This is a genomic window from Halococcus sediminicola (assembly GCF_000755245.1).
In the GTDB taxonomy this organism is placed as follows: Archaea; Halobacteriota; Halobacteria; order Halobacteriales; family Halococcaceae; genus Halococcus; species Halococcus sediminicola.
Window position 1 is genome coordinate 57,672 of the sequence record NZ_BBMP01000011.1, and the last position, 57,372, is coordinate 115,043.

The window sequence follows — 57,372 nt, forward strand, 5'->3', positions numbered from 1 at the left end:
CACTGCCACCGCTCGCCTGGATCGGCGGTGCGCCGCGTTCTTCGAGGTTGACCTCGAAACGCTTGCCGTTGACCTCGACGACGAAATCGCGCTCGGTGACCTCTTCCTCGTCGCTCTCTGTGGTTTCGCCCGGTCCCCACTTCTCTTGGGCCTCGTCGATTTTCCCGGTATCGAGTTCCTCGTCGAGGTAGTTCGTGGTGTGTGTCCCAGTCGAAAAGGCCTCGTCGGTGAGCATCAGCCGGTGGAACGGGATCACCGTCGTGATACCCTCGATACCGAACTCGGCGAGTGCGCGCCGGCTCCGTGCGATACACTCCTCTCTGTCCTGTCCCCAGACGATGAGTTTGGCGATCATCGAGTCGTAGTCGCCACCGATGGTGTCGCCCTGTCGGAGCGCGTCGTCGAGACGAACGCCGATGCCGCCCGGCGGGTCGTACGTTTCGAGCGTGCCTGTCGCGGGTGCGAACTCGTTGGCGGCGTTCTCGGCGTTGATGCGGAACTCCATCGCGTGGCCGTCGAGTTCGACGTCCGCTTGAGCGAACGGTAGCTCCTCGTCGGCGGCCACCCGAATCTGCTGTTTCACGATGTCGATGCCCGTGAGTTGCTCCGAAACGGTGTGCTCGACCTGGATTCGCGTGTTGACTTCGAGGAAGTAGAAGTTGCTTCCCTCGCCGAGGAGTCCGTCCTCGCCGCGCTCGGCGTCCTCGACCAGAAATTCGAAGGTGCCGGCGTTGTAGTAGTCGGCGGCGTCGGCCCCGCGCCGGGCAGCTTCTTGGATTTCGGCGCGCAGGTCGTCGGTGAGCGCGGGACTCGGGCCTTCCTCGATGATCTTCTGGTGGCGTCGTTGGAGCGAGCAGTCGCGCTCGCCGATGTGGCGGACGTTGCCCTGATGGTCGGCGATGATCTGCACTTCGATGTGGCGAGGTGATTCGAGGTATTTCTCGACGAACACCGAGGAGTTGTCGAAGTACGCCTCGCCCTCGCGCTGGGCGCTCTCGAACTGGTCTTCGATCTCGTCTTCGCTTTCGACGACCTTCAGCCCGCGCCCGCCACCGCCGCCCTCGGCCTTGATGGCGACCGGATAGCCGGCCTCCTCGGCGAACTCGGCGATTTCGTCGGCCGACTCGACGGGGTCGTCGGTGCCGGGCACCGTGGGCACGTCGGCGGCGGCCATCTCCTTGCGCGCGCTCGTCTTCTCGCCGAGCAGTTCCATCGACTCGCTCGACGGCCCGATCCAGACCATCTCACTGTCCTCGACGCGGGCGGCGAAGTCGGCGTTCTCGGCGAGGAACCCATAGCCCGGATGGACGGCGTCCGCGCCGGCCTGCTCGCCCGCCTCGACGATCGCTTCGCCGTCGAGATACGAGTCGGCGGCGCGTGCCGGCCCGACGTTGTACGCTTCGTCGGCGTAACGGGCGTGACCGGCGTTCTTGTCGGCCTCCGAGTAGACGGCCACGGTGTTGATACCCAGTTCCTCGCACGCGCGCATCACGCGCACGGCGATCTCCCCTCGGTTGGCGACGAGGACCTTCTCGAACATTCCTATCGGTCCTACTGGGACTCGCGTGATAAAACTATCCGGATGGGATTCGAGAGCGCGCCGGGTCGGCTACAGTCGGTCGACCCGTCCGCTCGCGCTCCACGAGTCGGTCGGCGCATCGGATGACACGCGGACGGGGCGGCGGCCGAGGGCACGAAGTCGTCCCGCAAATTGCCAGCGCTCGCCGTCCCACGACGGCCCTTCGCTTTCGTCGGCGGCCGCGCGCTCGCGGTCGGCGAGGTAGGTTCCCAGAGCCGCGGCGATGGCCGCAGTCTCTTCGTCGTCCGCGTCGGGACTCACCGCCGTGAGGTCGACCGTGGACTGTCGTGACCCCATCAGAGCGGAATGTTCCCGTGTTTGCGGTCGGGCGTGTCCTTGCGTTTGCTCGCCAGCATTTCGAGGTCCTCGACCAGTATCGAACGGGTCTCCTGGGGTTCGATGACGTCGTCGACGAAGCCGCGCTCGGCGGCCGTATAGGGATTGGCGAACGTATCCCGATACTCGGAGATGAGTTCCTCGCGGCGTGCCTCGGTGTCGTCGGCCGCGTCGAGTTCGTCGTCGTAGAGGACGTTCACGGCTCCCTCCGGCCCCATCACGGCGATCTCGGCCGTGGGCCACGCGTAGTTCACGTCGGCCTCGATGTGTTTGGATGCCATTACGTCGTAGGCCCCGCCGTAGGCCTTGCGGGTAATCACAGTCAAGAGGGGGACGGTGGCCTCCGAGAAGGCGTACAGTAACTTCGCGCCGTGTTTGATGATACCGCCTTTCTCCTGTTCGGTGCCGGGCATGAATCCCGGAACGTCCACGAAGGTGAGGATGGGGATGTTGAACGCATCACAGAAGCGCACGAATCGCGACCCTTTGAGCGAGGCGTCGATGTCGAGCGTGCCGGCGTTCACGCGGGGCTGGTTTGCGACCACACCGACCGGCCGGCCGTCGAGGCGCGAAAAGGCGGTCACGAGATTGCGCGCATACGAGTCGGCGACCTGGAAGAACGACCCCTCGTCGACGATGCGCTCGATCACAGTTGTAATGTCGTAGGGTTTTCTGGGTGCATCCGGCACGAGGTCCTTCAGTTCGTCGTCGCTGCGCTCGGGGTCGTCCCACGGATCGACGCGCGGCGGGTCCTCGACGTTGTTCTGCGGGAGATAGGAGAGCAAGCGCCGGATGTCGTCGAGTGCTTCCTTCTCGTCGGCCTCGGCGAAATGGGCGACACCGCTCTCGCTGGTGTGTGCCGAGGCTCCCCCGAGTTCTTCGAAGGAGACCTCCTCGCCCGTGACGGTCTCGATGACGTCCGGACCGGTGATGAACATGTGCGAGGTGTCCTCGACCATGAAGATGAAGTCGGTGATGGCGGGCGAATAGACCGCCCCGCCGGCACACGGTCCCATGATGGCCGAGATCTGGGGCACCACCCCGGACGCCTGCTGGTTGCGATGGAAGACTTCTGCATACCCCGCGAGCGAGTCGATACCCTCCTGGATGCGCGCGCCCGCCGAGTCGTTCAGCCCGATGATGGGCGCACCCACTTCGAGCGCCTCGTCCATCACCTTACAGACCTTCTGGGCGAAGACCTCGCCCAGCGAACCGCCGAAGACGGTGAAGTCGTGGGCGAAGACGAACACCGTGCGGCCGTCGACGTCGCCGTAGCCCGTGACCACGCCGTCGCCCGCGACCTTCTTTTCGTCCATGTCGAAGTTCGTGCTCCGGTGGGTCCTGAGTTGGTCGAACTCGTGGAAGGTGTCGTCGTCGAGGAAGTAGTCGATGCGCTCGCGGGCGGTCAGTTTGCCCTTCTCGTGTTGGGACGCGATGCGCTCCTCGCCGCCGCCGAGTTCGGCGTCGCGCTTTCGCTCGCGGAGGTCCTCGATCGGGTCGGTATCGTCAGTCATGGGTCGTGCCCCCGAAGCCGTGCATACTCGTCGTCGTTGGGCAGGAAAAAAGGACCTTCCGATGGACGACGGTCAGCGAAGCGGGCCGGGAACGATGTAGTACCCCGCGTCGGGCGTGGCCAGCAGGTCCCAGAGGTTGAGTGCGACGACGATGACGACCACGGCGAGGATGAACGTGCGAATCCCCCAGAGCCAGATGGGTGCGAGCGAGCCGATACCGGAGCCTTTCGTGAGTTCGTCGATCGCGTCCCGGCCCAGAATCCAGCCGACGAACAGCACGACGCCGAGGACCGTGACCGGCAACAGGAGCGTGACGCCGATGCCGTCGAACCAGTCGAGCCACGCCGTGTCCCACGCCGACGGGATGCCGAGCGCGAAGATCACCGCACCGATGCCGGCCGCGGTCGGCAGCCGCGAGACGCCGTAGTTATCGACGAGGTAGGCGACGACGGCTTCGAGCAGGCTGATCGCAGAAGAGAGCGCCGCGATGAGGATGACCACGAAGAAGACGATGCCGACCACCTGTCCGACGACGTCGCCGCCGGGCAGTTCGGCCAGCGCCGTCGGGATGGCGATGAACACCGCGCCGGGACCGCCCTCACCGGGTTCGACGCCCTGGGCGAAGAGTAGTGGAAGAACGACGAGACCGGCGATGACGCCGATGGCCGTGTTCGCGATCCCGATGGTGACGCCGTCGACCGGCAGGCTGTCGTCCTTGCCGAGGTAGGAGGCGTAGGTTATCATCACGCTGAATCCCACGGAGAGCGAGAAGAAGGCCTGTCCGAACGCCGCGGGGAGCACGGTCGTCGCGTTCGAGACGATGGTATCGAAGTCGGGGTCGAGGAAGAAGGCGTAGCCCTCGCTCGCACCGGGCAGCGTCGCCGCGAACACCGCGAGACCGATCAGCATGACGACGATGGCCGGCACCATCACCTTCGTGGCGAGTTCGATGCCGTCCTCGATGCCGAGCGCGACGATGCCGATGGTGATGAGCATGAAGAGACCGTGGGTGATGACCGAGGGCAGTCCCACCGAGATGGCACCGAAATATCCTTCCGGTGCGGCGAGCGCGCCGCCCGTCACGCTCCCGCCAACGTACCGGAGCACCCAGCCGCCGATCACGCTATAATACGAGAGCGTCCAGAAGGCCGCGAGAACGCCGAGCGCACCGACGAACCACCAGCCCGGATGCTTGAGCTTGCGGAACGCGCCGATGGCGCTGGTGTTGGCCCGCCGGCCGATGACGAACTCCCCGAGGAGGACGGGAATCCCAATGAGCAAGACGGCGAACAGGTAGACCACCAGAAAGGCCGCGCCGCCGTTCGTGGAGGTCTGGAACGGAAAGCGCCAGATGTTCCCGAGTCCAACTGCACTGCCGATGGCCGCAAGGATGAACCCCGCCCTCGTGGCCCATGTTTCACGTTCTGCCATAACTGACGGGGTTTCGCTCCGGTTAAAAACCTTCGTGAAACGCTCGCGTGTGACCGGTTCTCTCGTCAGGCCTCGCCGTAAACGGGGACGGCCGCGCCGCTGGTGAGAGCCGCCCTGTCGGAGCAGAGGAACAACACCACGTCCGCGATCTCCTCGGGCGTCGGCCAGTCGTCGGGGTCGCCCGAGAGCATCTCGCGGTTCGCTGGCGTGTCGATGACCTTCGGCATGATCGCGTTCGCGCGCATCTCGCCACGGTTTTCCTCGGCGATGGTCTCGGTCAGCAGTCGAATCCCGGCCTTCGCCGCTCGGTAGGGTCCGTCGCCCTCACCACCTTCGAGGGACGATTTGGCCGACACCGAGACGACCGCTCCGCCCGACTCCCGGAGGTGGGGGATGGCGTGTTTCGAGGCGAGAAACATGGTCTTGAGGTTGACGTCGAAGACCGTCTCGAACTCGTCACTATCCGTCTCGTCTATCGGTTGGCCGCCCTGCCACATCCCGGCGATATTGCAGAGCGCGTCGAGGCGGCCCTCGGTCTCGACCACTTCGCTCACGACACGCTCGACGTCGCCCTCGTCGGTGAAGTCGGCTTCGTGGAAGGCGAAGTGAGGATCGAGCAGCGAGTCCTCGTCGTCGGGCGGTACGAGGTCGGTCGCGTGGACGGTCGCGCCCGCCCGCTCGAACGCCTCGCAGATACCGCTGCCGAGCGCGCCGCTCGCGCCGGTGACGAGCACTACCTGTCCATCGAAATCGAACTCGGTCGGCATGGGATTTCATTGCACCTCGAACCGATATATGCGTTCGGGCGCTGCGGCCCGAGCTCACTCGGCGAGCGCGTCGGCGACCCGCTCGATCGGATGCGGTGGTTCCTCGCTCTCGTGCTCGCCGAGTTGGCTCCGGCAGGACGCCCCCGGTGCGACCACGCTCTCCCCGTCGCTTTCGTCGACCTGCTCGTAGAGCACGTCGGCGATGGCGCGGCTCATCGAGAGGTGTTCGGCCTCGTAGCCGAAGGAGCCGGCCATGCCACAGCAGCCCGAATCGAGGGCGTCCACCGCGTAGCCTGCTCGCCGCAGGACACCAACCGCGTGGTGGTCTTTCTTGGTTGCCTTCTGATGACAGTGGCCGTGGTAGGTCAGCGATTCGCCTCCTTCGCCGAACGTCATCGCCTCGTCGAGTCGGAAGCGGTCGACGTATTCGAGAACTCCATACGTATTCCCGGTGACGGTCTCGACGTTACTCTGGCCACCGTCGGTCGCCGGTTTTTGCCCACCCTCGCCGGCGGCGACGGTGCCCGTGGGTGTGCTCCTATCGGCGGCCGGAACCAAGTCGGGGTAGTCGTACTGGAACATGACGGCGTCGGAGGGTTCGACCACGACCACGTCCCAGTCACGGCGGACGAGCGGCGCGAGCGCGGCGACGTTCTGCTCGGCAGCCGCGCGGGCCTGCTCGATGAATCCCTTCGAGTAGGCCGGTCGGCCGCTGTCGGCCACGCCGAGCGGAAGACGGACGTGGACGCCGGCGGCTTCGAGCACTCGCACCGTGGCTTTCCCGGCGGCGGGGTGGTTGTAGTTCGTGTAGGTGTCCGGGAAGAGCAGAACCTTCCTGTCGGCATCGCCCGCCGACACCTGTGCGCCGCCGCGGGCCCCGAACCACTCCTCGAAGCTCTCGGCGTGGAAGGTCGGCAGCGTCCGCTCTTTGGCGATGCCGACCGTTCGTTCGAGGAGAGCGCGCGCACCCGGCAGTTCAGTCCCCCAGTTCGATAGCGGCGCGAACCGGCTGCCGAGCGCCGAGAGGGCCTCGATGTTCGCAAAGAGATGGTCGCGGAGGCTCGCCCCGTGGCGCTGGTGGTATTCGTTCGTGACTTCGGCCTTCATCTTCGCCATGTCCACCTCGCTCGGGCAGTCGTTCGCACAGCCCTTGCAGCCGATACAGAGGTCCATCACCTCGTTCATGAACTCGACGTCGAGTGCGTCACCGTCGAGGTCACCGCTCATCGCGTCGCGCAGCAGGTTCGCCCGCCCGCGCGTGCTGAGGATTTCCTCCTCGCTGGCCCGATAGGTCGGACACATCGTTCCCCCAGTAGTGGACTGGTGGCCGCGACAGCCGCCACAGCCGTGACAGAGTTCGGCCATGCCCTGAAATCCGTTCTCGTTCTCCCAGCGGAGTTCGGTCTCGAAGCCCGCGTCGAACTCGTAGGCCGAATCGAATCGGAGGTCCTCGGTGGGGCTTGGTGCGTCCCTGTCCACACCGTCGGGCAGCCCACAGACCTGTCCGGGATTCAGCAGCCAGTCGGGGTCGAAGACGCTCTTCAACTCGCGGAACACGCCCCAGAGACCCTCGCCGTAGCGCTTGCGATTCCACTTCGTGCGCGCGTGGCCGTCGCCGTGCTCGCCCGAGACGCTGCCCCCGTACTCGACCACCAGGTCCGTCACGTTCTCGGCGATTGCCTCCATCCGTTCCCGTCCCTCGACGGTCTTCGTATCGATGAGCGGTCGGACGTGGAGCACGCCCGGACCGGCGTGGGCGTAGAAACTCGCAAAGGTGCCCTGCTCGTCGAGGATATCCTGAAAGTCGGCGACGTACTCCGGGAGGTGTGCGGCCGGGATGGCACAGTCCTCGATGAACGAGATGTGTTTCGCGTCCGAGGTGCGCGAGAGCAGGATGGGCAGGCCGGATTTGCGCATCTTCCAGAACTGCGCCCGCGTGTCGGCGTCGTGGGCCTCCATCGCCGCGTTCGCGTATCGTCGTTTTTCCGTCAGTTCGTCCGCACCTACACTCGGCTCGACAACCGAGTCACCACCCACGCGGTCGGCGACGAGGTCCGCGACCCGCTGTTTTCCCTCCTCGTCAGAGTCGGCGTAGAACTCCACCAGCAGGACGGAATCGGTCCCCTCGGGCAGCATCCCCACGACGTCGGCGAACTCGCTGGTGTCGCGTGCGAGGTCCAGTAGTACGGAGTCCATCACCTCGACGGCCGCGGGGTCGTGATCGAGAATCGGCTCGACGTCTTCCATCGCCTCACCCAGCGAATCGTACGTTAGCAGTCCGATGGCTTTCGTTTCGGGGATCGTTTCGAGCGCGACGGTCGACTCGGTGACGATCGCAAGGGTTCCCTCGCTGCCGGCGAGCAGGCGCGCGAGGTTCACCGATCCCTCGCGGGCGTCTTCGACCAGCATATCGAGGTCGTAGCCGGAGACGTTGCGTTTCAAATCGGGATAGGCGTCCTCGATTGCTTCGGATTCCTCGTCGATGATGCGCGCGACTGCGGCGTGGATGCGCGCTTCGAGATTCCCCTCCGAATCGGCGCATTCGTGGAGTTCTTCCACAGTGAGCTCGCCGAATTCTGTTACTGTGCCGTCTGCGAGCACGACCTCGCAGGACTCGATATAGGCGTCGGTTTTTCCATATTTGAGCGAGTGCGCTCCGGTACTGTTGTTGCCGATGGCACCTCCTAAAGCGCTCTTGTCGCCCCACGCCGGGTCGGGTGCGAATTTGAGGTCGTGCGGGGCGAGCGCTTCGTCGATGTCGCCGAGGTAGATACCCGGCTGGGCGGTGGCCGTCCGAGCTTCGAGGTCCACGTCGAGCAGACCGTCCATGTTCCGTGTGAAATCGAGGACGACGGCCTCGTTGACGGCCTGCCCGGCGAGGCTCGTCCCGCCGCCGCGCGGGAGTACCGGAATCCCTTCGGTAGAACAGTATTCGACCACCCTTTCGACGTCGGCGGTCGATTCCGGGAAGACGACGCCGATGGGCGTCATCTCGTAGGCGCTCGCGTCCGTCGCGTAGAGATCCCGCGAATACTCGTCGAAGCGAACGTCGCCCGCGACGCGTTCTTCGAGGTCCGCGAGGAGGTCCGGGCGGGCGACCGCGCCGCCGCGATGGTCGTAGTTCGCGTCGTCCGCGGGGTCGTCGGCCGGCAGCGTCTCGAAGTCGGATGTCACGATGGCGCACGGTTCGTCGTGGGGGAATAAACACCCGTCGGACGAATGGGTTGCCCCCGTGGCCTCAGAACACGCCGGGGAAGAGCACGTAGCTGAACAGTAGCGCGAGCAGCCCCGAGAAGGCCGCGTAGTACGCCAGCGGGATGAGTTCGAGGCGGATGACGCGGCCCTCCTCGCCGACGAGACCGACGACCGCGAGCGCGGCGACGACGTTGTGGACGGCGATGAGGTTGCCGATCGCGCCACCGACGGCCTGTGCGCCGAGCATCAGCGTTCTCGGCGTGCCGATTTCGGTGGCGACACCGTACTGGAAAGTGCCGAAGAGGATGTCGCTGACGGTGTTCGACCCGGCGAGGAACGCGCCGAACGCTCCCACGAGCGGCGCGAAGAACGGATAGACGCCGCCGGCGACGTTCGCCGTGGTATCCGAAAGTACGATGAGCATGCTGTCGGCACCCGTTGCGGCTCCCGACTGGAGCATTATCTGGACCGTGGCGACGGCGAACAGCAGCGCGACCACGGGCGGGGCGATCTTCTCGACCGTCTCGCGCCACGCCGCCCGCACCTCGCCGCCGTTCATGCGATGGAGCGGAATCGTCAACAGCGAGACGAACACGAACGCCGCACCGGGGAGATAGAGTACTTGGAGGTCGTTCGTCAGGCCCGTCCCGAGGATGTCCGACCAGACGAGGACGGCCGTGCTCTGGAGAAACGCCGCCAGCGGGTCGACGACGCGCGTGGCGACGAGCACCACGACGAGCAGCAGGTACGGCGTCCACGCCTTCCAGAGACTCATCGACGCGTGCCCGCCGTCGGCCGCGACGGTTCCGTCGCTCTCGACCGATTCACCGGGTTCGATGTCGCCCACCCAGTGGTCAGGCCACGCCGCCGGGTTCTCGAACTCCCACTGTTCGTCCGGGCGGAGATAGCCGAGTTTGAGCACGCCCACCGTGAGCGCCAGCCCGACCAGCGCGCCGAGCAGGCCGGGAAACACCGGGCCGAGAAAGGCGGCGGTGAGCCAGTATGGCACCGCGAACGCCGCCCACGCGAACAGACAGAGCGGAGCCACTTCGAGCGCCGGCCGAATCGAGCGTTCCGGGCCGAAAAAGCGCGTCATCATCGCCACGCCGATGAACGGCACCGCGATGCCGACGATGACGTGATAGGTCGCCGCCCACGTCCCGATTTCGGCGACCCAGCCCGCGATGGAAAACGGCGTCTCCGCGAGCACTGTCGAGCGGATCGCCTCGCTCGAAGCGAACGTGTCTTCCAGTCCGATGATGAGCGGCGTACCGACCGCGCCGAAGGTGATCGCCATGAGGTTGCCCGTCAGCGCGACGACGACGGCCGCGAGCGGGGGGAAGCCGAGTCCCACCAGGAGGGGACCGACGACCGCCGCCGGCGTTCCGAAGCCGGCTGCGCCCTCGACGAACGACCCCATCAGGAAGACCAACAGCACCACCTGCACCCGGCGGTCCTCGCTGATGGCGGCGAACCCCTGGCTGATGGCGCCGAACGCGCCGGTCTCCTTCAGCGTGTAGAGCAGGAGGATGGCCCCGAAGACGATCCAGAGGATCTGGGTCGCGGTGATGAACCCGTTGATGGTCGCGGCGGCCGCCCAGCGGAGGTCCATCCCCCAGCCGACGATACCGGCGACGAGCGCGACCAGCCACGCGACCGGCATCGCGCGCGTCGCCGGCCAGAACAGTCCGACCATCAACACGGCGATGGCGACCAGCGGCGAGAGCGCGATGAGTATCTCGACGAGGCTAGCCATCGACACTCACCACCGAGCGAACAGCAGTCGATTCGTCCTCGATCGCCCGCGAGTCAAGCGTCCCCGATAGCATGTTCATGTGTGACACTCACAGTGCGGAACCCGGCTTCATAAATATCGGTATTGATGGAGAAACATAATTGAAGATAATGATATTATCGATGGTCTCGGTGGTGAGAACGCGGGTGGCTCCGCGAAAGGCCGATATACCCCTCCACCGAACTCCGGACGATGAGTGAGTCCCTCACGGCGTTCGAGTCCTCGCTCGCCGGACTGGACGTCGCAACGACGCGAACCGATCCCGACGGGTTCGACGATGCGCTCGCCGAGGCGCTCCACGAACCAGCCGTCGGCGTTCCGCTGGGATTCGACGGCGTTTCGCTCGACGACGCGGAGGTAGTGCTCGACCCGACCCCGGCACAGCTCGGATCGGCGACGACGGGCGTCACCCCCACTCGGATGGGCATCGCCTCCTACGGAACCCTCGCGGTCGAATCGGATGAGGCGGGGAGCGAGCCGGTAAGTCTCTATCCCGACCGCCACGTCGCCGTCCTGCGCGAGGCGGACCTTCGTCCGGGGATGGACGAGGCGTTCGGCTGGCTCGAAGACGAATTCGCCGCCGGACGGAGTAGTTATGTGTTCGCCACCGGTGCGAGCGCGACCGCCGACATGGGCGAGATGGTCGAGGGTGTCCACGGTCCGGCTGAAGTGCACGTCATCGTGCTCGAACAATGAGCGCGGAGACCAGACGGGAGAAGGCCCAACACATCCGCCACCTGCTCGACACCGAAGGCGAGAACGTTCGGGCGAACGCGGGTCACTTCAACGAGAGTCGGTACGACGCCATCGACGAGTTCGACGAGTACGAGGAGCTCCGAACCGAGGTTCGGGCAATCAAGGAGGATGCTATCGAGCGACTGCCCGAACTCGTCGAACAGGTGCGAGAGAGCGTCGAAGCCAACGGTGGGACGGTCTATCTCGCCGAGGACGCCACCGACGCCAATCGGTACATCGAGGAGGTCGCCGACGACGCGGAGACGCTCGTGAAGTCGAAGTCGATGACCACCGAGGAGATCGACGTCAACGATGCCCTCGAGAAGTCAGGAGTGGACGTCTACGAGACCGACCTCGGCGAGTTCGTGTTGCAGGTGGCCGACGAGACGCCATCGCACATCGTCGGCCCGTCGATCCACAAATCCCGCGAGGGGATCGCCGAACTGTTCAACGACCAGTTCGATCCCGACGAACCCTTAGAGAGCGCCGAGGAACTCACCGAGTTCGCCCGCGACTACCTCGGCGAGCGGATTCGAGATGCGGACGTCGGCATGACGGGTGCGAACTTCGTCGTCGCCGACAGTGGCACGATTACGCTCGTCACGAACGAGGGCAACGCCCGAAAATCGGCCGTGACGCCCGACACGCACGTCGCCGTGGCGGGTGTCGAGAAGCTGATTCCCACGCTCTCTGATCTCCAGCCGTTCGTCGAACTCATCGCGCGCTCGGCGACCGGCCAGCCCATCACCCAGTACGTCACGATGCTTTCCCCTCCTGTGGAGACACCCACGGTCGATTTCGAGAGTCCCGACACGCCGATTTCCGAATCGGATGGCGACCGCGAGTTCCATCTCGTCCTGCTGGACAACGGCCGGACAGCGATGCGAGACGACGACCAGTTGCGAGAGACGCTCTACTGCATCCGGTGTGGGGCCTGTGCGAACTCGTGTGCGAACTTCCAGCACGTCGGCGGCCACGCCTTCGGCGGCGAGACCTATTCGGGTGGTATCGCCACGGGTTGGGAAGCCGGCGTCCACGGACAGCAGAGTGCAGAAGAGTTCAACGACCTCTGTACGGGCTGTTCGCGCTGTGTCAACAACTGTCCGGTGAAGATCGACATCCCATGGATCAACGAGGTGGTCAGGGACCGCATCAACCACGACGAGTCCACGGAGTTCGATTTCCTCGTCGAGGGACTGACCCCCGACGAGGAACCGGGCGGGATGAACATGCAAAAGCGGCTGTTCGGCAACTACGCGACCCTCGCCGAATGGGGGAGCGCAACCGCGCCACTGTCGAATTGGGTTGCGAGGAGCCGACCCGCACGGGCGCTCATGGAACGATTTCTGGGTGTCGACCGCCGGCGCGTGCTCCCGAAATTCGAGAGTGAAACCCTTCGAAAGTGGTTCGATTCCCGTGGCGGGTCGCGCGTGTCACCGGCCGACGCCGACCGCGAGGCGGTGCTCTATCCCGACGCCTACACGAATCACGTGCAGGTCGAGCGCGGGAAGGCCGCCGTCAGGGTGCTCGAAGCGCTCGGGGTCACGGTCGAGATTCCCGCCGTCGCCGCCAGCGGGCGCGCGCCGCTCTCACAGGGGATGCTTTCGACGGCGGAACGCCACGCCCACGACGTCTACGCCGACCTCGCCGAGCACATCGACGCCGACCGGGATATCGTCGTCATCGAACCCTCCGATCTCGCGATGTTCGCCGGCGAGTACGAGAAGTTCCTGCCCGAACGGTCGGCCGAGCGCCTCGACAGCAGTAGCTACGAGATCATGGAGTACGTCTACGGACTGCTCGAAAACGGGGCCGACAGTAACGAACTGCGGGCGGGCGACGGGGAGCGAGTGGCCTATCACAGCCACTGCCAGCAGCGGACCCTCGGTCTCGAAGCCCACACGGTGGCCGTCCTCGAAGACCGTGGCTACGACGTGCTCACCTCCGAGGTCGAGTGCTGCGGGATGGCGGGCTCCTTTGGCTACAAGCGCGAATACTACGAGTTGAGCATGGACGTGGGAAGCGAACTCGAAGCCCAGTTCCGGACCGACGAGGCGCGCAATCGCACGGTTGTAGCGAGCGGCACGTCGTGTCTCGAACAGCTCGATTCGCTGCTGGAGCGGCCGAGCCGACATCCGGTGCAACTGTTGGACGCCCGAGTGTAGCTATCGGAAGTCGATCGGGTGATTTTTCGACGGGTCAAAAATCGTTGGCCAACTCCCGCGTTCGCTCGCGTCCGGTCGTGGCCTCGCGCATCTCCTGAATCCCGGCCCTGTTCAGGTCGACCATCAGCCCCTCGTCGGTGTGCGTCTTGTCGATGATCCGCATCGATTCGAGCGTGGTCGCTACTGCCGTGACGTCGTCGGTACTCGAACTTCCCAGCCGTGTGAGAATCGTACTGTGACCGACTGGCCCGTTCTCGTCGACGAGCGTGGCGATGATGCCCTTTGCGTACTCCGCGGATGCGCGCGAGTGTTCTTCCGCTCTCCAAATCTCGTGACGGATGACTGCGCCGTCGAGCAGGTCGGCGTACGTCTCGTCGTTTGTTCCCGTTTCGGCACACACGGAATCGGTGGGTTCGTCCGCTCCGTCAGTTTCCTGAGAGGGCGTGTCGGCTCCCGGTGTGTCCCGGCTGGCGTCGCGTTGGCGCTCGGTCCGTGTCGTATCCGCACCGTCATCGCTCCCCAAATCGGTCGCCACACCGTCCGTGTGAGTCAATGCACGGGTGAACTGGGTTGCCATGTCGCTCAGGTCTCTGGCACGGTCGAGTTCGGCTTCGAGTTCGGCGATCCGTTCGTTTTTCCGTTCGAGTTTCCCTTCGAGACGTGCGAGGCGGTCTTCGCGCTCGCGCGTGCGCTCCGATATCCCCTGGAGGTCGTCGAGCAGTCCGTCGCCGATGCTCTTGAGGTCGGGCCGTTCGACGCCGCCGAGACCCGGCGTTGCGCCGGCGTCGAAGGTCTCCTTGCGGCGAACCTGCACCCGTCGGCGGGAGCCATCCCAATCGGTGACGAGAATCGCCTCGCCGTCGTCGAGGCTCTGTACTGCCGTGGCCGCATCCCCGTCGAGCACGCGCCGCACGACCGAGGTGTCGTTGTCCCACGTCAGCCGGTGCCAGCAGAGCCAGTCACACTGGGTGATGACGTCCTTTTTGACGTTCGCCGGCCGCTGGGAGATGCCACAGAACCCGAGGCCGCGCTTGCGGCCGCGTTTGGCCACGCGGATGAGCATCTCCCCCGCGCTGTCGAGACCGCCGGATTCGGGGATGAACTCGTGGACCTCCTCGACCAGTAGCAAAAAGGGCCGACGCGCCTCCTGTTCGCGGGTGAACAGCGCCTCGACGGTCGCCCGGACGAGGTCGTGGCCCTCCTCGTCGAGACAGGCGGACACGTCGAGGATCACCGGCACACCCCCCTCAAGCGCGAGTTCGGCGAGTTTGTCGGCGTGTTCGGTGCCGATTTGGACGTCACACTCTTCGCCCGCACCCGCATGGAGGACTTCGTACTGTTCTTTGAGTCCGTAGTACTCGCCGTCGGTATCGACGATGAGAAGTGGATGGCCGTCCGCCAGCAACTCCTCGGCGATGACGCTCGCGGTGTTCGATTTCCCGCCGCCGCTCTTGCCGGTCACGAACCCGCGTCCGGTCAGTAGTTCGACGGTCGGAATGGAGACGATACCGTCGGCGTCGAGCGTGACCGTCCGTTGGTCCTCACGCGACATCGGTCAGCCCTCTAACTCGTAGCCGGCCGAACCTGCCGGGTCGCGTTTCGTGCGGTGTCCAGAGACCCATGAGTTACTCCTCACTGCACCCGGCGCCCACAAAAACCCCGCGTGAGAAATCGTCGTTTCGACGATCGAAATCGCCGTTGAAGCGGCTGAGTCAGCATCCACGACCAGTGTTCGATTCCGAGCAATAACCGCCGACGTTTCCCCACCCCACTTTCTTCACTCGCGGAGAGTCCGGTGGTTTGAGACAAACGAAACTATTATCCCAATACGATGTATTTATCCATTGATGATAGATCGGCGGAAGTATTTAGCGGTGGTTGGTGCTGCAACAAGCCTCGGTCTGGCCGGCTGTAGCGGCGAGTCGGGCGGCAACAACAGCAGCGGCGGAAACGGTAGCGCTGGCGGAACGAGCGGTAGCGACGATGCCAACGCCACCGACGGCAAGACTAGCGAAAGCACGGGTACTGTAGCGACGGAAAGTGCGACCGGAGCTACAACAATGGAAACTGACGGTTCGATGAAAACGACAACTGCTGGAGGAACAGAGATGAGTGAAGCAGAAACACTCACACCCTCTGGCGGTGGTGGAGCAGGCAACACCAACGTCACGAATAGCGAACTCGTTGTTGATGAAGGACAGTACGGAACAGATATTTACATGACTGGTCTAGTCGAGAATACCGGAAATAGTGTTCTTCGACTTCCCGAAGCAAGGGTGTCCTTCTATGATAGCGAAGATTCGATTCTCAGCAGCACGACAACGAGTATTGCATTCCTCAAGTCGGGAACACAGTGGGAAGTCCACGAACTATACTTCGACGAAGACAAACCAGAACGTGGCGAGATCGAGATCACGAGTGCCGATACGTTCCAGACCGAACTCGGGATCCCGGATTCGCTCAAGGTGGCGGAGGAGAACTTGAATACTGGAGAGGAGCCAACGCTCTCAATTCGTATCGAAAATACGTCGAACAGTGCAGTTTCGCCCTCGGTGTTCTGCGTTTTCTACGATGACGATGGCATTGCGTTGGGTGACGGGCTCGACAGTCTCGATCAACTCCCAGCGGGCGAATCGTGGCAAACTTCGCTCGAATATCTTGCGTACAGTACGCAGGACGCGACTCGCATCTCGGATTACGACCTCTATGCGAACACACTATAGGAGATACGGCAAAAACACACCGGGCAGCATAACGGACGAGGTGTGAGATTAGCGGCAATTAGCAATTTCGGCGTGTCTCACGAACTGTATTAGCAATTGGATGTGACAATTCCATCACCAATACTTCGTGGAGGATCCAGCGTCACGGCGGTGTCTCTCGCGTCTTCGCGTTTCGAATCCATCAGAGGCCTGAAAATCTACGAAGTAGTGCTCGGGATGAACTTGGAACTAGGGTTCAAGTGCCCGCGTTTGGACGAGAAAAACGGACGATGGCCAAGAAGGCCACCTGTGCGGTCATTCGACTGCGCAAGTGCCGCGAAGAAAACGGACTCCCCGGGACCGATTCGGAGAACGGCGAGTGTCTCGAACTCCACGGTGGCCGATCGGAGACGATCGAAGGATTCCCTAGCCGGGTTCGGATCAGTAGGGTAGATACCATCGTAACCCTTATACTGACCGAATATTTAGTCAAAGGTGGAGCCAATCACTACTCGGCTCCGCTATCGGGGGACTACCGCCCATCCACTGCGTGGCATCACTCGCACCGGATCGAACTGGTTAACAGCCTTCCCCCGTCGGCCCATTCTCTTGTAGCCGTCCCGAAGATACCACGATCGATAGATAGCAGTTGCTCTGCCATGTTTCAGTCGAACGAGACCGCGACCGATGCTGTCGAGTTGATCGATAATGGTCGTGAATTACTCTCCGTGTAGTTACTCGGATTCGGGTTCGTCTCGAGCGGCGGCGTTGGTGAGTCCCGTCGCGATGGTCTCGATCATCATGTCGCGGACCACCGGGTAGAGGTCCGCACCGATTTCGTCCTCGTGGAAGGCGAGAACGGCGACCGAGTCGATGGTGGCGGCGAGAACCTCCGGGTCGCCCTCCCGAATCATCCCGGCCTTCTGCCACTCCCTGATGTAGGGCATGACGTAGCCGAGTTCGCGCGTGCGCTGTTCGATGAACTCCTCGTCGGAATACAGATGGAGCAACTGCTCCACTTCGTTACCGGCGAGCAGTCGTTCGATTATCGGGTTCGTCTCCAGTTCCTCGAAGACGATGTGGAGGTACTCGACGATCGCCCGTTCGGGGTCGGAGTGCTCTTCGAGCGGTGTGACGGCGCGCTCGTAGAACTGCTTGCCCTCGCGTTCGAGGATTTCGAGGTAGAGCTCCTCCTTCGAGTCGAAGAACTGGTAGAACGTGCTCGGTGCGATGTTCACGGGGTCGGTGAGATCGGTCATCGTCGTCTTCTGCAGCCCGTAGCGCGCGAAGAGTTTCCGGCCCTCGTCGAGCAGTTCCTGTCGAATGTATCGTCGTTTTTCGTCGCTGAATCCTTTCATGATGCTGGTTGATCGGGTGTCGTGTTCGAGTTGGTCTCGAAGACCGGGCGGTTCGTCCGGGTCACTGGATGTCCATTCGGGTGAAACGAAATTGGCTCACGGCCACCAACACGACGGCGACGGCGAGCAGGATGGCCCCACCGGCGATGTCGTAGGTCCCCTCGACAAGGATTTCGTTCGGGTCGATGTACGCCATCGGGGCGAGGTTGCCGAGCCACTCGACGTCCGTCGAGACGACGAGCGACTGGAGCATGAACAGCGCGAACAGCACGCCGAGCGCCGCGTTCTGGGCGGTGTCCTTGTCGGCGAGATACACCGACAGCACGAGTCCGATGGCCCCACAGCAAAACAGGTAGGGAATCGACAGTCCGTGCAACACCGCGAGGTCGGTGAGCGACACCGATTCGCCGACCATCGCCGCGCCGAGATAGACCACGCTCGGCACGACGAGGTTGGCGACGACGATGGGCACCAGTAGTGAGAGAAACTTCTCGAAGAGCACGCTGGTCCGCGAGACAGGTGCGGCGAGCAGCGTGTCCATCTCGTTGGTCTCGATATCGCCCGCGATCGAGCCGGCCGCGCTGTAGGCGAGATAGATGCCGAAAAACAGCAGCCAGAAGAGGGTGTAGAACTCGCTGGCCAGTAACCCTTCGATGCTGCCGAGGCTCTCGAAGCCGAAAGCCTCGACGAATACTGGAGGGAGTTCCTCGCTGAGCGATTCGAACTCGCCACCGGCGACGATCTGTGGGCCGAGCGCGAGGAAAGCGATCGCCATCACCGAGAACGCGGCGCTGATACCGAACGCGCCCCGCACGCGGTCGTTGCCCTCGTAGCGGAGCACTTCGAGCGCCATCAGATGTCCATCCCCCTGAAGCGCAACTGGCTCGCGAGCACCAACACGAGGGCGGCCGCGAGCAGAATCCCCGCGCCCGCGATGTCGTAGCTCCCGTCGACGAGGATTTCCGTCGGGTCGAAGTAGTTCATCGGGGTCAACACGCCGAGGTCCTCGTAGTCCGTGCCGACGAACACCGTCTCGACGAGGAAGGCGACGACGAGCACGCCGATGGCCCCACGCTGGGCGAGGCTCTCGCTCCCGAGAAACACCGAGAAGGCGAGCCCGACGGCCGCACAGAAGAGGAGATACGGCACGGCGAGTGCGTGGAGCGCGACGAGATTCGCAACGCTAATCGGCTCGTTGATGACGCCCGCAGCGACGTAGATCACCGCCGGAGTGATAGCGTTGACCGCGAGGATCGGTACGAGCAACGAAAAGAACTCCTCGACGATGATCGTGCCCCGCGAGACGGGCGCGGCGAGCAGCGTGTCCATCCGCCCGGTCTCGATATCGCCGGCGACCATCGAAGCCGCGTTGTACGCGAGGTAGAGGCCGAGCACGAGCAGCCAGCCGATCTGGTAGAGTTCGACCGCGAGGATACCCGCGAGCGAATCCATCGCCTCCAATCCAAGTCCCTCGGTGAGCTGTTCGGGGTAGGCACTGAGGAGGCTCGTGATGTCGAAATCCGCCAGCGAGGGAGCCAGCGCGACGAACATCGCGCCGTAAAAGCCCGCCGCGGCCGCGATGGTGACACCGAGCACGAGGCGGCGCTCACCTTCGTACCGTGCGACCTCAAACATCGACGAGTCTCCCGGATTCGGGTTCCTCGTCGGGTTCGACCTCGCCGTAAAAGCGCATGAACACGTCTTCAAGCGGGGCGTCCGAGATATCGAGGTCGAGCACGTCGTACTTGACGAGGTGTTCGAGCAGTTCGTTGTAATCGCCCGTGAAGGTGAAACTCACGCTCGTGTCCTCGCGGTCGCTTGAGAAGGCGTCATCGTCGTCGGAGCGGTCGCCACCGCCGGACCGCTCCGCGGCCCGGCGAGAATCGCGCTCGCTTCGTTCGCGCTCACCCCCATCGGCTGCGGCCTGCCGTGACGGCTGCTCGTCGCCGGTGATGGAGAGGTCGTGTGCGCCCTCGATGGCGAACTCGCCTGCTTCGACAGGACCGGCGATACGCACCGAGACGCGCTTGCCACCCCGATCGAGCAGCGTCTCGACGTCTTCGAGTTCGACGAGGTGGCCGTTCCGAATGACGCCCACCCGGTCGCAGATCTTCTGGACCTCGCTCAGGATATGCGAGGAGAAAAAGAACGTCTTCCCCTTGGCCTGTTCGTCGCGGATGAACTCGTAAAACCGCTCCTGCATCAGCGGGTCCAGCCCCGAGGTCGGCTCGTCCATGATGACCAGATCGGGGTCATGCATGAACGCGAGGACGATGGCGAGTTTGCGCTTGTTTCCCGTCGAATACTCGCCGATCGCCCGCTCCATCGGCGGGTCGAACAGTTCGAGCAGCTCCTCGCTGCGCGTATCACCTTTGAGCGAGGCCTGATAGCGCAGAAATCGCTCGCCAGTGACGCTCTCGTCGAAGCCCATCTCGGCGGGGATGTATCCCAGATGGCGTTTGGCCTCGATCATCGCGTCCCGGTCGGTGACGTCGTAACCCAACACCGTGGCACTCCCGCTCGTCGGGGACTGAAAGCCCATCAGCGTGCGGATGGTGGTCGACTTGCCCGCACCGTTCGGTCCCAAATATCCGAAGACCTCGCCCTCGCGCACCGCAAAAGAGAGGTTCTCGTTGGCGCGGACCTCGCCGTAGTGTTTGGTCAGCCCGTCCGTTTCTATTGCAGCCATGGCTTGTCGCTACCGTCCCTACGATTCATGAGTATATGAATTTTCGTCCGTTTTATTTTTGGAAACATTGAATACGAGTCATTGTCTATTGCCATGTGACGATGCGTGCCGCTCGGGACCGACTCGGTGTCCCTGCCGGTTCGCCGCGCCACCAGATCATGAATGGAAGACAGATTACGACTATCGCGCTCGTAGCACTGCTTGCCGTTCCGGCGGCTGTTACCGGCTTCTCGACCGGACCGGTCGCCCAGCAGGCCGGCCCGGTGGCCAACAACTCGACTACTACTGCAAACGACTCGGCCGCTCCGGCTGCCACGACCGACGAATCGACCGCCCCGAGCACTCAGACGGCATCGCCTGATGCCGACTTCGAAGTGGTCGATGTCGATGCTGACCTCCAAGTCGGAGAACAAGGGACCGTTGCGGTGACGATCGAAAACCAAGGTGAAGACGCCGCGGACGTCGTTGTCAACCTCCAATCCCGGAGCAGTTCTCTTGTTTTCGGTGAGTCGGCGACCGCGAGCCAGTTCGTCGGTGAGTGGGACGAGGGCGAAAACAGGACCATCGAACTCGATGCGACCGTTCCCTCAGGTGGAGAAGCGCGCAGCTATCCGGTAGAGGCCACCGTCTCGTACGTGAACGACGATGACGACCAGAGCCAGTCCGCACCGCTCACGTTCGGCGTCACGGCAGGCGAAGGCGACGAGGATTTCGCGATCGTCTCGACTTCGTCGGATGTAGCGGTCGGTGATACCGGCAACCTCTCGGTCGTGCTCGAAAACCAAGGCGGAGACATCGAGGACGCCGTGATCAACCTTCAGACACTCAGCGGAACCGTCACCTTCGGTGGGCTGGCAAACACGAGCGAGTTCGTCGGCGACTGGGAGGCCGGCGAACAGCGAACCATCGAAACCGACATCAGCGCCGCATCGAGCGCCAGAGAACGCAGCTACCCGGTGCAGGCGACGGTCGCCCACGAAGACGACGGACGAGAGACGCAGGCCGGCCCGTATCTCTTCGGCGTCACACCCGCGGGCGAGCAGGCGTTCACGCTCGATGGCGTCGATAGCTCACTCGCCGTCGGCGAGGAAGGGACGGTCTCAGGAACCATCACCAACGACGGTCCCAAGAACGCGACCGACGCGACGCTGGTGTTCGCCGCGAACGCGACCGGTGACCTCGTGCCGCGCCAGTCCGAAGTCGTGCTGGAGGACATCAGTCCCGACGGATCGGTCGATTTCGAATACCCGTTCGTCGTCAACGGCTCCGCCGAACCCGGCGAGCGCCAACTCCCGTTCGTGGTGCAGTATCGGAACGCCGCGGGCGAGACGGTTCGAAGCGAGCGACTCACCACACAAGTGATAATCGACGACCGCGCCGACGAGTTCGCACTCGAAAACGTCGCGTCGAACGTGCAGGTCGGCGACACGGGGACCATCGACCTCACGCTCCGCAATACGGGGTCCGACAGGGAAGACGCCTCGGTGACGCTCGAATCGTCGAATGCGCAGGTATTGTTCGGCAACAGCACGTCCGCGACCCGCTACGTGGGTGAGTGGGAAGCGAACGAGACGAAGACGGTCTCGTTCGGGACGACCGCGACGCCCGACGCCTCGGTGGAAGCCTACGCGCTCACCGCACAGGTAAGCTATCTGGACGACGGTCAGCCGGTCAGCTCTCAGCAACTATCGATGGGTATCAGTCCCCGTGACGAACAGGCCTTCGCCATCAACACGACCGACACCACGCTCCGCATCGATCGCGATGGGAGCCTCAACGGGACGGTCACGAACGCCGGGCCACTGCCCGTGAGCAACGCGACGATTCGACTCAGTAATCGCTCCGGAATCACGAGCGAGCGTGCAGCCTACCCCGTCGGGAATTTGGACGTCGGCGAGAACGAGACTTTCAGCTTCCCGGTATCGGTGCAGGGTGGAGCCACCGGACCACAGCAAGTCGAGTACTCGGTTGCCTACACGGGCCCGACGGACAACAGACGAACCGACACCGGCTTCATGAGCCAGGTGGACGTCGCGCCACGACGGCCACTGCTCACCACGACGATCGAAGACCCGAACGTCACCGTCCAGCAGTCCGAAGTGATGAACGTCACGGTCACGAATCAGGGCAGCGAGACGCTGCGGAACGTCCAAGCGGTCCCCAACGGGAGCGGGTCGCTGGCGGTCTCACCAACCAGTCTGTTCGTCGGGCAGCTCGAACCCGGCGAAACGGTGACGCGACAGCTCGAAATCGACGCCGACGACGTCGAGGTCCCGAGTCGGATACCGCTCATCATCGACTTCCAGTACGAGACGAACAGTAATGAGATGCGACAGACGCAAGCGCCGCCGGTCGGTATCGCAGTGGTCGCCGCCGAATCGGGTCTCGTCACCGGGCCGGTCGTGGTTGGCGCAGTGCTCCTCATCGTCGTCCTCGGCGGACTGATCTGGTATCTCCGATAGCGCTCGCAGCGAGCGCGGTATCCTGTTTTTGAACCCACCACTCAGGCACTCGCTACCGGCGAAACAGTTAATATGAACTGATGACGTACGTTCGTTTGGGTGCTATGTGTGTACGTGCCACATGGATCGGTCGAAAAAGAACAGTCGGTTATCCCGGAGAGTGATCGAGAGGGAACGAACCGTGTCGGCTCGGTCGAACACCATCTCTGTGGCGTCGGGAGCCTGCTTTTGGCCGTCGGGTTCGCCGTGTTGTTCTACCCGCTTCTCGTGGCGCTCGCCCTGCCGCTCGAAGCGCTCGCCACGACGGCACTCGTCTCGGCGGTCGTCCTCGTCTGGTCGGTCGGCTGGGTCGGGTTCGAACTCCTCTGGGAGTGGCGTGCCGGTCGGTGGTCGCGATAATCGCCGCCCCTTGACCGGAGGCGAACCGTCTATTCGGCGAGGAGATGTGAGTCGACGAACCCTGCTATCGCCGCGCGGGTCTGGGCCGTGAGGTCCTCGGTCGTCGTCGCACGCCGAAGCATCGCCCCGTTGATGCTCGACACGAGCAGTTCCGTGGTCGTCTCGACATCGACCGCCCGGAACGTTCCGTCGTCGACACCGGCTGCGAGGACGGTTTCGAGCGTCTCGTAGATGAGATGGTCGGCGCGGGCGAACTGCTCGGAGTAGGCCGTATCCGAGAGCGCCCGCGAGCGCAACTCGAACAGTGCGACCTGTGACTCGCGTTGCTCGTCGTCTGGCGACGCCGGCAGGAACTCGTCGATAAGCGTCCACAGCTGCTCGTCGGGGCTGTCTTCCGTGTCGATGGTGTCCTCGATAGTGAACTCGTCGAGCATATATTCTAGAAAGGCGATGAGGATCTCGTCTTTCGTGTCGTAGTGGTAGTACAGCAGCGATTTGCTCTTCGGGAACTCGTCGGCGATCGCCTGAATCGTGAGATCGGCGTAACCGTGCTCGCAGAGCGCGCGATAGGTCGCTTCCATGATCTCCGACTGCGTACCGGGTTGGTCGGTCGTGTCCGCGTCCATGCAGACTAACTATTCAGTCAACGATCAAAAGGCTGTCGCCCTCGCCTCACCACTCGTCGATGTACTGGGTGAACCAGACGTCCAGTAGCCCGACGAGCACCGCCGCGAAGCCGGTTTCGCTGCTCCAGACCGCGGCTTCGCGACGAACTCCCGGCAGTTCCTCACCACCGAGAACACTTATCAGGACCGTATCGGCGTCGACGACGAGGACGCGACCGCTACGCTCGTCGTCGGGCGCACCGGTGACTGCACTGACCGTCACCTCACCATCGTCGAAGCGTTCCCGTACGCTGTCGCTCGCGGTCAGGACGGTCACGTCGACGCCGCGCTCGCTGGCGGCGACGAGCGCGTCGGCGATCGGTTCGTCGAGGGCCGTGACCTCTCTCGGTCCGAAGACGATTCGACTGTTGGCCTCGGTGACGAGCTTCACGACCCGGTTGTCGATCGTCTCGCGGCCCTGCACCGTCCAGATGTCCTCTTGGGATTCGCTTTCGTCGGCGAACTCCTCGCGTGCCGATTCGAGGTAGTCGAACGCACGCTCTTCTTCCCTGTCGAGGCGCTCTCTGAGTCGCGTTCGCGCCTCGTCGAGTTCGACCGCGCGGTACTGTATCGGGTTCGACTGCTGGATGTCGAGCAGGCCGCGCTCGGCGAGGTCCTCGGCAGCCCCGTAGATCTGCGACCGCGGGACCTCGGTCATCCGGTCGACGTCACGGACGACCCCGGTATCGAGCCGTTGGAGCGCGATGAACACTTGGGCCTCGTAGCTCGACAATCCCAACCGCTTGAGTGCCGCGACCGCCTCGTCGTGATCGGTCATGCGAACCGCCCCCAGACCACGACCACCGACGGCGTAACGAGGATGGCCGCGATGTACGCGAAGAAGATGCTCAGCGCGAGCACCAGCCCGAACTGGCCGAGAATCGGCGTGATGGCGAGGGCGAGGACGCCGATACCTGTCGTGGTGGTAAGCATACTGCCGGTGAGCGCGCCGCCGGTTCCCCGAACAGTCTCTTCGAGCGCGGGGAATATCTTCTCGTCGGACTCGTGGTACTCGTCGGCGAAGCGGTGGACGAAGTGCGCCGAGTAGTCGATGCCGAGACCGATGGCGATCGAGAGGATCGTCGCCGTGAGCGCATTGAGCGGAATGCCGAAGAGGCGCATCGACCCCGCAAGGAGCGCGACCGAGACGACGATCGGCGCGAGATTGACGAGTCCGAGCGAGGGCCGACCCTCGATGACGTAGTAGACGAGCACGAGGAAGATGGCCGTCACGACGAGGGCCGTGACGAGGCTCCGAATCGCCGAGGAGAAGATGGTCCCCGAGACGGCTTCGAGCACGATGGTCTGGCCGGTGGCGGTCGCCGTGAACTCGTAGCGGTTGGCGAGCGTCCGTGCGTCGCTTTCGATTTCGTCGTTCGAGGCGTCGCTTTCGGTCGAATAGACGACTTGGGTACTATGGTAGTCCTCGGTGATGTACTGGAGCGCCTGCGTGCGATACGGCGAGTCGAGCAGCGCGTCGTAGATGGTCCCCAGATCATCGTCGGGCACGCCGTCGTCGTCGACGTCGTTGCGCGCGACCAACTGGGCGAACTCGGGCGATTGTGCCGCGTAGTCGTCGATCACGGTGATGATGCTCTCGGTATCGGCCATCCGGTCGCTCGCGACGAACGCGTCCGGCGGGTTCCGGTTGGCGCGCTGGATGGATTCCAGGGCGTAATCGTCGCGCAACGGTCCCTCGGCGTAGACCGTCACCGAACTGCCCTGGGTGGTGCTGAAGCGCTCTTCGAGGAAGTTCGTCGTATCGGTCACGGTGTAGGTGCCGGGCGCGAACGGTTCGGGGAGGTTCTCGACGTACCCCGGCACCTCCTCCGGCGGCAGGAAGTCGTCCTGCGAGAAGGAGGTGTCGACGCCGGTCGCGTAGACGCCCGAAACCGCCGTCAAAACGACCGTCAGCACGAGCAGCGCGTACGGCGCGCGTTTGGCCGCGCCGACGCCGACCATCAGCGCCCGTCCCAGCACCGAGCCTTCCGCCCCCAGTGGGCTGAGGCCGAACTCCGGGACGTCGTATTTCACGCGGAGTTCGTCGGCCCAGACCTTCGCCGCCGGCAGGAAGATCCCGAAGATCAGGAACGTGAAGACGATGCCGATGGCGGCGACGAGTCCGAACGATCGGATCGGGGCGAGGTCGCTGATGAGGTTCGCACCGAAGCCCACCACAGTCGTACCGGTAACGATGAAGAAGGCCACCAGGAGTTGGTCGGTCGCGGTCCGCATCGACTGGCTGATACCGATGCCCTGGACGCGCTCTTCGCGGTAGCGGTTGATCGCGTGGATGCCGAAGTCGATACCCACCGCGAGCAGCAATGGGGGCACGGCGATGAGCATCTGGGAGAAGGGCAGTCCCGCGAGTCCGGTGAACCCGAACGTCCAGACGACGGTCATCACGAGCGCGAACACACCCAAGAGGAGATCGATTGGGTCGCGGTAGGCGAAGACCAGAAAGCCGAGGATCAACAGCGACGCCGCCGGCACGACGATGAGCAGCGAATCGAAGATGACACTCGAGAGTTCGTCGGAGGTAATGCCGCTGCCGAACACCTGGATGTCGCTATCGACCGTCCCGACGATCTCCTGTGCGCGGATCTGGATGTCCGTGAGCGGACTCGTTCCACCCGTCCCCGCCGACGACGAGGAGACCCCACCGAGCACGTCGTGCTGGACGGTCCCGATCGTGGCCGAGGCCGACGCCGACTCGCGATTGAAGTCGTTGCTCACGAGTCCTGTGAAGCCGGGGCCCGCGGCGGCCGTCTGAATCGCGTTTTCGATTTCGCCCGTCGTCGCGCCTTCGAGCGCGCGGATCTGGCCATCGACGCTCGTCGCGTTCGGGTCGATGGTCTGGGCGACGATCCCGGCGGCGCTCGACGAGGAGACCACCCGTTGACTCTCGTGGTCTTCGAGGCGCTGTTGGGCTTCGAGCATCGCCAACAGTTCGTCCTTGGCGAGCACGTTCGACCCCGACTGGATGAGCTGTGTGCTGCCGTTACCCGCCTCGAAGGCGGGCGAGAACTCCTGGTCGATGTCGTCGAGAGCGGCCTGTGCGGGGCTTTCCTCGGTGAACTGGCTCGTCCCGGCGTCCGTCGAGATGTTCGTGAGTCCGACCGCGAACACCGCCGTGACGAGGAGGAACGCGATGATCACCGTCCGCGGCCGTTCGGTGATCCACTCGTCGATCCAGTCGATGTAGCGTTGGTACTCGACCATCGATTACCGTCTCGACCAGACCCAGCCGACGCCGAACAACACGAGCAACGCGCCGAGACCCCACATCACCGACAGCGACGAGAGGATGCCGCCGTCGTCGCTCGCGACGAGTTCGACCGGCACCTCGTAGGTGTCGGAGAGCTTCGATTCGCCACCCGAATCGTACTGGAAGTCGACCGAGAGCGGGTACTCGCCGGCGCTCGCGTCGCCGCCCGAACTCACGTCGAAGGCGATCTGCTGGGTTTCACCGGGGTTCAGTTCGGCGATGTACGCCTCGTCGCTCGAAAGCGATAGCGGGTCGTCGACGAACGCCTTCGCGTTGACGTTGCTGACTGTACTGTCGCGGTTGTTCGTCACGTTGAGCGTCACCGTGCCCGACGCGCCGACGTCGAGACTCGAATTCGCCCGCTCGACGAGGAACTCGTCGCGCTGTGGTTCGACCCCGACCTGCGTATCGAGGGTGCCGCTCCGGCGTGTGTCGCCGTTCTGGTTGTCGTACTCGACGATGAAGGAGAACTGCTGTTGGCCGGGTTCAGCTCCATCAGTGACCTCGACTGGCAGCGAGAAGTTCGCCGCCTCGCCGGCCGGCAGACTGCCGATGGCGACTTCGGTCGTCTGTGGCTGGATGTTCTGGCTCTCGGAGACGAGCGTCACGACCGCGTTCCGTGTGTCCTGCGGCCCCTGATTCGTAATCGTGCCCGTGACGTTGCCCTCGTCGCCGACGGCCAGCGTACTGTTGGTATTCGAGAGTGTGAACGTCTGTTCTGGCTGTGGCGTGATGCCGAGCGTGAACGAGTCGGACTGGCCCACGTCGCCGTTGCTGTCCTTGTACGAGATCGATGTCTGGAGCGGGTAGCTCTGGGTCTCGGACTGGTTGCTCGCGGTCGCGTTGAACGTTACTGTCCGCTCGGCCCCGGCGGGCCACTCGCCGACGAACTGCGTGGCGTTCGCCGCCCGACCGAACAGGATGTCGCCCGTCAGCGACTGGAGCGACACTGTGGCCTCCGAGACGTTCTCGCCACGGTTTTCGAGCGTCACGCTCACCGGTCCCTCGTCGCCGACCTGCACTTCGGAAGACGAGGAGACCACCGCGAAGTCGTCCTGTCCCTCGTCGGGTTCGACACCGAAGGAGAACGGTCCCGACTGCGCTTGATCGCCGTCGGCATCGTCGTAGGTGAGCGACGCCTGCATCGGGTAGTTCCCGCCTGTGGTGCTGTCGGCGGCGGTCACGTCGAACTCGAAGGTCCGCTGTTCGCCCGTATCCCAGTCGGCGACGAACTGACTGGCGTTGGCCGACTCACCGAACAGGATGCTGCCGGAAAGCGACTGGAAGCTGACTGTGGTATCGGTGACGTTCTCGCCGGTGTTGTTCATCGTGACCGAAAGCGTCCCCTGCTCGCCGGCCTCGACATCGGCCTCGACGTCGGTGATCTCGAAGTCGTCGCTCTCGGCGTCGATATCGACCTGTGCGTTGAGCGGCTTGCTCTGGAGGGGGTTCCCGTCCGAATCGTAATATTGCACGACGAACTGGACCTGCCGTTCGCCGGGTTCGGCAGTACCGTTGACGAGTACGGGCAGTTCGAACGACTCGGATTCGTCCGCGTCGAGGTCGCCGAGCACGTACTGAGACTGGCGCGGGACGACGTCCCGGCTGCCGTTGGGCGAGACGGCGAGCACCGCGTCGGCGGCCGCTTCGGGACCCTCGTTCGAGATCGTTCCCGAGATCGTTCCCTTCTCGCCGACCGCAAGGTCACTATCGACGCCGCCGAGGGTGAACCCCTGTTCTGACTCGAGCGTGACGCCGAACGTCAGCGGCGCGGATTGAGATTGGTTGCCGTCGTCATCGTCGTACGAGACCGTCGCCTGAATCGGATATTCGGCCGTGTCCGCACTCGGCGACGCGCGCATCGTCACCTCGACGGTGCGGCTCTCGCCCTCGTCCCAGTCACCGACGAACCGGCTCGTCTCCGGCGACTGGCCGAAGGTCAGATCGCCCGACTGCGACTGGAAGCTCACGACCGCGTCGGTCGCGTCCTCGCCGGTGTTCTCGATGGTCACCGAGACGTTTCCCGTGCCGCCGACCACCACGTCCGAGGAGACCGACGTGATCTCGAACTCGGCGTCCGACGACGCTCCGGAATCACCGGCCGCTGCGCCTGCACCGCCCGCTCCCGCCACACCAGCGCCACTCGATCCACTGGGGGCCGCGCCTGCTCCGCTCGGTGCGCCGGAAGGTGCTGCACCCGCTCCGGCCGGAGCAGCGCCCGCACCGCTGGCCCCGCTGGGTGCACCACCCGAAGGCGCTGCACCTGCCGACGGCGCTGCACCGGATGCGCCTGCGGATCTACCGGACGTTGCTCCGCTCACTGCCGCACCGGATGTGCCGCCGGGCGACTGGCTAGCCCCGGCCGGCGAACCACTTGCCGCCGCCCCGCCGGCGGCCGCGCTCGACGGTGCGGCTTCAGTTGGTGGACTTCCGCCAGCCGCCGCGCTCGGTGCTCCGGTCGAGGGAGCGCTCGCTCCCTCAGCCGCTCCGCTGCTCTGTGGCGGCGCATCCGCCTCGCCACCGCTCGGCGGCGCTTCGCTAGCTCCACTCGTGTCGCCGGGTGGCGCACTTCCGCTCTCCGGCGCTTCGCCTTCGGTCGATGATGGCGTCTCCGATGAAGTCGTCTCCTCCGTCGACGTTTGCTCTTCGCCCGACCCGTTCGAGTCAGTCACTTCGTCCGACTCATCCGGCTCATCCGAGCCGTTCGTTTCGCTTCGTTCTCCGTCCGAAGTCCCCGTTTCACTCGACGTGTCCGTCTCAGTCGGGGTATCGGTTGCCGTCTCGGTCGTGGTCTCGGCCTCAGTTTCAGTCGAGGTCGGGGTCTGCGTGGTACTCGTTTCAGTCGGTTCCGTCGTTCCATCGGTGATCGATTCCGTCGTGGTTGCATCGTCGGAAGGTGTCCCATCGGCGTTCTGTGCCGACAAACCCTCATCGTCGTCGGCCTCGGCGTTCGCGGCCGCCACGCCATCCGTGGTCTCCGATGACTCGGCGATCGAAGTCGCGCTCGACGCATCCGACACCGTCGTTTCGTCGGTGGTGTCGTTCCTCGCATTCGAGAAGGAATCACCGGTGAGCACGCCAGCGACGCTTCCCTGCACGGTGAGCAACACGACGAGGACGGCTGCGACTGCGGCACGATTCATCGGAATTGGCCCCGCACCGAGTCAACAGGCGATTCGCTTCCCACCGACGGACGACGAACGAGATGGTCGTCCCCCGTTGTCTGTATTTCTCTACTAACGGAGCTCATGCTACGATTACCGACTGGAGTGACTATACAGTTTCCGATGGACGATGGTTGGTCTCGACTCGTCTCATGTTCTCGAAAAGGCATTGCTCGCGCCTCCAGACCCGGCGTGACTTGCTCACGCGAGAACTGTGCCGGGGTCGTGATCGCCATATCCCCCCTCAGAACCGGCCGTGTTTCGTCTCCACCCATATAGACTGAACAATCAGTTAAGGATAAATGGCTTTCGTATCCACGTTCAACCGAGATCGATAGCAGGCATCTACTTCGTCGGTCCCGTGTCTACTGCACTCAGGACACGCTCCGATGGATGAATTTCTGACGAGTACGATTTGACAGCTAGTTCCGTTTCAGCCCCGCTCTGGACACTAAACTGAGTCGAGAATGCCCGGGGTGGGCTCCGAACCCACGATCTCCGCATGTCCCAGGTCCGAGGCGACAGCCTCGGGGGAGCGCACTCGGTGAAACCCTATGAGTGCGGCGCTATGTCCAGCTAAGCCACCCGGGCTATCCATCGATATTCGACTCGCGTTCATTAACGTTCCTATCTCGCTCCGGCAGTCTTTTGTTGGTCGATAGCACAGTCGCCGTATGGACGTTCCCGGCATCGTCCGCGAGCGCCTCGCCGACGAGCGACGGATGACCAGCGTGAACGTCGGCGGCGACGACCGGGTCTACGTCACGCCACCGAAGACGCTCGTCTATCGCGCCGCGGGACTGTTTAGCAGCGAATCGATCGAGGAGTTTCCCCACGACGTCGGCCGCTTCGACGTCTCGGCCGACCGCCGCGAGGCGACGTTCGCCTTCGAGTACGAACACGGCGTCGAGGCGTTCTCGGCCCCGCGCGAGCGCATCGACACCGTCCTCCCGCCGGTGCTCGCCGGCGTGCTCCGAACCACCGGACTCATCGACGAGGACGAACGCATCGAGGAGAGCTACCGCTTCGGCGAGCGGACGCTCGTCGTCACCGATAGACGATTGCTGACCTCCGTCGGCGAGGCCGTCTGGGACCGCGAACACGACAGCTACGACTACGAGCGGGTCACCGACCTGCGCTTCGAAGAGGACCTCCGCATCGACGTCGACGGCCGAGCGCGATATATCGAACTCACCGGAGAGGGTCGGCGCGAAGCCTACGAGACGCTCGAAGACGCGCTCTGTGCATACCACGGCGTCGCCAGCATCGACCAGCTACCGGATCGGACACCCGAACGAACGACCGACACCGCTCCCGTCGAGTCCGAATCCCGGACCGTCGCTACCGACCCCGCCGGTGATAGTTCGGCCAACGAAACAACCGACCGCGACGCCGCCGGTGACACCGCGCCCACCACCGCGGAAACCCCATCTCAGACCCGTTCTCCGCCCGACGAATCACCCGAACCGCTGATTCCCGAAGCGAGCGAATCGGACCACACGGAGGGCGAACCCACCCACAGCGACGAAGGAGAGAGAACCGACGAGAGGCGGCTGGCCGACGAGGTCGATGTGTTGAGCGAGCGCGTCGAGCGCCAGACCGAGTTGCTCGAACGGCAGACCGAACTGCTCGAACGGTTGGTCGAGGAGGCCAGCACGCAGCGAGTCAGCGACGACCGATAACCTTCCTGATACACGAGGAGCCGAAGGGGCCGAGTTCGCCGGCGTCGAGTTCGACGAAATGACCGGTCGTGAGCGCTGCACCGCAGCGCCGACAGGTGAACTCGCCCTCCCGCGTGACGACGTCGCGCTCGAAACGGACGAACCCTCCCGACCGAACCCGAACCCGTCCGTCTTCGCGTTCGATGATACCGCGCTTTTCGGCCGTATCGAGGATACTGCGGGTGGTGTGCGGATTATTCGTGACGGCTTCGAGTCGATTCACCGCTTCGGCGAGGGGGAGTTCGTCGTCATCGAGGGTCGCGAGGAGGCTCACGCCGAGTTCGACCACGTCGCTCACGGATAGACTGAATCGTCGGTGCGTAAACGTCGTGCGAAACGGACCGAAACCGGCTTCTCGCCCGCCCCGCGAGTCGGCGTGTGTCGCGCGCTCGTCGGCGTCTCGTCGGGGTCGTGGCCGTCGTAAGTGTGGTGGCGCTCGCCGCGCTCACGCTCTCGCCGGCCGCGCTGCTCGGCTGGGTCGGCGACCTCCGTTCGCACCCGCTCGCGTTCGCGCTGGTTGTCGCGGGGCTGTACCTCGGCCGCCCGCTCGTCGCGTGGCCGATGAGCCTCTGTTCGGCCGTGGTCGGCTACGGCTACGGGTTCTGGGGTCTGCCACTCGCGCTCGCCGGCGTGCTCGTCACCTGCCTTCCACCGTACGTGCTCGGACGGTACGCCGGCGACGCGAGCGCTTTCGGACGCATCGGCCACGCCGGCGAGCGGTTTTTCGCCCGCGTCGGCGGCGCTCGTGGCGTGGCTGCCGCCCGCCTCGCCCCGCTGCCCGCCGACCCCGTTTCGGCCGGCGCAGGGCTGTCTGGGGTGGGTCCTCGGGAGTATCTCCTGGGAACGCTCGTCGGCGAGGTGCCGTGGACGGTCGCGGCGGTGCTCGCGGGGAGTTCGCTCTCGACGCTCGCCGTCGCGGGATTGAGTGGGGCCGGCGTCGAACTCGCGCTCGCGGCGGGTGCGCTCGCCGTCCTCGCGCTCGCCGGGCCGGCCTACGAGTACCTCCGCGAGCGGCGCGCTCACCAGAACGTGTCGGAGCAGTCGTAGACGACGCCGTGGCGCGGGCAGACGTACTTGCAGTGGCGGCGCTGCATGCCGGTGTCACACTTCGGGCAGGGCCGACCCTGCTCTGGCGCGTCCATACCGTGCATTCGACGGCGCGCAGGTGAACCTTTGCCCGCGCGACGAAATTGGGTCGGAGTCCGGCCAACGTTCATCCGCGCGTCGGCTCTCTCACCACTATGAGCAACCTCTCCACGAACGGGTCGTTCGCCCCGGCGGTCGTGACGGCCGTCTTCGCGGGTGTTGCGGGCGTCTTCGGGTCGTACGCGCTCGCCGGCTACACGCCGTCGTTCGTTCTCGCGCCGATCACGGCGTTTCTCACGCGAACCCTGCCGGCGGCGCTGCTGACGTTCGCCAAGGGACCGCTCACCCAGCTCGGTGAAGGGGTCGGCATCGAGCATCTCGGCCAGCAGTTGAACCTGCTGCTCGCGTTCGTGCTCGGCAGCGGACTGTTCGCCTGTCTCGCGCTCGCGGCGCTCGCCACCGGGCGACGACTCGCCAATCCCGCCGTTTCGGTGGCCTTCACTGGAATTCTCGTCTGGCTCGCGGCCACAGTGGTGACGGGCGCTGTGGTGCCGGCGCTCGGGACCGGCGTCGCCAGCGCCGCCGTGGTCGCTATTGCGGTGCTCGCCTCGATGGGGCGCGTCGGCGGCGGAGCGGTCTCGGACGGGCGGCGCTCGGTGCTGGGCAGCGTCGCCGGCGCGCTCGGTGTCGGCGTGCTCGGTTACACACTCGGCAGCGGTGAGGGGTCGGCGGCCGGTGCTCCCGGCGACTCGGCGGCGAGTGCGGACGGGGCGGACGGCGGTGCGAACGCGACCGGCGACTCGGGGAATGCGAGCAGTGGAAACGAAGCGAACAACGCCGGACCGTCGGCCGGTCGGTTGCTCTCGAAGGCCGAATCGAAATCGCTCTCGGTTTCGGGTCTCGAAGGATTGGTGAGCGGCGACGACTTCTACGAGGTCGATACCGCGAACGTCAATCCCGACGTGAACGCCGCCGACTGGTCGCTGTCGATGACGGGTGCGGTCGCAAACGAGCAGACTTTCGACTACGACCGGCTCACGTCGATGGGTAGTGAATTGCGGTTCATGACGCTACGGTGTGTCAGCGACCGGCTCAACGGGAACAAGATGGACAACGCGCTCTGGGAGGGCGTGCCGATGGCACGAGTGCTCGACGGGATGAACCTACAGGGCAAGTTCGTCATGGCCCGCTCGGTCGACGGCTACTACGAGGAATTCCCGGTCGAGGCACTCAGGACGGGCTTCCTGGCCTACGGTAAGGACGGCGAGACCCTGCCGCGCCAGCACGGCTACCCGGTCAGGCTGTTGGTGCCGGGCCACTGGGGCGAAATCAACGTCAAGTGGCTCGACGAACTCGAAATCCTCGACCGTCCGGCGAAGGGTTTCTGGGAAAAACGCGGCTGGAAGGGGACCGGTCCCGCTAACACGGTCGCCAAACTCCACGCGACGAACAAGCAGGACGGCAAGGTAACCGTCGCCGGCCACGCGAACGCCGGGGTTCGGGGCATCCAGAAGGTGGAGGTCTCGACGGACGGTGGCTCCTCGTGGAACGAGGCGCGGCTTTCGGAGGTACTCGAACCGAACCTCGGGGGCGACGTCTGGCGACAGTGGGCGTACAGCTACGAGCCTCCAGAGGGTAAACACGAGGTCGTCGTCCGCGCGACGGACGGGGAAGGTACGCTCCAGCCGAAGAAAAAGAGCGGACCGTCGCCGAGCGGTGCGAGCGGTTGGGTCTCGAAGACGGTCAAATAACGCTTCGCGTTACGGCGTGATTCTCGGATTCAGCACTCCGACCAGCCACAGGACTCGCAGGTCTTGCAGCCCTCGGAGTAGTACAGCGTGAACGCCCCACAGGAGGGACATTCGGGACTCTCGCCGTTGTCGATGAGCGCCTGCGCGTCGCTCTTGCCGGCCGACTCGTGTTCGGTCGCTACGCCGCCGTCGGCTTCCGGTTCACCCTCCTCGTCGGCGATCTCGGCGAGGTTGCGCTGTTGGGGGTAGGTCTTCTCGATCTCGCCGTCGAGATATCGGCGCATCGCGGTGCCGATGGCGTCCGGGATGGACTGGATCTGCTCGCCCTTGTCCCACGCGACCTTCGGACTACGGGTGCCGTCGAGTTCGTCGACGATCTCCTCGGGATCGACGCCCGAGCGCAGCGCCGTCGAGATGACTTTGGCGAGCGCCTCGGTGAAGGAGTTCGTAAACCCGCCCGAGTGACCGATGTTGGCGAACAACTCGAACGGTCTGCCCCGCTCGTCTTCGTTGATGTTGACATAGAGTTTTCCATACCCCGTGTCGATGCGTTGGGTCATCCCGTGGAGTACGTCCGGCCGGGGCTGCTTTGCGGCGTAGGTCGGCTGCTCGCCCGCGAGGTCGGTGTCGAGCGCCGCACGGACGTCCTCGTGGTCGAGAAAGTCGGCAAGCCCACCGAAGGTCTCCTCGATCTGTTCGGCGATGACCGCCGCGGCCTCCTCGTCGTCGGCGAACTCGGCGTTGTCCGCGCGGGTCGTCAGAACCTGCTTCGAGCGCGTGCCGTCCCGATAGACGGTGACGCCCTTGCCACCGTTGTCGTAGATGTAGCGATAGACCTCGTCCATATCCGCCTTCGTGGCGCTGTTCGGGAAGTTACAGGTCTTCGAGATGGCGCTGTCGACACCGGCCTGACAGGCCACCTGCACGCCAGCGTGTTCGATCCCCGAAAGGTCCGAGGTGACGACGAACAGTTCGCCGATGGCCGCCGGAACGGTCGAAAGTCCCTCGACGCCGTCGAACTCGTTACTACTCATCTGGTCTTGGGCCTCGCGTTTCACCTCGTCGACGTCGATGTCGTTGGCCTCCAAGACCCTGAGGAAGTAGTCGTCGAACTCGACGAGCATCTCGTCGCCCTGCACGTCGTCGGAGACGTTCTTGTAGTAGGCGACATTATAAATGGGTTCACACCCTCCTGTGGTGTTGCCGACCATCGAGGTCGTCCCCGTGGGTGCGATGGTCGTCGTGTTGTGATTGCGAACCGGGTAACCATCTGCCCAGTCGTCGGCCGATTCGCCGGTTTGGGCCTCGAACCACTCGCGGTATGCGGTGGGGTTCGCGTACTTCGAATCTTCCCAATCCTCGAAACTGCCCCGGACCTCGGCGAGTTCGTGGGAGGCGTGCTTTGAGCCATGATTGATGTGGGTCATCAACTGGCGCGCCATCTCGTTGCCTTCCTCGGAGCCGTAGCGCACACCGAGTTGGATGTAGAGTTGGGCGAGCCCCATGACGCCCAGTCCGATCTTGCGCATTTCCCTCACTTTCTGCTCGATCTTCTCGACCGGGAAGTCGGACATCGTGACGACGTTTTCGAGGAATCGTGTCCCGAGTTCGATGCGGCGGTTGAACGCTTCGTGGTCGATGGCCTCGTCCAGGTACGCGTCCATCGCCGCCGCCTGACTGTCGTACTCGTCGACGTGCTCGTCCGACCAGACCCGCCAGTCCGGCGCGTCGCTCGCGGCAAGCGTCGAGAGGTTGATGTGGCCGAGATTGCAGGCTTCGTACTCTTCGAGGGGTTGCTCGCCACAGGGGTTCGTCGCCAGGATCTCGTGATCGGGATGTTCCTCGACGTCGAAGGAGTGTTCCTTGTTCACCCGTTCGAGATAGATGACACCGGGTTCGCCGTTCTGGTAGGCTCCGTCGACGATGTGCTCCCAGAGCGCGGCGGCCGGGATCGACAGTTCTTCACCGACCTCGACGTGTTCGCCGAGACCGTAACAGTCGTAGAGTTCCTTCGTTTCGGCCGTGGCGATGTGCGGTTCCTCAGTACGGGGATTGGTGAAGGTGAACTCCTCGCCGTTTTCGAGCGCCTCCATGAAGGCGTCGGTGACGCCCACAGAGATGTTGAAGTTCGAGAGGTGGCCCTCGACGGCGTTGCGGAGGTGTTCCGGCACTCTCCCCTCGTCGTCGATGAGTTCGCGGGCCTCTTCGAGCGCGTCGACGAACTGGGTATGCGTGAAGTCGTCGGGGTCGTTCAGTCGCAGCGAGTGTGCCAGCGAGACGTCCTTGTTCTTCGCGTGGATGAACTGGATGACGTCGGGATGGGAGACGCGCATGACGCCCATCTGTGCGCCGCGGCGCGCGCCGCCCTGCGCGATGGTCTCGCACATCTGGTCGTAGGTGCGCATGAACGTGATGGGACCGGAGGCGATCCCGCCCGTGGATCCCACGGCGTCGCCGTACGGCCGGAGCTTCCAGAACGCGTAGCCCATCCCGCCACCCGATTGAAAGACCTGGGCGGCCTCCTTGGCCGTCTCGTGGATGTCGTCGATGTCGTCGGCCGGCGAGTCGACGAAACACGCCGAGAGCTGCTGGAGTTCGTCGCCCGCGTTCATCAGCGTCGGCGAGTTCGGCACGAACGAGAGGTTCTCCATCGAGTCCTGGAACCGCTCGGCGGTCGCCTCGACGTGGTCGCGGACCCCATCGGGAAGTTCGGGCACCACGGTCTCGTAGGCGAACTTGTTGACGTTGTAGCGGGTGAGGGAGGTCTCCGCAGCCGCGTCCGCGGTCGTCCCCTTCCCGAACACCTCGCTCGCGAGGTCGTCGCGGCGCGGGTGGTCGGGTTTCAGCTGGTCGGGTGTCACGGTAACGTCGACGTCCTGCCGGTCGGCCTCGAAGACCGCCTCGGCGAGCGCGACGTTTTTCGCCACGCGGTCGAAGAGGTCCTCCTGGGTCTCGACGAGTTCGCCATCCGAATCCTTCCGGAGATAGCGCGCCGGCAGGATGTTCTCGTAGGCGTTCGCAGTCAGGCGTTCTTCCAAGGTGTCGCCGTCGGTGCGCTTCACGGGCAAAACGACCTCGTCGGCCGATCGGTCCGCGCGGCTCATCGACCGTCCCCTCCGGCAGCGTGCGGGCGCTGACGGGCAAAACTCCCCTTTCGGTGTGGTGTAAAATCGGTCATTCGGTGACGGACTCCCTGTTCTCCGCCGACCTAAATAAATTATCCGCCTTGGGTTTACTTTTTACAAGTGAGGTTGAGTACGCTGTTGGCACTACTCGACGATCTCTGAATGTCCATCGATTCGTAGTCCCCGGAGGGTCATAAGCGTACCCAGTGCGGAGTGGAAGTGATAGCGGTACGAGAAATGCGTAGAGGGAAGACGGGTTCCACTCGAAGCGCGAAGGGGTCGCTTCGCCGTGAGTCCGTTATCGCCGCCGGCCGCTCCAGACCAGGACGCCGCCGACGAGGGCGAACACGATGCCGAGTGCGAGCGCGCCGATATGCCACGGCTGGAACCAGACCGGCAGCGACACCACGTAGGAGAGTCCGGCGTGGGCCTGCCCGAGCAGCGGGAACGTGTTCTCGCTCACGCCGGGCGCGTCGCCGGTGCCGTTCATCCGCGGCAGGCGGTCGTCGTCGAGCAGTTCGTTGTACGGCAGCCGTTCGGCGTCGTACGGCCAAATACCGGTGTCGACGCTCCAGACGGTCTCGCCCTCCGGCGTGACCTCGACGACACGGTTGTTGCGGCTGTCGGTGATGAGCGTGTTGCCGTTGGGCAGGCGATCAGCGTCGCGCGGCCAGTCGAAGCCGACACCGTTAGCGGAATTGACGCCCCACGCGACCTCCCAACTGCCGTTTCGCTCGTGGAGTTCGACCACGCGGTCGTTCTCGCTGTCGGCGACGAGGATCGCCCCCGGACCCAAGTACTGGGGATTGTGCTGGTGGTCCATCAACTCGGGGTCGCCACAACGCACGTCGCCCGCGCTGTCGTTGCTGTAGTCGGCGAGTCCGTTGTTTGCCTTGCAGTTCTCGTCGTTTCCTCGCTCGGTGTCCTCGTTGATGACGTCGACGACGCCCTGCCCGCGCTCGATGATCAGGAGTTGGTTGGCGTTGCGGACCGAGACCATGAATCGTCCGTCGCCGATCGGGTCGACGTCGTTGATGTGGAGCCAGTCGGTCTGGGTCGGGTCCGGCGGCGCGTCGTAGAACGCGCTCGCGTTCCACTCCCAGGTGACCGTGCCGTTCGGCGCGACGGTGAACACGCGTTCTGCGTCCATGTCGGTCATCACGATCTCGCCGGAGGGAAGCAGGTTCGCGTCGTGGACCTCACTGTTGAGTTTCGTCTGGACGGGAAACGACCACTCGTTGATGATGCGCGGTTCCGGCTTGGGGTCGATGAGTCGGTAGCCCGTCCGCGAACAAGGTGCTTCGTACTCCCCACAGGACTGCTGACCTTCGGCGATGAACCCCGCGAGCACCGTGCCGTTGTCGAGTTTCGTCACGTCGAAGTAATCGACGTTCTCGCCACGTTCGACCCAGTCCACGTCGCCGTTCGCGCCGAACTGGGCGACCGCCCCTTCCGACTGCATCCCGACGATGGTGGCCCCTCGGGTGGAGTCGTCGTCGCTCCCACTGGTGCTGGGGGCGGTCGCCGCGCTCACCGCGAGCGAACCGACGACGATGACGACCGCGAGTATCAAAAGCCACGCACCGAGACGCTTGCGAGAGGGCGAACGCATGAGTTGTCCCGAGTGCGTGGCTGACCGGGTTAACCCTACTGATTCGCGTTCGCCACCGTCCTGCTCTCGCGCTCGACCGCGGTCAGGAAGTTCCGAACCACATCGTGACCCACCCCGGTGAGCACGCTCTCGGGGTGGAACTGCACGCACTCGATCGGATGCTCGCGGTGACGAACCCCCATCACGAGACCGTCCTCGGTGCGCGCGCTCACCTCGAAGCAATCCGGGACGTCGGTGGCGATCAGCGAGTGATAGCGCCCGGCCCGAAAGCCCTGTGCTAGCCCCGCAAACACGCCACAACCGTCGTGGTCGATGGCGAACGCCTTGCCGTGCACGGCTTCCGGTGCGCGACCGACCGCCCCACCGTAGGCATAGATGGCCGCTTCAAGCCCGAGGCAGACACCGAGCGTCGGCACGTCGGGACTCACCTCCCGAAGGACATCCAGTGTGACGCCCACGTCGCGGTCGTTTTCTGGATGGCCGGGACCGGGACTGACCACGATACCATCCGGGTCGGCGGCGCGCACGTCCGCAAGCGGGACCGTGTTGCGGACGACCTCGGTGTTCGCGTGTTCGCTCACGTACTCGACGAGGTTGTAGGTGAACGAATCGAAGTTGTCGACGAACAGGACGTGCGGGCGATCGTCGGGGTCGGTCGGTAGGGCGGTCATCGGGATGGCTCCGCCACCGTGGGCCGTTCGATGCGGTCGAGCGCGGTGAGCACGCCCTCGATCTTCTGTTCGGTCTCCGCGTACTCGCTTTCGGGGTCGGAATCGGCGACGATGCCCGCGCCCGCCCGCACCGTGATGCGGTCTTCCGTCCCCGTGTGCTCAACCAGCGCCGTCCGAATCGTGATGGCGACGTCGGCGTCGCCGTCCCACGAGAAGTAGCCGACGCCGCCGCCGTACAGGCCCCTGGGTGTGGCTTCGAGCGCGTCGATGATCTCCATCGCGCGGACCTTCGGCGCGCCCGAGAGCGTCCCCATCGGGAAGGCCGCACGCACCGCGTCGAACGCATCCACGTCGTCGGCCAGTTCCCCCGTGACCGTGGACTCGATATGCTGGACGTGAGAGTATTTGAGGACGGTCATGAACTCCGCGACCTGCACCGAACCGGGCCGACTCACCCGACGGGTGTCGTTGCGCGCCAAATCGACGAGCATCGTGTGCTCGGCGCGCTCCTTCTCGTCGGCGAGCAGTTCGCCCGCGAGCCGGCGGTCCTCGACGGGACTCGTTCCCCGAGAACAGGTTCCTGCAAGGGGATTCGAGACGACTTCGTCCCCACGAACGGAGACCAGCGTCTCGGGACTCGCCCCCACCACCGAACGGTCGCCGTATTCGAGCAGGTACATGTACGGCGAGGGGTTGATGTCGCGCAGGGCGGCGTACAGCCCGCGCGGGTCGATCTCACCGACGAGTTCGCGGGCGCGCGAGAGCACCACCTGATAGCTATCCCCGTCGAGGACGTGCTCTTTGGCCCGACGGACGGATTCTTCGTAGGCTTCGCGCGAGCCGGCAGTCCCATCACGGCGCTCGAACCCACCTGTTTCGACTGCGGCGTCCGAAATCGCCTCGCGGACGCGCGCGACCTCGGCTTCCATCGCGTCGTAGATGGCGTGTGGGTCGTCCTCGGGCCTGACGAGCGGCGTGAACACGAGCGAGACCTCATCGGATGCGTGGTCGAACACCACGGTCTTGGTGGTCAGCACGAACTGCGCATCGGGCACCGGCGAGTCGGGGCGGGCGAGACCCACCTCGTCGAGATGGAGGTCGTAGACCGAATCGTAGGCGAGATAGCCGACGAGACCGCCGTCGAGCTGCTGGCGGTCAGTATCAGAAAAATTCACGCGGTCGGCGTCGGGCAGCGCGCCGCGAAGTCGGTCGAGGACGTCGCCCGTGTCGCTGTCGAACGCGTCCCGATACCGCTCGGTGAAGCACTCGACGTTCGTTTCGTCCGGGCCAACGGTGACGAGCGCCGCCGGATCGTAGCCCACGAACGAGTAGCGCGCGTGGCCGTCTTCCTCGTTCGGTGCGAACGCCCCATCGGGGTCGCTGGAGGCGACCTTCTCGGCGCTTTCGAGGAGGAAGGTGTGGTTCGCACCGTCGGCGAGCGTCGCGTACGCCGCCAGCGGGTCGACGTCCGTATCGAGCGCGGCGACCGTGCGGACGACCGCCGGACGAGTCCGGTCACTGGCGAGTTCGACGAAGCGCTCGCGGCCGGGGTTCAGGGTCGGTTCCATCAGGCACTCACCGGCTCCCCGCGGGCGCGCTCGACGAACCGCCGGAGCTTCGCGTGGTCTTTCTCGCCCGCACTCCGCTCCGTCCCGCTCGACACGTCCACGCCGAAGGGTCCGACCGCCTCGACCGCGTTGGCGACGTTTGCGGGCGTGAGACCACCCGCGAGCAGAACGGGGATGTCGAGGTCGGCGACGACCTCCCGTGCGCGCGACCAGTCGTGTGTCTCGCCGGTGCCGCCAGCACCCTGCTCGTCGGTCGAGTCGAGCACGAGCGCGTCCGCGGCGGTAGCGTATTTTTCGAGATTTCCGTCGGCCGCATCGACGGCCGCAATCACCGGGATGGCGATGCGTTCAGCGAGTGCATCGATTTCGTCCGAGGAGCAGCCGTGGACCTGGATCGCATCGGACCCGACTCGCTCGACGAGTTCCGTACCCGCTTCCGGCGTCTCCGGCATCGTGACGAGCACGCTCGTGACAGTCTCGGGAACGCGTTCGACGAGCGCAGCGGCGCGGGCGGGCGCGAGTTCCCGCGGCGTCTCGATTGGCACGCCCGAGACGAATCCCACCAGGTCCGTGCCGGCGTCGATGGCCGCATCGAGGTCGCGCTCGCTGGTCAGCCCGCAGAGTTTCGTTCGGGTCATCGGCCCTCACCCGCGACCGCCTCGGCCGTGCGCAGCGCGGCGAGTTTCTCGCCGGCGCGGCCGGTATCGATGGCCTCGCGAGCGTGCTCGACACCCTCCCGAATACTGTCGGCGACGCCGGCGACGTAGACCGCTGCGCCGGCGTTTGCAAGTACGATGTCCCGTTTCGCCCCCGTGATGTCGCCCGTGACGATCCCTCGGAGGTCGGCAGCGTTCTCGGTGGGCGTGCCACCCGCGACCGCCGCGACCGGGGCCGTGTCGAAACCCAGCGCGTCGGGCGTAAGCGTGTACTCCTCGATTTCACCACGACTGACCTCGGCGACGCGCGTCTCGCCGTGGATACAGATCTCGTCCATACCCGACCCATGCACCACGAGCGCGCGGTCGACCCCGAGCTGGGCGAGCGCGCGGGCGAGCACGGGCACCAGATCGGGGTCGTAGACGCCGACGACCTGGGCATCGGCCCCCGCCGGATTCGTCAGCGGGCCGAGCACGTTGAAGATCGTCCGCACGCCGAGTTCCTTGCGCGGGCCGATGACCGCCTTCATCGCGGGATGGAACACCGGCGCATGCATGAAGCCGATTCCCCGCTCTTCGATGGCATGCTCGACAGCCGCCGGCTCGGCGTCCGCATCGATGCCAAGTGCTTCGAGCACGTCGGTACTCCCCGATGACGAGGAAACGGAGTAGTTGCCGTGCTTTGCAACTCGCACTCCGGATCCGGCGGCGACGACCGCGCTCGCCGTCGAGACGTTGATCGTATCGTAGTCGTCGCCGCCCGTTCCGCAGGTGTCGACCAGCGGCCGACAGTCCGGCTCGATGGTGCGCGCGGCCGCGCGCATGCCCTGGGCGAAGCCGGCGATTTCGGTCTCGGTCTCACCTTTCGTCCGCAGCGCCGCCAGCAGCGCGCCCATCTGTGCTTCGGTCGCTCCCTCGAAGATCTCCGTGGCCGCCGTGCGCGCGGCCGCAAGCGAGAGATCCTCGCCGTCGGCCACTCGTGAGATGTACTCTTGCATGTGCGGATGTACTGATTCGCGTTGTAATGCACAAATACGTACATCGACTTAAACCTACCGTCAGCGGCCGTCCATCCCGTCCGTTCCGAAACGTTCAATTGTACCCGCGGCACACTCGAAGACACAGGCAGGGTTCGTGGTCTAGGCTGGTTATGACACCTCCTTGACATGGAGGAGGCCGGCGGTTCAAATCCGCCCGAACCCACTCACCCACCTCTTGCTGCGCTCGTTCACTCCCTACGGTCGCTCGCTCGCTGGCAAAATCTGGACCAAAGGCCTCCTCGTTCCCGTTGATCACTCGTCGGCCCGCTCGCTCCCGCTGGTCGTTCACGGTTCTATCGTTCACGCCGTACTCAATCGGCGCGATCGGTTCGCTGGCCGTCCGAAACCGCCGCGTCCTCGGCGGTCGCCACGCCGTTGACGAGTTCGTGAATCCCGACGACAAGCGCCGGCACGACGATCATGAAGATGTGTTCTTCGATAGGAATACCCAAGAGATCGACGCCGGTGCGCAGTCGGATCTCGAAGACGCCCACATGGAGGGTGTACCAGTCCCAAACGTACGCGATCGGGTAGAGCGCCACGACTGTTCGGGCGGCCCGTTTGAGTGACCCGGTGTAGGTGAGCAGCGCGAGCGCGGCCGACCCGAAGACGACCTCGGTCACGAGGTACGTGTACGGGCCGAACACCCCGATGTCCGGCAACATCTCCGTGGGTAGGCGCGCGAGCGACAAGTATCCACGGTCGGTTTCGGGATGCTCGACGACGAAAATATCGGTCGAGCGATGGTTTTGAGCAAAGTGTTGATTAGCCCCGCCGTCGAAGGGTGTGGAGTGGGAACATGAATATTGCCGATATCGCAACCACTGACCACGCCGAAGTGAGCGCCGACCAGCGCCTCGGAAAGGTTCGGGCGCGCTTCGAGGATGAGAACCCGCGTGGCCTCATCGTGACCGACGACGGTGAGTACGTCGGCGTCATCACCCAGCGCTCGCTGATGCAATCACACGTCGAAGACTCGACGAAGGCGAACGCGCTGATGACCTCCGCTCCACAGGTCGAACGCACGGCCGACGTGCGGGAGGTCGCGCGGATGCTCGTCGAGGGCAACACGAAGGTCGCGCCGGTCTTCGAGGGCGATTCCCTCTGGGGCATCGTCACCGCCGACGCCATCCTGGAGGCAGTCCTCGACAACCTCGACGCGCTCGTCGTCTCACAGATATACACCGACGACGTCATCGCCGTTTCGGAGGACACTCGCGTGGGCCGAGCCATCAACCTCCTGCGCGAACACGGCATCTCCCGACTCCCAGTTGAAAACGAGGCGGGCTATCTCACCGGCGTGGTCACGACCCACGACCTCGTGGACTTCGTGGTGCGCAACATGGACCAGCCGACCGAGGGCGAGCGCTCGGGCGACTCGGACAGGATGCTCGACATCCCGGTCTACGACCTGATGAACTCGCCCGTCGAGACCGCCTCGCGCGACGAGTCCGTGCGCGAGGCCGTCACGCGGATGCTCGACAGCGACTACAACGGCTTGGTCGTCACGTCCCCGGAAGACGACCGCACCATCGACGGCGTCCTCACCAAGACCGACGTGCTCCGGGCGCTGACGTTCACCGAGGAGGACCACATGGACGTCCAGATAACGAATATCGACCTGCTCGACACCATCACCCGCGAGTCGCTGCGCGAGTCGGTCACACAGGTCACCGACAAGTTCCAGGAGATGCAGGTCCACCACGCCCACGTGCGATTCCACAAACACAAGGAGAAACTCCGTGGGACGCCGCTGATCCAGTGCCAGATTCGCCTCCGGACGAATCAGGGCCAAGTCGCCGGCACGGGCGAGGGCTACGGCGCCGAGAGCGCCTTCCGGGTCGCGCTGGACAAACTCGAACGGAACGTCCTCGAACGCAAGGGCATCAGAGCGGACGAACAGCGCCGCGGGCAGATCCTCAAAAAGCTCAACGAGATCTGACCGCTCTTTTTCCACGCTGTCGATTCAGGCCGCCGAACCGCCGACGTACAACACGACGACGAGGAACAGCCACACCACGTCGACGAAGTGCCAGTACATCGAGACCGTGCTCAGGGAGGTGTGGCGCTCGGCGGAGTACTGGCCGGCCAACCCGCGCACGAAGACGATGCCGATGAGTATCGCACCCATCGTGACGTGCAGTCCGTGGAGACCGGTGAGGCTGAAGAAGGCGCTGCCGAAGATGCCGGAGGTGAGCGTGAAGCCCTCGTGGACGATGAACTCGTAGTACTCGTAGACCTGCCCGCCGATGAACACGATGCCTAAGAGAAGCGTCGTCCCGAGCAGGCCGAGGAAGCGACCACGGTTTTCGTTGCGGAGTGCGACTTCGGCGAAGTGGAACGTAAAGCTACTGACGACCAGAATGACGGTGTTGATGAGCACCAGCGACCCGAGCAGCTCGGGTTGACCGGCCGTCGACCACTCGCCCACGCGGATGAAGAAGAAGTAGACGAAGCCGGCTCCGAAGGTGGCGATTTCAGTCCCCAAAAACAGCAGCATGCCGAAGCGAAGCGTCCCCGCGCCGTGGCTGTCGGTGCCGCGCGCCCAGTAGTCGGCGATGAAGGCGTGATAGAGCCAGCCGAACAGTCCAAAGAGGAAGAGACCGGCGCTGGCGATGAACACCAGCGGCCCGGCCGACTCCGGGACGAGTCCGATGTCGCCGCGGCCCAGGAAGAAGAGCGCCGCGCCGAGATACAGCCCGGCCGCGCCCGCAGCGGCGATGAACGGCCACCAGCTCGCCTCGCCGAACCCGCGCGGCCAGTCCTCGGTCGCCGGGAGGTGATGTCCCTCTCCCTCGCTCGTGTCGTCGGCGGTTCCCATACGCGCCGGTTGCACACCGACGATTAAAAACCCTCTTACACCGCTCGGCACGCGCCCGTCGTTCGGCACGGGCTGACTTTCGATGGGTTTGTTACGCTCGCGGCCCATCGGTGTGTATGGACGACCAGCCAGGACTGAGCGACCAGTACCGGATGTCGAGTCCGTGGCCGCTCATCGTCGTGCTCGGACTGGTGTTTTCGGAACTCGGCTTGCTGTTCAACGTGTTCGCGGTCGCCGTCGGCGGACTGCTCCTATTCGTCGGAGCCATCGCCGGCATCATCCTCGAATCGGGCTACGCCGAGCGCCCGTGGAACCTGCTGGCGGGGCTCGGTGCCGTGCTCTGTGTACTCGGCGCGCTCCTCACCGTGACCCAACTCGACAGCGTCACGCTCGATGCGCTCGCGGGCGTCATCGGCCAGCCAAACGGCATCGTCGCCCGCGGCGTCGAGTTGCTCATCGCCGGCGTCGTCGCGGTCGCCGTCGGGGCCGGCGGGCGCTTCGTCGAGAGCGAATCCGTCTGAGTCGTGTGGCGTCGCCCCGTCGGAACCGACAACCTATTTATCCGGCCCGTCGAACCCGTCACTCATGTCAGAGCGCACGTTCGACCGCGAGACGCTCCTCGACCTCACGGTCAACATCGTTCCGCTCGGAATCCTCGCCTTCTTCGTCCTCGTGTTTCTGATCGTCAACCCCTGGGGGTTCGACCCGTTCGTCGCTCTCATCAGCATGGGACTGCTGGTCGTCCCGTTCGCCGTCCTCGCGCTGGTCACGTTCGTCTCCGGGCGAGCGGTCGCACAGGACGAGGAGAGTGGGACGACCGCCGGCGAGCTGTCGGCGGGCAACGCCACTCTCGACAGCGGCGTCGAGAACGAACTAACGAGCGACGGGCATCCCGAGAGCGGCTCCGTGGACGACGAAAGCGACGGCGAGGCGACCGACGAAAACGGCGAAAACTCGTCGGCGTAGCTCCCCCGTCACCGTCGATACACGCTGCCGTCGTCCCACGGTCGGCGACCACGGGGCAGCCGGAATCTAAGGATTCTTTACCCTGTGGGTTCCACCACAGTGCATGGTAGAAGCGCAGTTAGTGTTGACAGCGTTGATGGGGTTGTTCCTGGCGGGCGTGGCCGTCTGGCTCAGCCGCATCGAGGACTGGCGCTCGTATACGCCCCTCGCCGGCGGCGGTGCCGTCGGTGAGGAGAGCGGCTACGCGCACGAAGAGAAGCCCGGCGGTCTCATCCGCTGGCTGACGACCGTCGACCACAAAGACATCGGGATTCTCTACGGCGCCTACGCGATCTTCGCGTTCGCCGTCGGCGGTATCATGGTCGTGCTGATGCGGACCGAACTCCTCGCCCCCGCCGAGGACATCATCGGATCGCAGTTCTACAACTCACTCTTGACCAGCCACGGCATCACGATGCTGTTCCTGTTCGGGACGCCGATGCTCGCGGCCTTTGGCAACTACTTCATTCCCCTCCTGATCGGGGCCGACGACATGGCCTTTCCGCGCATCAACGCCATCGCGTTCTGGATGCTCCCGCCGGGAGCACTACTGATCTGGGGCGGCTTCTTGGTCGTGCCGTTCACCGACATCCAGCCGGCACAGACCGCGTGGACGATGTACACGCCGCTGTCGGCCGGCGTCGGCACCGGCACCCAAGGCGGGGTCTCGGGTCTCGGCGTCGATTTCATGTTGTTGGGGCTGCATTTCACCGGCATCTCGGCGACGATGGGGGCGATAAACTTCATCGCCACCATCTTCACCGAACGCGATAGCGACGTCAACTGGGCGAACCTCGACATCTTCTCGTGGACGATGCTCACCCAGTCGGGACTGATCCTCTTCGCGTTCCCGCTGCTGGGCAGCGCCATCATCATGTTGCTGCTCGATCGCAACTTCGCGACGACCTTCTTCCTCGCGGAGGGTGGCGGTGCCATCCTCTGGCAGCACCTCTTCTGGTTCTTCGGCCATCCCGAAGTGTACATTCTCGTGCTCCCGCCGATGGGGCTGATCAGTCTCATCCTCCCGAAGTTCGCGGGGCGCAAACTCTTCGGCTTCAAGTTCGTCGTCTACTCGACGCTGGCCATCGGCGTCCTTTCGTTCGGAGTGTGGGCACACCACATGTTCGCAACGGGTATCGACCCCCGCATCCGCGCGAGCTTCATGGCTGTCTCGCTGGCCATCGCCATCCCGAGCGCCGTGAAGGTGTTCAACTGGACGACGACGCTCTGGGGCGGCAATCTCAGACTCACCGCGCCGATGCTGTTCTGTATCGGTGCGGTGTCGAACTTCATCTTCGGCGGCGTGACGGGCATCTTCGTCGCCGCCATCCCCGTCGATCTCGTGTTGCACGACACCTACTACATCGTCGGCCACTTCCACTACATCGTCATGGGGCTCATCGGGTTTGCGGCGTTCGCCGGCATCTACTACTGGTTCCCCATCTTCACCGGCAAGATGTACCAGAAACGCCTCGGAAAGTGGCACTTCTGGCTGACGATGGTCGGGACGAACCTCACGTTCTTCGCCATGCTGTTGCTTGGCTATCTCGGCATGCCCCGCCGATATGCGACCTACACCTTCGAGGTCGGTCCCCAGCAGATGATAACGATTCTCCACCAGCTGACGACTCTCGGGGCGTTCATCCTGCTGGTCGGGCAGATAATCTTCGTCTGGAACATGCTCCAGTCGTGGTACGAGGGGCCCGTCGTCGACAACAACGACCCGTGGGACCTCAAGAAGACCAACCAGTTCACCAACGAATGGGGCTGGAACGAACGCCGCCTGGAGACGGCCATCGCCGACGGCGGCGAGGAGGACGCAGCCAGAACCGACGGCGGCGAGAACGTCGACTCGACCGAGTAGCTTCGGTCACCGATTTTCCACGAACCCGCTCGGTTCGTCGATCGTTCAACTGGTAGCGACGAGCACGACGGCCATGATCGCCATCAGCGTCGCGATGCCCGCAAGCACGACCAAGAGGAGTTCCTTTTCGTTCATGGCACGGGTAGTGGACAGGCGGACAAAAGGCTAATCTTCCAGCGAGCGGTAGGAGTCACGTGTCCGAGACCCCGACGCGACGACGACGAGCGGATCACAGCGGCCGCAGTATCGTGTTCGTCATTTATCTCGTCGCCATCGGCGTCGCCGGAACGATGGGCTTTCTGCTCGGGATGATCGGCCCGGACGCGCTCAATTCGGTGCGGCTGTTCTTCCTCATCGAACTGCCGCCCACACCGCTCGGTCTCGCGTTCTACGGCATGGCGACGCTCGCGGTCGGTCTCGGTGTGCTCTTGCTGGCCGTCCGGTACGTCGCTCGGCGCTACGCCTAATCGGGACGGGTAAGGCGGCGCGTCCCCGTGGCTTCACCATGTACACCGTCGTCATGGGTGTCGGCACCGATACCGAGCGCACGCTACGAAAGGCGCAGGCCATCGACGCCCTGCCCGCACCGCCGGAGTCCGTCGCGGTCGTCGTGGTGCAGGCTGGCGAGGAATCGGCCGACACGCCGAATCTCGACCGGCTCACCGGATTCTTCGACGAGCACTCGATCGACGCCACCGTCGAGACGGTACACGCCGACCCGCCGACCGCGCTCGTCGAGGCGGCGGCCGATCACGAGGCCGACCTCATCTGTGTCGGCGGCCGCAAGCGCTCGCCGGCCGGGAAGGCACAGCTCAGAAGCGGCGCGCAGTCGGTGATGATCAACACCGACCGCCCGGTGCTGGTCGCGGGCGAACCCGGCGATTACTGACGCCGAACGGCTGTCGACGCCACGGCTGCCCGCGATCCGTCGGTCGTCGCGTTCGCTGCGGCCATCGCCGTTCGGTACCACGCCGGGCGCTCGACCGTCGTCGAGCCGACGTCCGTATACCGCGTCGAGACGACGATGGACGACGGATCGCCCGGTTGCCGTTCGCTGAGCCCTTGATCGAGCGTGTAGCTGCGGACGAAACCGCGCGTCGTGATTCGCGCACGCACGCGTACCGACTGGCCGGGACCGCTCGCGTTCGAGCGGGTTCGCTCCACCGGCACCAGTCGATAGACCGTCGTCTCGCCGCGTTCGCTTCGCGCGACGACGCGCGTCTCGGCCGCGGTGAACACCCGCTCGATCCGCTCGCCGCCCGCTTCGGTCGCCACGCGTGCGCTCGACGGCGGGGCTTCGTGGTATGCCGTGTCGTTTTCGGCGTCGGTCGTCGCCACGAGGAGGCGCTCGCTGTCGAAATACGCCGTCTCGCAGCGCAGTGTCGTCTCACCCGTCCACCGCCGCTGGACGAGAAATCGTCCATCGCGGGCGACGCGGGCCACGCTCGTGAGTTCCCTGACCGGCATGCCGGTTCCGGTGCGGTAGGTCATCGTCCGCCGCACGGTAAACGACCGTCCGTCGAGCGCTGCGGCGTGTGCCGCCGCGAGCGCGCCCGCGTCCGCCACACCGTCCCGCGTGAGTCCCGGCGCGAGTCGTGGGATCGGTGTGGGGGTCGGTTCGTCGGTGGGGACGGCGGCGGGCGTGAGCGTCGCCGTCTCCTCACCACCGTCGAAGACACCGCCACAACCGGCGAAAACGACCATCACGACGAGCAAGACGGGCACAACAAGCCTCATTCTTCGAGATAGCGTCGAACCGTGGGTGTGAACCGAGCAGTGTTCGAGACGACCGTCACAACAGCTAAGTCGTCGCTCGGCGCACTAGCCGCCATGTACGAGGTGTTGCTCTGTGTCGCCGCGGATACGACGAGTCTCGACAGACAGATATCGGCCGTCACCGCGCTGCCGGACGCAGCCAGCAGCGTTCACGTCACGGTCTGTCACGTCTTCGGCGACAACCCCTCGGGAGCCTCCGCGACACAGGTTACGTCCGTTCGGCGCGCGCTCGACGCGCTCGACGACGCCGGCATCGAGACGGCGGTCGTCGGCGAGAGCGGCGATCCGACCGACGCCATCCTCCGGGTGGCCGACGAACGCGACGCCGACGCCATCTACATCGGCGGGCGGAAGCGAAGCCCCGCGGGCAAGGCGCTGTTCGGCAGCGTCGCCCAGTCGCTGATCCTCAGCGCCGACCGCCCGGTGCTGGTCGCCGGGCAGGGCGAAGGGGCCTGAACTCACGACCCGTAGACCTCCGCACACGCCGCCGCGACACGTTCGGCGGTCGCCCGCCCGGTGAACCCCTCGCGGAACTCGCCGTCCTCGAAGAGGACCATCGCCGGCGCGGCGTCGATGTCGTAGGCACGACGGAACTCCGCGCACTGCTCGCCGTCGAGACCGCCGACGGCCACGGGCTCGGGAATCGCGTCGAGGATCTCGCCTAACTCCGATTTCATCGCCTCGCAGGGGTCACAGTGGCGCTTCCAGACCGTGACGATCGCGCGCTCGTTCGCTTCGACGAACCCTCGATAGCTCTCGTCGTCGAGTTCGACCACGCCATCGGGTACCGGCGTTCCCGGGCCGACGCCATCGACGACCCGTGCCATCCTGGCGAGCGTCGCCGGGGCCGGCGACCAGTCGAGTTCCGAGTCGATGGCGAGATACGCGACGAATTCCGCGCGCGTGACCGACAGCGCCGCGACTCGCTCGGCGGCCGTCTCGCGGTCTTCGAGCCCGAAGACGTCGGCGACAGACTCGTGGAACTCCCCCTTGGAGACGGTGGTGTAGGTGTCGTGGTAGATGCCGCGCGTGGCGTCGTAATCGTCGGTCGTCACAAAGGCGTCCGGCTCGCGCTCGGCCAGCACGCCGCCCTCGATGAGCATTGCGAGGAGTTCCTCGGCGGTCGGTTCGCCCTCGTCCGATGCTGCCAATGCATCGATCTCGTTCGGTGCGCTCGTTTGGCTTGTATCGTTCCGGTCCATTTCAGACACCCAGATAGCGGTCTCTGGTCTCCTCGTCGCCACGAAGCTCGTCGGCGGTGCCGCCGAAGACGATGGCACCTTGATCGATGACGTAACAGCTGTCGGCGATGTCCATCGCCGCCATCGCGTTCTGTTCGACCAGCAGGATGGTCGTGCCGTTCTCGCTGATGCGCTCGACGGCCGCCTCGACGGCCTCGATTATCTGCGGGGCGAGTCCCTCGTACGGTTCGTCGAGCATCAGCAGGTCGGTGTTCTGCTTGAGCGCGCGGGCGATGGCGAGCATCTGCTGTTCGCCGCCGCTAAGCGTGCCGCCGCGCTGGTCGGCGCGCTCGTCGAGTCGCGGGAAGTACTCGTAGACCTCCTCGGTGCTCATCCCCTCGCGGGTGACCTGCACCGAGCGCCCGACGGTGTTCGAGCGGTTCGAGACCACCTCGGCGAGATGCAGGTTCTCCGCGACCGTGAGGTTCGAGAAGATGCGACGCTCTTCCGGCACCAGTGAGAGCCCCCGCACGGAGACGTCCTCGGCGAGCATGCCGGTGACGTCGCTCCCGGCAAAGGTGATGGTGCCGTCGCGGACCTCGGGCGGGGTCGCCCCGGCGACCGAGCGCAGCGTCGTCGTCTTGCCCGCGCCGTTGCGCCCGAGCAATGCACAGATGTCGCCTTCCTCGACAGTAAAGGAAAGGTCGCGCAGGATGTGGCTCTCGCCGTAGTAGGCGTCGACCGCGTCGAGTTCGAGCAGGCTCATGCTTCCACGCTCCCGAGGTACGCCTCCTGAACGTCGTCGTCCTCCCGGATCTCCTCGGGCGGGCCTTCGGCGATGACGCGCCCGCGATTGAGTACGATGATTCTATCGGAGACGTCGAAGACGATCTCCATGTCGTGTTCGACCAGTAGGACGGTGAGGTCGAGGCGGTCGGTAACTTCCTCGATGAGGTCCACGGTCGCGTGGGTCTCCTCGGGACTCATCCCGGCGGTCGGCTCGTCCATCAACAGCATGTCGGGTTCGCTGACGAGCGCGATGCCGATTTCGAGCCGGCGTTTGTCCCCGTAAGGCAGGTCGGCTGCGGTGACGTTTCGCTGATCCCACACTCCGACCGCTTCGAGGGTCTCGCGGGCGCGCCGCTCGATGCCCGAAAACGAGTCCTGACGCCGGAGGAAGTCGAACCTGAACGCGCCGCGCTCGGCCCCGATGGCGGCGACCTGTGCGTTCTTCTCGACGGTGAGGTCGGGGAAGATCGAGGCGGTCTGGAAGGACTTGCTGATGCCGCGCTGGGTGATTTCGTGGGGACTGAGTCCGGTGATCGATTCGTCCTTGAAGCGAATGTCGCCCTCCGATTCGTCGAGATTGCGCGTGATGAGGTTGATCAGGGTGGATTTGCCCGCGCCGTTCGGCCCGATGAGGCTGACGCGCTCGCCCTGCTCGATGGCGATATTCACGTCGTCGGTCGCGGTGAGACCGCCGAAGCGCTTGACGAGACCGTCGGTTTCGAGCAGCGCCATCAGCGATCCCTCCCGGTGAGCCGCGCCCCGGCGTCGGTGAGCAGCCCCCAGATGCCGCGCGGTGCGAACACGACCACGGCGACGAAGACGAGTCCGAGGATGAGATGCCAGAACGGGCCGATGGTATCGAACCCGCTGACGATGACCTCGACGTAGAGATAGAGCGCCGCGCCGATCATCGGCCCGATGATCGAGCCGACACCCCCGAGGACGGTCATGATGACGACTTCGCCGCTGGTCGTCCAATAGAGCGATTCGAGCGGGACGTAGCCGCCGTGGATCGTGAACAGACTGCCCGCGACGCCCGCAAAGGCTCCCGAGAGCACGAAACTCATCAGTTTGTACCGTCGGACGTCGAGACCGACGAACTCCGCGCGCTGTTCGTTCTCGCGGATGGCGCGAAAGACCAGTCCGTAGGGCGAGTTGAGGATGCGATAGAGCACCACCACACTGAGCACCGTCAAAAGCCCGATGAAGGCGTACATCCAGTTGCCGAGCAACAGTCCGCCAATGGAGGGCAGTTCGCTCCCGAGGTCGAACGTGCCGAACAGTTCGCCGATCTCGACGTCGGTGAAGCCGTTCTCGCCGCCGGTCAGCGTCGAGAGCGGCCCGAGCGCGACGTAGTAGATCATCTGAGCGAACGCGAGCGTGAGGATGGCGAAGTAGATGCCGCCGCGGCGCAGCGAGAGCACGCCGAACAGCCACGCCAGCACGACCGCCGCGACCGTCCCCACGAGCACCAACACGACTGGCGAGCCGACGACGTTCGCGCTGACCCAGCCGGCGGCGTAGGCCGCGACGCCCCAGAAGGCCGCGTGACCGAACGAGAGGAGTCCAGTGTAGCCCAACACGAGGTTGAACCCGATGGCGAAGATGCCCCAGATCAACATCAGCGACGCGAGTTCCTGATAGCCCTGCAGCGCCGGACTGATGACCGGTGCGCGCGCGAAGAGGTAGGGAAAGAGCACGACGCCGAGCACGGTGAGGACGAACACGGTCGTCTCGCGGTCGCGGACCGCCTGCCAGCGAGCGCGGAATCCCGTCTCTCCCTCGCCGACGCTCTCGTTCGCGGTGCCGCCGTCGGTGCCGGTCCGCCCGGTTGGTTCGTCGCTCACGAGACGTCCACCTCGCTGCCGAGCAGTCCCTGCGGGCGCACGAGCAGAATGACCGCGGCGATGGCGTAGATGCCGACCTGTGACCACTGCGAGAAGCCGTAGTTGATGCCGAGTGCGGGTATCACGAGGTTCCACTGGATGAGAAAGGCCTGTGTCATCCCGAGTGTCAGCCCACCGAGCACCGCTCCCCGAATACTGCCGAGACCGCCGATGACGACGGTGAGGAACGCGGGAACCAGAATGTCGGTGCCGACGTTCGGGTTCACGGGATTGAGCGGACCGCCGACCACGCCGGCGATACCGGCGAGCGCCGCGCCGATGCCGAAGACGACGATGTACGGGCGTGTGATCTTCACGCCGAGCAGGCGCACCATCTCCGCGTCCTGCGTGCCCGCGCGCACGATGAGTCCGAAGTCGGTGAACTCGATGAGCGCGTAGACGACGAGCACCAGTATCGCGGTGATGGCGATGACCCACAGCCGCCACTGCGGGAAGTTTCCGACGACCGGCAGCGAGACGGGACCGGAGGCCCAGCCGGGCTGGTCGAACGGGAGGCTCTGGCCGCCGAAGAGCACGCGAAACAGCTCTTGAATCGCGATGGCGATGCCGAAGGTAAGCAGTATCTGGTCGGTGTCGGCCCGGTCGTAGAAGGGCCGCGCGACGAAGCGCTCCATCAGGAGACCGATGGCGAAGACGAACAGCGGGACGACCACGAGTGCGACGAGAAAGCCGAGGTCCAATCCCACCTGCGAGAAGCCCCAGTCGGCGAGCTTCCCGTTCGTGAGCGAGATCTCCTGTGAGACCAACAGTCCCACGTAGAGCCCGACGAGATAGAGCGCGCCGTGGGCGAAGTTCACGAACTTGAGGGTGCCGAGGATGATCGATAGTCCGACCGCCAGCAGGACGTAGATCGCGCCCTGCTGGAAGCCGTTGAGCAGAATGACTATCATATCGGAGAGCAGACTCATCGGCGAACCTCCCCTGGTTCGGTGCGGTGCGGTCGTGCTGTCGTTGGGGCGTATCGTCGCGGATTCATGAACGGTGATGACACGGATGATCGGCAGGTGACCCAGAGCGGAGTCACTCGTAATCGCCGAGTTCGCATTCGGCGGCCGGGCCGCCGTCGCAAGGGTAGCCGAGGTCCTTTCGCGAGGTGAGGTTCACGATCTCGATGAAGTTGCCCTCGGTCTGTTCGCTTTTGGGCAGGCCGCGGGCGACCGGCACCGCGCGCTGGGCCTGATGGTCGCATTTGCGCATCAACTCGGGCCCCATCCCGACGTTGTCGTACTCGTACCCCTCTAACTGTTTGATGACTTCCGGCGGGTAGAACGTCCCCGCACGCTCGACAGCCGCCGCGTAGTTCAGCGTCTGTGCGTAGGCGAGCTGTGCCGGTCCCGACGGGATCCGGTCGTACTCGTTCTGGAAGGCTTTGGTGAACTGCTTGGTGGGTTTGTTGTCGATCTGTGAATCCCACGCGATGGTCCCGAAGATGCCCTCGATGGCCCCGCCCGCGGCCTGTGCCATCGGGCGGTTGTAGAGCGGGACGACGATCTCCATGTTCTGGTCGATGCCGGCGTCGACCGCCTGCGTAAGCGACGTCGAGCCGTCGAGCCCGTAGTGGTTGAGAAAGAGGACGTCCGCGTCCGAGTTCGCCGCTTCCGAGAGATACGAGGAGTAATCGGAGGTTCCGAGCGGGGTGGCCACGCTGTCGACCTGCGTCCAGCCGGCCTCCTCGAAGAACTTCTTCATCGAAGCCTGCTGGGTCTGGCCCCACGTGTAGTCGGCGTACAGCTGGTAGAACTTCTTGTTCTTGCCGTACTCCTCGGTGACGACCGGCGCGAGCGCCTGCCCGGTCATGTAGGCGTTGAACACCTCGCGGAAACTGTAGCGCACGCAGTCCTTCCCCGTGGTGTCGTTCGAGTGGGTCAGACAGCACATGAACTGCACCTTGTTGTCCTGGGCGACGCCCTGCTGGGCGATCGCCACCGCACTCGACGAGCCACCCGAAAACATGATGACGCCGTCCCGGTTCACCATTCGCGAGGCCGACTGGGTGGCGGTGTCGGCGTCGGTCGCGGTGTCGCCCTTGACCGAATCGATCTGCATGCCGAGTACGCCGTCGCCCGAGAGGTCGTCGAACTGCGAGTCGACCCAACCGCCGCCGTTGTTCAGGTGTTTCTTCGCGAGGTTGTAGGCTCTGAGTTCGTCCTCGCCCTCCGCAGAGTACGGTCCCGAGGTGGGGACGTTGAACCCGAATATCGCCTTGTCGCCCTGAATCGGGAAGTTGCCGAGCGAGGGATAGTCCTTGCCACCGCCACCACCGCCGCCACCAGAACCGTTCCCGCCGCCGGAACCACCACCGCCGGAGCCGTTCCCACCGCCGCCACCGGAGCCGTTTCCGCCGCCACCGCCACCGAGGCAACCCGCCATCCCGGCGATGCCGGCGGCGCTTCCCGCGCCGGCCAGTTTCAGCACGTCACGGCGGCTCCGTCCCGTGTTATCTCGTTTCACGGTCTCACGTTGCAGAACGCCATAATAAGTCTTGCGCTCGCTCCCTAGTCATCACCTTATTCTTTATAGATTCCGGGCTTTTTCATGCCAAATAAGAATGCGAGAAACGAACATGGAGTTTCAC

The 57,372-nt window shown here is 64.6% G+C and carries 48 protein-coding genes and 2 tRNA genes (1 of these 50 cut by a window edge); 16 read left to right on the plus strand and 34 right to left on the minus strand.

The window, feature by feature from the left end; all coding sequences use genetic code 11:
• From ACP97_RS07495 to ACP97_RS07525, 7 genes are all read right to left on the minus strand, one after another.
• Window positions 1-1,540 carry the 5' portion of an acetyl-CoA carboxylase biotin carboxylase subunit gene (locus ACP97_RS07495; RefSeq protein WP_049997220.1) on the minus strand. 299 nt of this gene lie to the left of the window's left edge, so the window shows 1,540 of its 1,839 coding nt (coding positions 1-1,540); the start codon lies at window positions 1,538-1,540; its stop codon lies beyond the left edge, outside the window.
• Between the two features lie 69 nt (window positions 1,541-1,609).
• Window positions 1,610-1,876 (minus strand): hypothetical protein, encoded by a 267-nt coding sequence (locus ACP97_RS07500; protein ID WP_049997221.1) that lies wholly within the window; start codon window positions 1,874-1,876, stop codon window positions 1,610-1,612.
• Complete coding sequence (locus tag ACP97_RS07505; RefSeq protein ID WP_049997222.1) at window positions 1,876-3,429, minus strand: acyl-CoA carboxylase subunit beta; 1,554 nt, start codon at window positions 3,427-3,429, stop codon at window positions 1,876-1,878. Before ACP97_RS07505 ends, ACP97_RS07500 begins: the two co-directional genes overlap by 1 nt.
• Window positions 3,430-3,501: 72 nt before the next feature.
• Window positions 3,502-4,860, minus strand: coding sequence for a sodium-dependent transporter (locus ACP97_RS07510; RefSeq protein WP_049997223.1), 1,359 nt, complete (start codon window positions 4,858-4,860; stop codon window positions 3,502-3,504).
• 65 nt (window positions 4,861-4,925) lie between these two features.
• Window positions 4,926-5,627, minus strand: a complete 702-nt coding sequence (locus ACP97_RS07515) for an SDR family oxidoreductase (protein WP_049997224.1) — start codon at window positions 5,625-5,627, stop codon at window positions 4,926-4,928.
• Window positions 5,628-5,681: 54 nt separating this feature from the next.
• Window positions 5,682-8,801 carry an FAD-binding and (Fe-S)-binding domain-containing protein gene (locus ACP97_RS07520; RefSeq protein WP_049997225.1) on the minus strand — a complete coding sequence of 1,040 codons (3,120 nt, stop codon included), beginning with the start codon at window positions 8,799-8,801 and terminating at the stop codon, window positions 5,682-5,684.
• Between the two features lie 64 nt (window positions 8,802-8,865).
• Entirely contained in the window at window positions 8,866-10,578 is a 1,713-nt protein-coding gene (locus ACP97_RS07525) for an L-lactate permease (RefSeq protein ID WP_049997226.1), read from the minus strand.
• A gap of 231 nt (window positions 10,579-10,809) precedes the next feature.
• On the opposite strand from ACP97_RS07525, the gene ACP97_RS07530 reads away from it, so the two are divergent.
• Both ACP97_RS07530 and ACP97_RS07535 read left to right on the plus strand, forming a co-directional pair.
• Complete coding sequence (locus tag ACP97_RS07530) at window positions 10,810-11,313, plus strand: LUD domain-containing protein (RefSeq protein ID WP_049997227.1); 504 nt, start codon at window positions 10,810-10,812, stop codon at window positions 11,311-11,313.
• Complete coding sequence (locus ACP97_RS07535) at window positions 11,310-13,517, plus strand: LUD domain-containing protein (RefSeq protein ID WP_049997228.1); 2,208 nt, start codon at window positions 11,310-11,312, stop codon at window positions 13,515-13,517. Before ACP97_RS07530 ends, ACP97_RS07535 begins: the two co-directional genes overlap by 4 nt.
• 34 nt (window positions 13,518-13,551) lie before the next feature.
• Here ACP97_RS07535 and ACP97_RS07540 read toward each other — a convergent pair whose 3' ends face one another.
• Entirely contained in the window at window positions 13,552-15,069 is a 1,518-nt protein-coding gene (locus ACP97_RS07540) for an ATP-binding protein (protein ID WP_049997229.1), read from the minus strand.
• A gap of 295 nt (window positions 15,070-15,364) precedes the next feature.
• Between ACP97_RS07540 and ACP97_RS07545 the strand changes: the two genes are divergently transcribed.
• Window positions 15,365-16,240 carry an FxLYD domain-containing protein gene (locus ACP97_RS07545; protein WP_154019973.1) on the plus strand — a complete coding sequence of 292 codons (876 nt, stop codon included), beginning with the start codon at window positions 15,365-15,367 and terminating at the stop codon, window positions 16,238-16,240.
• Window positions 16,241-16,953: 713 nt separating this feature from the next.
• Here ACP97_RS07545 and ACP97_RS07555 read toward each other — a convergent pair.
• From ACP97_RS07555 to ACP97_RS07570, 4 genes are all read right to left on the minus strand, one after another.
• Window positions 16,954-17,577, minus strand: coding sequence for a TetR/AcrR family transcriptional regulator (locus ACP97_RS07555; protein WP_049997232.1), 624 nt, complete (start codon window positions 17,575-17,577; stop codon window positions 16,954-16,956).
• Window positions 17,578-17,638: 61 nt separating this feature from the next.
• Window positions 17,639-18,430, minus strand: coding sequence for an ABC transporter permease subunit (locus tag ACP97_RS07560; RefSeq protein WP_049997233.1), 792 nt, complete (start codon window positions 18,428-18,430; stop codon window positions 17,639-17,641).
• Window positions 18,430-19,212 (minus strand): ABC transporter permease subunit, encoded by a 783-nt coding sequence (locus ACP97_RS07565; RefSeq protein ID WP_049997234.1) that lies wholly within the window; start codon window positions 19,210-19,212, stop codon window positions 18,430-18,432. The genes ACP97_RS07560 and ACP97_RS07565 overlap by 1 nt, the downstream gene beginning before the upstream one ends.
• Window positions 19,205-20,266, minus strand: a complete 1,062-nt coding sequence (locus ACP97_RS07570) for an ABC transporter ATP-binding protein (protein WP_049997235.1) — start codon at window positions 20,264-20,266, stop codon at window positions 19,205-19,207. Before ACP97_RS07570 ends, ACP97_RS07565 begins: the two co-directional genes overlap by 8 nt.
• Before the next feature lie 158 nt (window positions 20,267-20,424).
• Between ACP97_RS07570 and ACP97_RS07575 the strand changes: the two genes are divergently transcribed.
• Together ACP97_RS07575 and ACP97_RS07580 are read left to right on the plus strand one after the other, a co-directional pair.
• Window positions 20,425-22,728, plus strand: coding sequence for a COG1361 S-layer family protein (locus tag ACP97_RS07575; protein ID WP_154019974.1), 2,304 nt, complete (start codon window positions 20,425-20,427; stop codon window positions 22,726-22,728).
• 108 nt (window positions 22,729-22,836) lie between these two features.
• Window positions 22,837-23,127 (plus strand): hypothetical protein, encoded by a 291-nt coding sequence (locus ACP97_RS07580; RefSeq protein WP_049997237.1) that lies wholly within the window; start codon window positions 22,837-22,839, stop codon window positions 23,125-23,127.
• Window positions 23,128-23,156: 29 nt separating this feature from the next.
• On the opposite strand, the gene ACP97_RS07585 is transcribed toward ACP97_RS07580, so the two are convergent.
• The 5 genes from ACP97_RS07585 to ACP97_RS07605 form a co-directional block, all read right to left on the minus strand.
• Window positions 23,157-23,753 (minus strand): TetR/AcrR family transcriptional regulator, encoded by a 597-nt coding sequence (locus tag ACP97_RS07585; protein WP_049997238.1) that lies wholly within the window; start codon window positions 23,751-23,753, stop codon window positions 23,157-23,159.
• A gap of 46 nt (window positions 23,754-23,799) precedes the next feature.
• Complete coding sequence (locus tag ACP97_RS07590) at window positions 23,800-24,570, minus strand: TrmB family transcriptional regulator (protein WP_049997239.1); 771 nt, start codon at window positions 24,568-24,570, stop codon at window positions 23,800-23,802.
• The gene (locus tag ACP97_RS07595; RefSeq protein ID WP_049997240.1) at window positions 24,567-27,014 is read right to left on the minus strand and encodes an efflux RND transporter permease subunit; all 2,448 of its coding nucleotides are present in this window, start codon (window positions 27,012-27,014) and stop codon (window positions 24,567-24,569) included. The genes ACP97_RS07590 and ACP97_RS07595 overlap by 4 nt, the downstream gene beginning before the upstream one ends.
• 3 nt (window positions 27,015-27,017) lie before the next feature.
• A complete protein-coding gene (locus ACP97_RS21010) occupies window positions 27,018-30,203 on the minus strand; it encodes an NEW3 domain-containing protein (protein ID WP_049997241.1) in 3,186 nt (1,061 codons plus the stop codon).
• Window positions 30,204-30,692: 489 nt separating this feature from the next.
• Window positions 30,693-30,815: transfer RNA gene (locus ACP97_RS07605), tRNA-Met, on the minus strand.
• A gap of 83 nt (window positions 30,816-30,898) precedes the next feature.
• Here ACP97_RS07605 and ACP97_RS07610 point away from each other — a divergent pair.
• Window positions 30,899-31,906, plus strand: coding sequence for a DUF7115 domain-containing protein (locus ACP97_RS07610; protein WP_049997242.1), 1,008 nt, complete (start codon window positions 30,899-30,901; stop codon window positions 31,904-31,906).
• Here ACP97_RS07610 and ACP97_RS07615 read toward each other — a convergent pair.
• The gene (locus ACP97_RS07615; protein ID WP_049997243.1) at window positions 31,890-32,243 is read right to left on the minus strand and encodes a DUF5830 family protein; all 354 of its coding nucleotides are present in this window, start codon (window positions 32,241-32,243) and stop codon (window positions 31,890-31,892) included. The genes ACP97_RS07610 and ACP97_RS07615 overlap by 17 nt on opposite strands.
• Before the next feature lie 80 nt (window positions 32,244-32,323).
• Between ACP97_RS07615 and ACP97_RS07620 the strand changes: the two genes are divergently transcribed.
• Entirely contained in the window at window positions 32,324-32,992 is a 669-nt protein-coding gene (locus ACP97_RS07620; protein WP_049997244.1) for a TVP38/TMEM64 family protein, read from the plus strand.
• Here the strand turns inward: ACP97_RS07620 and ACP97_RS21140 are convergent.
• A complete protein-coding gene (locus tag ACP97_RS21140; protein ID WP_394297702.1) occupies window positions 32,965-33,096 on the minus strand; it encodes an HVO_2523 family zinc finger protein in 132 nt (43 codons plus the stop codon). The genes ACP97_RS07620 and ACP97_RS21140 overlap by 28 nt on opposite strands.
• Before the next feature lie 90 nt (window positions 33,097-33,186).
• Here ACP97_RS21140 and ACP97_RS07625 point away from each other — a divergent pair, with 90 nt between their 5' ends.
• Window positions 33,187-34,782, plus strand: a complete 1,596-nt coding sequence (locus tag ACP97_RS07625; RefSeq protein ID WP_049997245.1) for a molybdopterin-dependent oxidoreductase — start codon at window positions 33,187-33,189, stop codon at window positions 34,780-34,782.
• A 29-nt stretch (window positions 34,783-34,811) separates the two neighbouring features.
• On the opposite strand, the gene ACP97_RS07630 is transcribed toward ACP97_RS07625, so the two are convergent.
• The 6 genes from ACP97_RS07630 to trpD all read right to left on the minus strand — a co-directional run bounded on the left by ACP97_RS07630 (window position 34,812) and on the right by trpD (window position 43,412).
• Window positions 34,812-37,886 (minus strand): adenosylcobalamin-dependent ribonucleoside-diphosphate reductase, encoded by a 3,075-nt coding sequence (locus ACP97_RS07630; protein ID WP_049997246.1) that lies wholly within the window; start codon window positions 37,884-37,886, stop codon window positions 34,812-34,814.
• A 319-nt stretch (window positions 37,887-38,205) separates the two neighbouring features.
• The gene (locus ACP97_RS07635) at window positions 38,206-39,519 is read right to left on the minus strand and encodes a hypothetical protein (protein WP_049997247.1); all 1,314 of its coding nucleotides are present in this window, start codon (window positions 39,517-39,519) and stop codon (window positions 38,206-38,208) included.
• Between the two features lie 35 nt (window positions 39,520-39,554).
• Window positions 39,555-40,190 (minus strand): anthranilate synthase component II, encoded by a 636-nt coding sequence (trpG, locus tag ACP97_RS07640; protein WP_049997248.1) that lies wholly within the window; start codon window positions 40,188-40,190, stop codon window positions 39,555-39,557.
• A complete protein-coding gene (trpE, locus tag ACP97_RS07645; protein WP_049997249.1) occupies window positions 40,187-41,758 on the minus strand; it encodes an anthranilate synthase component I in 1,572 nt (523 codons plus the stop codon). The genes trpG and trpE overlap by 4 nt, the downstream gene beginning before the upstream one ends.
• Window positions 41,758-42,396 carry a phosphoribosylanthranilate isomerase gene (locus ACP97_RS07650; protein WP_049997250.1) on the minus strand — a complete coding sequence of 213 codons (639 nt, stop codon included), beginning with the start codon at window positions 42,394-42,396 and terminating at the stop codon, window positions 41,758-41,760. Before ACP97_RS07650 ends, trpE begins: the two co-directional genes overlap by 1 nt.
• Window positions 42,393-43,412 carry an anthranilate phosphoribosyltransferase gene (gene trpD / locus ACP97_RS07655; RefSeq protein ID WP_049997251.1) on the minus strand — a complete coding sequence of 340 codons (1,020 nt, stop codon included), beginning with the start codon at window positions 43,410-43,412 and terminating at the stop codon, window positions 42,393-42,395. Before trpD ends, ACP97_RS07650 begins: the two co-directional genes overlap by 4 nt.
• Window positions 43,413-43,542: 130 nt before the next feature.
• Between trpD and ACP97_RS07660 the strand changes: the two genes are divergently transcribed.
• Window positions 43,543-43,617 (plus strand) — tRNA-Val (locus tag ACP97_RS07660).
• A 148-nt stretch (window positions 43,618-43,765) separates the two neighbouring features.
• Here the strand turns inward: ACP97_RS07660 and ACP97_RS07665 are convergent.
• The gene (locus tag ACP97_RS07665; RefSeq protein WP_049997252.1) at window positions 43,766-44,119 is read right to left on the minus strand and encodes a lycopene cyclase domain-containing protein; all 354 of its coding nucleotides are present in this window, start codon (window positions 44,117-44,119) and stop codon (window positions 43,766-43,768) included.
• A gap of 134 nt (window positions 44,120-44,253) precedes the next feature.
• Here ACP97_RS07665 and ACP97_RS07670 point away from each other — a divergent pair, with 134 nt between their 5' ends.
• On the plus strand, window positions 44,254-45,396 hold the full coding sequence (locus ACP97_RS07670) for a CBS domain-containing protein (RefSeq protein WP_049997253.1): 1,143 nt from the start codon (window positions 44,254-44,256) through the stop codon (window positions 45,394-45,396).
• Window positions 45,397-45,420: 24 nt separating this feature from the next.
• On the opposite strand, the gene ACP97_RS07675 is transcribed toward ACP97_RS07670, so the two are convergent.
• Window positions 45,421-46,275: a cytochrome c oxidase subunit 3 gene (locus ACP97_RS07675; RefSeq protein ID WP_049997254.1), complete on the minus strand. Its 855-nt coding sequence runs from the start codon at window positions 46,273-46,275 to the stop codon at window positions 45,421-45,423.
• A gap of 116 nt (window positions 46,276-46,391) precedes the next feature.
• Between ACP97_RS07675 and ACP97_RS07680 the strand changes: the two genes are divergently transcribed.
• The 5 genes from ACP97_RS07680 (at window position 46,392) to ACP97_RS07700 (ending at window position 50,033) form a co-directional block, all read left to right on the plus strand.
• Window positions 46,392-46,796 carry a DUF7541 family protein gene (locus ACP97_RS07680; RefSeq protein WP_049997255.1) on the plus strand — a complete coding sequence of 135 codons (405 nt, stop codon included), beginning with the start codon at window positions 46,392-46,394 and terminating at the stop codon, window positions 46,794-46,796.
• A gap of 64 nt (window positions 46,797-46,860) precedes the next feature.
• Window positions 46,861-47,241, plus strand: coding sequence for a DUF6684 family protein (locus tag ACP97_RS07685; protein WP_049997256.1), 381 nt, complete (start codon window positions 46,861-46,863; stop codon window positions 47,239-47,241).
• 136 nt (window positions 47,242-47,377) lie between these two features.
• Window positions 47,378-49,144: a cbb3-type cytochrome c oxidase subunit I gene (locus tag ACP97_RS07690; RefSeq protein WP_049997322.1), complete on the plus strand. Its 1,767-nt coding sequence runs from the start codon at window positions 47,378-47,380 to the stop codon at window positions 49,142-49,144.
• Window positions 49,145-49,338: 194 nt separating this feature from the next.
• On the plus strand, window positions 49,339-49,611 hold the full coding sequence (locus ACP97_RS07695) for a DUF7520 family protein (protein ID WP_049997257.1): 273 nt from the start codon (window positions 49,339-49,341) through the stop codon (window positions 49,609-49,611).
• Between the two features lie 38 nt (window positions 49,612-49,649).
• The gene (locus ACP97_RS07700; RefSeq protein WP_049997258.1) at window positions 49,650-50,033 is read left to right on the plus strand and encodes a universal stress protein; all 384 of its coding nucleotides are present in this window, start codon (window positions 49,650-49,652) and stop codon (window positions 50,031-50,033) included.
• Here ACP97_RS07700 and ACP97_RS07705 read toward each other — a convergent pair.
• Window positions 50,027-50,881 (minus strand): DUF7537 family lipoprotein, encoded by an 855-nt coding sequence (locus ACP97_RS07705; protein ID WP_049997259.1) that lies wholly within the window; start codon window positions 50,879-50,881, stop codon window positions 50,027-50,029. The genes ACP97_RS07700 and ACP97_RS07705 overlap by 7 nt on opposite strands.
• 93 nt (window positions 50,882-50,974) lie before the next feature.
• Here ACP97_RS07705 and ACP97_RS07710 point away from each other — a divergent pair, with 93 nt between their 5' ends.
• Entirely contained in the window at window positions 50,975-51,376 is a 402-nt protein-coding gene (locus ACP97_RS07710) for a universal stress protein (RefSeq protein WP_049997323.1), read from the plus strand.
• 2 nt (window positions 51,377-51,378) lie between these two features.
• Here the strand turns inward: ACP97_RS07710 and ACP97_RS07715 are convergent, their stop codons facing one another.
• The 6 genes from ACP97_RS07715 to ACP97_RS07740 all read right to left on the minus strand — a co-directional run bounded on the left by ACP97_RS07715 (window position 51,379) and on the right by ACP97_RS07740 (window position 57,167).
• Window positions 51,379-52,071 carry a thioredoxin family protein gene (locus ACP97_RS07715; protein ID WP_237561126.1) on the minus strand — a complete coding sequence of 231 codons (693 nt, stop codon included), beginning with the start codon at window positions 52,069-52,071 and terminating at the stop codon, window positions 51,379-51,381.
• A 52-nt stretch (window positions 52,072-52,123) separates the two neighbouring features.
• Window positions 52,124-52,867: an ABC transporter ATP-binding protein gene (locus tag ACP97_RS07720; RefSeq protein ID WP_049997260.1), complete on the minus strand. Its 744-nt coding sequence runs from the start codon at window positions 52,865-52,867 to the stop codon at window positions 52,124-52,126.
• Window positions 52,864-53,622, minus strand: a complete 759-nt coding sequence (locus ACP97_RS07725) for an ABC transporter ATP-binding protein (protein WP_049997261.1) — start codon at window positions 53,620-53,622, stop codon at window positions 52,864-52,866. Before ACP97_RS07725 ends, ACP97_RS07720 begins: the two co-directional genes overlap by 4 nt.
• Window positions 53,622-54,737: a branched-chain amino acid ABC transporter permease gene (locus tag ACP97_RS07730; protein ID WP_049997262.1), complete on the minus strand. Its 1,116-nt coding sequence runs from the start codon at window positions 54,735-54,737 to the stop codon at window positions 53,622-53,624. The genes ACP97_RS07725 and ACP97_RS07730 overlap by 1 nt, the downstream gene beginning before the upstream one ends.
• A complete protein-coding gene (locus tag ACP97_RS07735; protein ID WP_049997263.1) occupies window positions 54,734-55,705 on the minus strand; it encodes a branched-chain amino acid ABC transporter permease in 972 nt (323 codons plus the stop codon). The genes ACP97_RS07730 and ACP97_RS07735 overlap by 4 nt, the downstream gene beginning before the upstream one ends.
• A gap of 112 nt (window positions 55,706-55,817) precedes the next feature.
• Window positions 55,818-57,167: a substrate-binding protein gene (locus ACP97_RS07740; RefSeq protein WP_202593582.1), complete on the minus strand. Its 1,350-nt coding sequence runs from the start codon at window positions 57,165-57,167 to the stop codon at window positions 55,818-55,820.
• Window positions 57,168-57,372 lie beyond the last annotated feature (205 nt).

Excerpts from the sequence above, each read along its gene's own strand:
- ACP97_RS07500 (WP_049997221.1), bottom strand. The coding sequence starts at position 1,876 with ATGGGGTCACGACAGTCCACGGTCGACCTCACGGCGGTGAGTCCCGAC.
- ACP97_RS07505 (WP_049997222.1), bottom strand. The coding sequence starts at position 3,429 with ATGACTGACGATACCGACCCGATCGAGGACCTCCGCGAGCGAAAGCGC.
- ACP97_RS07510 (WP_049997223.1), bottom strand. The coding sequence starts at position 4,860 with ATGGCAGAACGTGAAACATGGGCCACGAGGGCGGGGTTCATCCTTGCG.
- ACP97_RS07515 (WP_049997224.1), bottom strand. The coding sequence starts at position 5,627 with ATGCCGACCGAGTTCGATTTCGATGGACAGGTAGTGCTCGTCACCGGC.
- ACP97_RS07525 (WP_049997226.1), bottom strand. The coding sequence starts at position 10,578 with ATGGCTAGCCTCGTCGAGATACTCATCGCGCTCTCGCCGCTGGTCGCC.
- ACP97_RS07530 (WP_049997227.1), top strand. The coding sequence starts at position 10,810 with ATGAGTGAGTCCCTCACGGCGTTCGAGTCCTCGCTCGCCGGACTGGAC.
- ACP97_RS07535 (WP_049997228.1), top strand. The coding sequence starts at position 11,310 with ATGAGCGCGGAGACCAGACGGGAGAAGGCCCAACACATCCGCCACCTG.
- ACP97_RS07540 (WP_049997229.1), bottom strand. The coding sequence starts at position 15,069 with ATGTCGCGTGAGGACCAACGGACGGTCACGCTCGACGCCGACGGTATC.
- ACP97_RS07545 (WP_154019973.1), top strand. The coding sequence starts at position 15,365 with ATGATAGATCGGCGGAAGTATTTAGCGGTGGTTGGTGCTGCAACAAGC.
- ACP97_RS07555 (WP_049997232.1), bottom strand. The coding sequence starts at position 17,577 with ATGAAAGGATTCAGCGACGAAAAACGACGATACATTCGACAGGAACTG.
- ACP97_RS07560 (WP_049997233.1), bottom strand. The coding sequence starts at position 18,430 with ATGGCGCTCGAAGTGCTCCGCTACGAGGGCAACGACCGCGTGCGGGGC.
- ACP97_RS07565 (WP_049997234.1), bottom strand. The coding sequence starts at position 19,212 with ATGTTTGAGGTCGCACGGTACGAAGGTGAGCGCCGCCTCGTGCTCGGT.
- ACP97_RS07570 (WP_049997235.1), bottom strand. The coding sequence starts at position 20,266 with ATGGCTGCAATAGAAACGGACGGGCTGACCAAACACTACGGCGAGGTC.
- ACP97_RS07575 (WP_154019974.1), top strand. The coding sequence starts at position 20,425 with ATGAATGGAAGACAGATTACGACTATCGCGCTCGTAGCACTGCTTGCC.
- ACP97_RS07585 (WP_049997238.1), bottom strand. The coding sequence starts at position 23,753 with ATGGACGCGGACACGACCGACCAACCCGGTACGCAGTCGGAGATCATG.
- ACP97_RS07590 (WP_049997239.1), bottom strand. The coding sequence starts at position 24,570 with ATGACCGATCACGACGAGGCGGTCGCGGCACTCAAGCGGTTGGGATTG.
- ACP97_RS07595 (WP_049997240.1), bottom strand. The coding sequence starts at position 27,014 with ATGGTCGAGTACCAACGCTACATCGACTGGATCGACGAGTGGATCACC.
- ACP97_RS21010 (WP_049997241.1), bottom strand. The coding sequence starts at position 30,203 with ATGAATCGTGCCGCAGTCGCAGCCGTCCTCGTCGTGTTGCTCACCGTG.
- ACP97_RS07610 (WP_049997242.1), top strand. The coding sequence starts at position 30,899 with ATGGACGTTCCCGGCATCGTCCGCGAGCGCCTCGCCGACGAGCGACGG.
- ACP97_RS21140 (WP_394297702.1), bottom strand. The coding sequence starts at position 33,096 with ATGCACGGTATGGACGCGCCAGAGCAGGGTCGGCCCTGCCCGAAGTGT.
- ACP97_RS07625 (WP_049997245.1), top strand. The coding sequence starts at position 33,187 with ATGAGCAACCTCTCCACGAACGGGTCGTTCGCCCCGGCGGTCGTGACG.
- ACP97_RS07630 (WP_049997246.1), bottom strand. The coding sequence starts at position 37,886 with ATGAGCCGCGCGGACCGATCGGCCGACGAGGTCGTTTTGCCCGTGAAG.
- ACP97_RS07635 (WP_049997247.1), bottom strand. The coding sequence starts at position 39,519 with ATGCGTTCGCCCTCTCGCAAGCGTCTCGGTGCGTGGCTTTTGATACTC.
- trpG (WP_049997248.1), bottom strand. The coding sequence starts at position 40,190 with ATGACCGCCCTACCGACCGACCCCGACGATCGCCCGCACGTCCTGTTC.
- trpE (WP_049997249.1), bottom strand. The coding sequence starts at position 41,758 with ATGGAACCGACCCTGAACCCCGGCCGCGAGCGCTTCGTCGAACTCGCC.
- ACP97_RS07650 (WP_049997250.1), bottom strand. The coding sequence starts at position 42,396 with ATGACCCGAACGAAACTCTGCGGGCTGACCAGCGAGCGCGACCTCGAT.
- trpD (WP_049997251.1), bottom strand. The coding sequence starts at position 43,412 with ATGCAAGAGTACATCTCACGAGTGGCCGACGGCGAGGATCTCTCGCTT.
- ACP97_RS07665 (WP_049997252.1), bottom strand. The coding sequence starts at position 44,119 with ATGTTGCCGGACATCGGGGTGTTCGGCCCGTACACGTACCTCGTGACC.
- ACP97_RS07670 (WP_049997253.1), top strand. The coding sequence starts at position 44,254 with ATGAATATTGCCGATATCGCAACCACTGACCACGCCGAAGTGAGCGCC.
- ACP97_RS07675 (WP_049997254.1), bottom strand. The coding sequence starts at position 46,275 with ATGGGAACCGCCGACGACACGAGCGAGGGAGAGGGACATCACCTCCCG.
- ACP97_RS07680 (WP_049997255.1), top strand. The coding sequence starts at position 46,392 with ATGGACGACCAGCCAGGACTGAGCGACCAGTACCGGATGTCGAGTCCG.
- ACP97_RS07685 (WP_049997256.1), top strand. The coding sequence starts at position 46,861 with ATGTCAGAGCGCACGTTCGACCGCGAGACGCTCCTCGACCTCACGGTC.
- ACP97_RS07690 (WP_049997322.1), top strand. The coding sequence starts at position 47,378 with ATGGGGTTGTTCCTGGCGGGCGTGGCCGTCTGGCTCAGCCGCATCGAG.
- ACP97_RS07700 (WP_049997258.1), top strand. The coding sequence starts at position 49,650 with ATGTACACCGTCGTCATGGGTGTCGGCACCGATACCGAGCGCACGCTA.
- ACP97_RS07705 (WP_049997259.1), bottom strand. The coding sequence starts at position 50,881 with ATGAGGCTTGTTGTGCCCGTCTTGCTCGTCGTGATGGTCGTTTTCGCC.
- ACP97_RS07710 (WP_049997323.1), top strand. The coding sequence starts at position 50,975 with ATGTACGAGGTGTTGCTCTGTGTCGCCGCGGATACGACGAGTCTCGAC.
- ACP97_RS07720 (WP_049997260.1), bottom strand. The coding sequence starts at position 52,867 with ATGAGCCTGCTCGAACTCGACGCGGTCGACGCCTACTACGGCGAGAGC.
- ACP97_RS07725 (WP_049997261.1), bottom strand. The coding sequence starts at position 53,622 with ATGGCGCTGCTCGAAACCGACGGTCTCGTCAAGCGCTTCGGCGGTCTC.
- ACP97_RS07735 (WP_049997263.1), bottom strand. The coding sequence starts at position 55,705 with ATGAGTCTGCTCTCCGATATGATAGTCATTCTGCTCAACGGCTTCCAG.
- ACP97_RS07740 (WP_202593582.1), bottom strand. The coding sequence starts at position 57,167 with ATGGCGGGTTGCCTCGGTGGCGGTGGCGGCGGAAACGGCTCCGGTGGC.